Origin of the sequence: Arenibacter sp. 6A1 (assembly GCF_012272855.1) — a bacterium.
In the GTDB taxonomy this organism is placed as follows: Bacteria; Bacteroidota; Bacteroidia; order Flavobacteriales; family Flavobacteriaceae; genus Arenibacter.
In genome coordinates, this window is sequence record NZ_JAAXCQ010000007.1 from 115,344 (window position 1) to 173,014 (window position 57,671).

The 57,671-nt window shown below is 40.1% G+C and carries 48 protein-coding genes, 2 tRNA genes and 1 riboswitch (2 of these 51 cut by a window edge); of the genes, 29 read left to right on the forward strand and 21 right to left on the reverse strand.

The annotated features are described in order from the left end of the window. The 11 genes from HCG49_RS08080 to HCG49_RS08130 all read left to right on the forward strand — a co-directional run. Positions 1 to 291, forward strand: the final stretch of a protein-coding gene (locus HCG49_RS08080) for a vWA domain-containing protein (protein WP_168469031.1). It extends 747 nt beyond the left edge of the window; 291 of the gene's 1,038 nt are visible here — the last part of the coding sequence; its start codon lies beyond the left edge, outside the window; the stop codon is at positions 289 to 291. Between the two features lie 10 nt (positions 292 to 301). Next, positions 302 to 1,180, forward strand: a complete 879-nt coding sequence (locus HCG49_RS08085; protein ID WP_168469032.1) for a tetratricopeptide repeat protein — start codon at positions 302 to 304, stop codon at positions 1,178 to 1,180. 5 nt (positions 1,181 to 1,185) lie between these two features. After that, complete coding sequence (locus tag HCG49_RS08090) at positions 1,186 to 2,964, forward strand: BatD family protein (RefSeq protein ID WP_168469138.1); 1,779 nt, start codon at positions 1,186 to 1,188, stop codon at positions 2,962 to 2,964. Next, positions 2,965 to 3,729: a tetratricopeptide repeat protein gene (locus HCG49_RS08095; protein WP_317167464.1), complete on the forward strand. Its 765-nt coding sequence runs from the start codon at positions 2,965 to 2,967 to the stop codon at positions 3,727 to 3,729. Between the two features lie 457 nt (positions 3,730 to 4,186). After that, a complete protein-coding gene (locus HCG49_RS08100) occupies positions 4,187 to 4,816 on the forward strand; it encodes a carbonic anhydrase (protein WP_168469033.1) in 630 nt (209 codons plus the stop codon). A gap of 344 nt (positions 4,817 to 5,160) precedes the next feature. Continuing rightward, the gene (gene pheS / locus HCG49_RS08105; RefSeq protein WP_168469140.1) at positions 5,161 to 6,180 is read left to right on the forward strand and encodes a phenylalanine--tRNA ligase subunit alpha; all 1,020 of its coding nucleotides are present in this window, start codon (positions 5,161 to 5,163) and stop codon (positions 6,178 to 6,180) included. A 57-nt stretch (positions 6,181 to 6,237) separates the two neighbouring features. Further along, entirely contained in the window at positions 6,238 to 6,633 is a 396-nt protein-coding gene (locus HCG49_RS08110; RefSeq protein ID WP_168469034.1) for a hypothetical protein, read from the forward strand. Positions 6,634 to 7,127: 494 nt separating this feature from the next. Further along, on the forward strand, positions 7,128 to 7,619 hold the full coding sequence (locus HCG49_RS08115) for a GbsR/MarR family transcriptional regulator (RefSeq protein ID WP_168469035.1): 492 nt from the start codon (positions 7,128 to 7,130) through the stop codon (positions 7,617 to 7,619). An 8-nt stretch (positions 7,620 to 7,627) separates the two neighbouring features. Further along, positions 7,628 to 8,737, forward strand: a complete 1,110-nt coding sequence (locus HCG49_RS08120; protein ID WP_168469036.1) for an efflux RND transporter periplasmic adaptor subunit — start codon at positions 7,628 to 7,630, stop codon at positions 8,735 to 8,737. Between the two features lie 10 nt (positions 8,738 to 8,747). Further along, positions 8,748 to 11,888, forward strand: a complete 3,141-nt coding sequence (locus HCG49_RS08125; protein ID WP_168469037.1) for an efflux RND transporter permease subunit — start codon at positions 8,748 to 8,750, stop codon at positions 11,886 to 11,888. 8 nt (positions 11,889 to 11,896) lie between these two features. Then, the gene (locus HCG49_RS08130) at positions 11,897 to 13,297 is read left to right on the forward strand and encodes an efflux transporter outer membrane subunit (protein WP_168469038.1); all 1,401 of its coding nucleotides are present in this window, start codon (positions 11,897 to 11,899) and stop codon (positions 13,295 to 13,297) included. Between the two features lie 36 nt (positions 13,298 to 13,333). Here the strand turns inward: HCG49_RS08130 and HCG49_RS08135 are convergent, their stop codons facing one another. Both HCG49_RS08135 and HCG49_RS08140 read right to left on the reverse strand, forming a co-directional pair. Then, on the reverse strand, positions 13,334 to 13,801 hold the full coding sequence (locus HCG49_RS08135; RefSeq protein ID WP_168469039.1) for a CYTH domain-containing protein: 468 nt from the start codon (positions 13,799 to 13,801) through the stop codon (positions 13,334 to 13,336). A gap of 47 nt (positions 13,802 to 13,848) precedes the next feature. Then, positions 13,849 to 14,526: an NAD(P)H-binding protein gene (locus tag HCG49_RS08140; RefSeq protein ID WP_168469040.1), complete on the reverse strand. Its 678-nt coding sequence runs from the start codon at positions 14,524 to 14,526 to the stop codon at positions 13,849 to 13,851. A 77-nt stretch (positions 14,527 to 14,603) separates the two neighbouring features. Between HCG49_RS08140 and dinB the strand changes: the two genes are divergently transcribed. Beyond that, complete coding sequence (dinB, locus tag HCG49_RS08145) at positions 14,604 to 15,701, forward strand: DNA polymerase IV (protein ID WP_168469041.1); 1,098 nt, start codon at positions 14,604 to 14,606, stop codon at positions 15,699 to 15,701. Positions 15,702 to 15,856: 155 nt separating this feature from the next. On the opposite strand, the gene pyk is transcribed toward dinB, so the two are convergent. From pyk to HCG49_RS08170, 5 genes are all read right to left on the reverse strand, one after another. After that, positions 15,857 to 17,299, reverse strand: a complete 1,443-nt coding sequence (pyk, locus tag HCG49_RS08150) for a pyruvate kinase (protein ID WP_168469042.1) — start codon at positions 17,297 to 17,299, stop codon at positions 15,857 to 15,859. A gap of 4 nt (positions 17,300 to 17,303) precedes the next feature. Continuing rightward, the gene (locus tag HCG49_RS08155) at positions 17,304 to 17,768 is read right to left on the reverse strand and encodes an IPExxxVDY family protein (RefSeq protein WP_072763333.1); all 465 of its coding nucleotides are present in this window, start codon (positions 17,766 to 17,768) and stop codon (positions 17,304 to 17,306) included. Between the two features lie 113 nt (positions 17,769 to 17,881). Beyond that, positions 17,882 to 18,619 (reverse strand): ribonuclease III, encoded by a 738-nt coding sequence (gene rnc / locus HCG49_RS08160; protein WP_168469043.1) that lies wholly within the window; start codon positions 18,617 to 18,619, stop codon positions 17,882 to 17,884. Between the two features lie 8 nt (positions 18,620 to 18,627). Continuing rightward, complete coding sequence (fabF, locus tag HCG49_RS08165) at positions 18,628 to 19,878, reverse strand: beta-ketoacyl-ACP synthase II (protein ID WP_168469044.1); 1,251 nt, start codon at positions 19,876 to 19,878, stop codon at positions 18,628 to 18,630. A gap of 111 nt (positions 19,879 to 19,989) precedes the next feature. Beyond that, positions 19,990 to 20,223 carry an acyl carrier protein gene (locus HCG49_RS08170; RefSeq protein ID WP_008269813.1) on the reverse strand — a complete coding sequence of 78 codons (234 nt, stop codon included), beginning with the start codon at positions 20,221 to 20,223 and terminating at the stop codon, positions 19,990 to 19,992. 159 nt (positions 20,224 to 20,382) lie between these two features. Between HCG49_RS08170 and purN the strand changes: the two genes are divergently transcribed. The 4 genes from purN (at position 20,383) to HCG49_RS08190 (ending at position 24,548) form a co-directional block, all read left to right on the forward strand. Further along, a complete protein-coding gene (gene purN / locus HCG49_RS08175) occupies positions 20,383 to 20,952 on the forward strand; it encodes a phosphoribosylglycinamide formyltransferase (RefSeq protein WP_168469045.1) in 570 nt (189 codons plus the stop codon). Then, entirely contained in the window at positions 20,952 to 21,587 is a 636-nt protein-coding gene (locus HCG49_RS08180; RefSeq protein ID WP_168469046.1) for a viroplasmin family protein, read from the forward strand. The genes purN and HCG49_RS08180 overlap by 1 nt, the downstream gene beginning before the upstream one ends. A 90-nt stretch (positions 21,588 to 21,677) precedes the next feature. Next, positions 21,678 to 22,604, forward strand: a complete 927-nt coding sequence (locus HCG49_RS08185; protein WP_168469047.1) for a PfkB family carbohydrate kinase — start codon at positions 21,678 to 21,680, stop codon at positions 22,602 to 22,604. Positions 22,605 to 22,649: 45 nt separating this feature from the next. Beyond that, positions 22,650 to 24,548 carry an amidophosphoribosyltransferase gene (locus HCG49_RS08190; RefSeq protein WP_168469048.1) on the forward strand — a complete coding sequence of 633 codons (1,899 nt, stop codon included), beginning with the start codon at positions 22,650 to 22,652 and terminating at the stop codon, positions 24,546 to 24,548. Between the two features lie 1,588 nt (positions 24,549 to 26,136). Here the strand turns inward: HCG49_RS08190 and HCG49_RS08195 are convergent. Then, positions 26,137 to 26,745 (reverse strand): superoxide dismutase, encoded by a 609-nt coding sequence (locus HCG49_RS08195; RefSeq protein WP_168469049.1) that lies wholly within the window; start codon positions 26,743 to 26,745, stop codon positions 26,137 to 26,139. Between the two features lie 119 nt (positions 26,746 to 26,864). Between HCG49_RS08195 and HCG49_RS18740 the strand changes: the two genes are divergently transcribed. From HCG49_RS18740 to HCG49_RS08215, 4 genes are all read left to right on the forward strand, one after another. Then, positions 26,865 to 29,984, forward strand: coding sequence for a UvrD-helicase domain-containing protein (locus HCG49_RS18740; protein ID WP_168469050.1), 3,120 nt, complete (start codon positions 26,865 to 26,867; stop codon positions 29,982 to 29,984). 11 nt (positions 29,985 to 29,995) lie between these two features. Further along, the gene (kbl, locus tag HCG49_RS08205; RefSeq protein WP_168469051.1) at positions 29,996 to 31,189 is read left to right on the forward strand and encodes a glycine C-acetyltransferase; all 1,194 of its coding nucleotides are present in this window, start codon (positions 29,996 to 29,998) and stop codon (positions 31,187 to 31,189) included. Positions 31,190 to 31,302: 113 nt separating this feature from the next. Then, the gene (locus tag HCG49_RS08210; protein ID WP_168469052.1) at positions 31,303 to 32,643 is read left to right on the forward strand and encodes an OmpA family protein; all 1,341 of its coding nucleotides are present in this window, start codon (positions 31,303 to 31,305) and stop codon (positions 32,641 to 32,643) included. A 66-nt stretch (positions 32,644 to 32,709) separates the two neighbouring features. Then, positions 32,710 to 35,460 (forward strand): PD-(D/E)XK nuclease family protein, encoded by a 2,751-nt coding sequence (locus HCG49_RS08215; protein ID WP_168469053.1) that lies wholly within the window; start codon positions 32,710 to 32,712, stop codon positions 35,458 to 35,460. A gap of 2 nt (positions 35,461 to 35,462) precedes the next feature. On the opposite strand, the gene HCG49_RS08220 is transcribed toward HCG49_RS08215, so the two are convergent. From HCG49_RS08220 to pnuC, 3 genes are all read right to left on the reverse strand, one after another. Next, the gene (locus HCG49_RS08220; protein WP_168469054.1) at positions 35,463 to 36,173 is read right to left on the reverse strand and encodes an SDR family oxidoreductase; all 711 of its coding nucleotides are present in this window, start codon (positions 36,171 to 36,173) and stop codon (positions 35,463 to 35,465) included. Between the two features lie 457 nt (positions 36,174 to 36,630). Beyond that, entirely contained in the window at positions 36,631 to 37,656 is a 1,026-nt protein-coding gene (locus tag HCG49_RS08225; RefSeq protein ID WP_240938659.1) for an acyl-CoA dehydrogenase, read from the reverse strand. Continuing rightward, complete coding sequence (pnuC, locus tag HCG49_RS08230; RefSeq protein ID WP_168469055.1) at positions 37,625 to 38,230, reverse strand: nicotinamide riboside transporter PnuC; 606 nt, start codon at positions 38,228 to 38,230, stop codon at positions 37,625 to 37,627. The genes HCG49_RS08225 and pnuC overlap by 32 nt, the downstream gene beginning before the upstream one ends. A gap of 53 nt (positions 38,231 to 38,283) precedes the next feature. Further along, positions 38,284 to 38,397, reverse strand: a riboswitch (TPP riboswitch). A gap of 523 nt (positions 38,398 to 38,920) precedes the next feature. Between pnuC and HCG49_RS08235 the strand changes: the two genes are divergently transcribed. From HCG49_RS08235 to HCG49_RS08245, 3 genes are read left to right on the forward strand one after another with little or no spacing between them, the layout of a single operon-like run. Continuing rightward, the gene (locus HCG49_RS08235) at positions 38,921 to 41,263 is read left to right on the forward strand and encodes a PSD1 and planctomycete cytochrome C domain-containing protein (RefSeq protein ID WP_168469056.1); all 2,343 of its coding nucleotides are present in this window, start codon (positions 38,921 to 38,923) and stop codon (positions 41,261 to 41,263) included. 4 nt (positions 41,264 to 41,267) lie between these two features. Next, positions 41,268 to 42,728, forward strand: coding sequence for a DUF1501 domain-containing protein (locus HCG49_RS08240; protein WP_168469142.1), 1,461 nt, complete (start codon positions 41,268 to 41,270; stop codon positions 42,726 to 42,728). A 4-nt stretch (positions 42,729 to 42,732) separates the two neighbouring features. Next, positions 42,733 to 44,175 carry a c-type cytochrome domain-containing protein gene (locus HCG49_RS08245; RefSeq protein ID WP_168469057.1) on the forward strand — a complete coding sequence of 481 codons (1,443 nt, stop codon included), beginning with the start codon at positions 42,733 to 42,735 and terminating at the stop codon, positions 44,173 to 44,175. A gap of 139 nt (positions 44,176 to 44,314) precedes the next feature. Here HCG49_RS08245 and HCG49_RS08250 read toward each other — a convergent pair. Beyond that, positions 44,315 to 44,397: transfer RNA gene (locus tag HCG49_RS08250), tRNA-OTHER, on the reverse strand. Positions 44,398 to 44,514: 117 nt separating this feature from the next. Here HCG49_RS08250 and HCG49_RS08255 point away from each other — a divergent pair. Continuing rightward, positions 44,515 to 45,729, forward strand: coding sequence for a site-specific integrase (locus HCG49_RS08255; RefSeq protein WP_168469058.1), 1,215 nt, complete (start codon positions 44,515 to 44,517; stop codon positions 45,727 to 45,729). Positions 45,730 to 45,890: 161 nt separating this feature from the next. Here HCG49_RS08255 and HCG49_RS08260 read toward each other — a convergent pair whose 3' ends face one another. The 7 genes from HCG49_RS08260 to HCG49_RS08290 all read right to left on the reverse strand — a co-directional run bounded on the left by HCG49_RS08260 (position 45,891) and on the right by HCG49_RS08290 (position 53,882). After that, a complete protein-coding gene (locus HCG49_RS08260) occupies positions 45,891 to 48,182 on the reverse strand; it encodes a relaxase/mobilization nuclease domain-containing protein (protein ID WP_168469059.1) in 2,292 nt (763 codons plus the stop codon). Further along, positions 48,179 to 48,568 carry a plasmid mobilization protein gene (locus HCG49_RS08265; RefSeq protein WP_168469060.1) on the reverse strand — a complete coding sequence of 130 codons (390 nt, stop codon included), beginning with the start codon at positions 48,566 to 48,568 and terminating at the stop codon, positions 48,179 to 48,181. The genes HCG49_RS08260 and HCG49_RS08265 overlap by 4 nt, the downstream gene beginning before the upstream one ends. A 1,411-nt stretch (positions 48,569 to 49,979) precedes the next feature. Further along, positions 49,980 to 50,216: a hypothetical protein gene (locus tag HCG49_RS08270; protein WP_168469061.1), complete on the reverse strand. Its 237-nt coding sequence runs from the start codon at positions 50,214 to 50,216 to the stop codon at positions 49,980 to 49,982. A 41-nt stretch (positions 50,217 to 50,257) separates the two neighbouring features. Beyond that, a complete protein-coding gene (locus HCG49_RS08275) occupies positions 50,258 to 50,821 on the reverse strand; it encodes a transposase (protein WP_205764365.1) in 564 nt (187 codons plus the stop codon). Between the two features lie 74 nt (positions 50,822 to 50,895). After that, complete coding sequence (locus HCG49_RS08280) at positions 50,896 to 51,216, reverse strand: IS110 family transposase (protein WP_168469063.1); 321 nt, start codon at positions 51,214 to 51,216, stop codon at positions 50,896 to 50,898. Between the two features lie 769 nt (positions 51,217 to 51,985). Beyond that, on the reverse strand, positions 51,986 to 52,306 hold the full coding sequence (locus HCG49_RS08285) for a hypothetical protein (RefSeq protein ID WP_168469064.1): 321 nt from the start codon (positions 52,304 to 52,306) through the stop codon (positions 51,986 to 51,988). Between the two features lie 769 nt (positions 52,307 to 53,075). Further along, positions 53,076 to 53,882 (reverse strand): hypothetical protein, encoded by an 807-nt coding sequence (locus HCG49_RS08290; RefSeq protein ID WP_168469065.1) that lies wholly within the window; start codon positions 53,880 to 53,882, stop codon positions 53,076 to 53,078. 455 nt (positions 53,883 to 54,337) lie between these two features. On the opposite strand from HCG49_RS08290, the gene HCG49_RS18810 reads away from it, so the two are divergent. The 4 genes from HCG49_RS18810 to HCG49_RS18815 all read left to right on the forward strand — a co-directional run bounded on the left by HCG49_RS18810 (position 54,338) and on the right by HCG49_RS18815 (position 56,032). After that, positions 54,338 to 54,619 (forward strand): tyrosine-type recombinase/integrase, encoded by a 282-nt coding sequence (locus tag HCG49_RS18810; RefSeq protein WP_410488989.1) that lies wholly within the window; start codon positions 54,338 to 54,340, stop codon positions 54,617 to 54,619. A 351-nt stretch (positions 54,620 to 54,970) separates the two neighbouring features. After that, positions 54,971 to 55,249, forward strand: a complete 279-nt coding sequence (locus HCG49_RS08300) for a transposase (protein WP_168469066.1) — start codon at positions 54,971 to 54,973, stop codon at positions 55,247 to 55,249. Further along, positions 55,246 to 55,875 carry an IS3 family transposase gene (locus HCG49_RS08305; protein WP_168469067.1) on the forward strand — a complete coding sequence of 210 codons (630 nt, stop codon included), beginning with the start codon at positions 55,246 to 55,248 and terminating at the stop codon, positions 55,873 to 55,875. The genes HCG49_RS08300 and HCG49_RS08305 overlap by 4 nt, the downstream gene beginning before the upstream one ends. A gap of 43 nt (positions 55,876 to 55,918) precedes the next feature. Continuing rightward, positions 55,919 to 56,032, forward strand: coding sequence for an IS3 family transposase (locus tag HCG49_RS18815; RefSeq protein ID WP_410488990.1), 114 nt, complete (start codon positions 55,919 to 55,921; stop codon positions 56,030 to 56,032). Between the two features lie 166 nt (positions 56,033 to 56,198). Here HCG49_RS18815 and HCG49_RS08310 read toward each other — a convergent pair. Both HCG49_RS08310 and HCG49_RS08315 read right to left on the reverse strand, forming a co-directional pair. Further along, a tRNA-Ala gene (locus HCG49_RS08310) sits at positions 56,199 to 56,275 on the reverse strand. A gap of 73 nt (positions 56,276 to 56,348) precedes the next feature. Beyond that, positions 56,349 to 57,146, reverse strand: coding sequence for a universal stress protein (locus tag HCG49_RS08315; protein WP_168469068.1), 798 nt, complete (start codon positions 57,144 to 57,146; stop codon positions 56,349 to 56,351). Positions 57,147 to 57,309: 163 nt separating this feature from the next. Between HCG49_RS08315 and HCG49_RS08320 the strand changes: the two genes are divergently transcribed. Then, positions 57,310 to 57,671, forward strand: partial view of a GNAT family N-acetyltransferase gene (locus HCG49_RS08320; RefSeq protein ID WP_168469069.1) — the 5' portion only. Its footprint extends 139 nt past the window's final position; only the first 362 of its 501 coding nucleotides appear in the window; its start codon is at positions 57,310 to 57,312; its stop codon lies off the right edge, out of view.

The following is a 57,671-nucleotide window of genomic DNA, read 5'->3' on the forward strand; positions in this document are numbered from 1 at the left end:
AATGGAGAGGTCGTCATTACCAAACTGGTCGAAGAGACCCTTATTGATATTGCCAACCAGGGCAATGGGGAGTATATCAATGGAGAGAATACCGAAACGGCGGTTGAGTTCATAAAAGAACGCTTAAACGAAATGGACAAAAAAGAGTTTGAAGCCAAACAATTTGCCGAATACAAAGACCAGTTTCAATGGTTTTTGGCGGTTGCTCTTTTATTGCTATTTTTAGACCTCTTTATACTAGACCGAAAAACCAAATGGCTTAAAAAGCTCAATTTGTTTAACGAACGATAAAGGAAAGATTATGAAGAAGATCATGTATGTACTCTTATTGATAGGGTGTTTTTCGTATGCACAGGACAAGGAAAAGGATAAAGAAAAGAAACAGTCACTTCTCTCCTCTACCAATTATGTTTGGGAAGGCAACAAAGACTTGGAAAAAAGCGATTTTGTCCATGCAGAAGCCAATTACCGAAAAGCTATTTCCAAGAGTGCCGACAACGGTATAGCCCCCTACAATTTAGGGAACACCTATTATCAGAACGAAAATTACAGTGAAGCCTTTGGACGCTATAAGCAAGCTGGCGAAATATCGACCAATAAGGAAGATAAACACAAGGCCTATCACAATATGGGCAATGTCTTTATGAAAAACAAGGAATACCAAAAAGCAGTAGATGCTTATAAGGAAGCCTTGCGAAACAATCCTAGTGACGAAGAAACCCGTTACAATTTGGCCTTGGCAAAAGAATTGCTAAAAAAACAGCAGGACGAACAAAAAAACGATCAAAACAAGGACGACAAGGACAATAAGGACCAGCAGGATAAGGAGGACAAGAACGAGGATAAAAAAGAAGGAGACAACCAAGATAAAAACAAGGGCGAGGATTCCGACAACGAAGACCAAAAGAAAGAAGAAGGAGACGAAGGAGATAAGGGCGACGAAAAGAAAGAAGAGAATAAAGAAGGTGAAGGGGACGAAAAAGAAGAAAAGGACCAGCAGCCCAACAAAGGAGATCAACAGGACGACAAACAACAACAGCAACCCAAACCCAACCAATTATCCCCTCAACAGGTGAAAAACTTGTTAGAGGCCATGCAGAACGAGGAGAAAAAGGTGCAGGAAAAATTGGATGCCCAAAAGGTAAAAGGTGCTAAGGTTAAAAATGAAAAAGATTGGTAGCAACAGTGAACATAAAAAAATACATTTCGGTTTTACCCTTGCTTTTCCTGTGTTTTTTGGTAAAAGCCCAAGGGAATGATGCGGTAACCTTTGAGATGAAGCCCAGCAAGACCAAACTTGGCCTTAACGAGCGCATCCGGGTAGATTTTACGATGAACAAGGACGGCGACAATTTTACCCCTCCGGATTTTAATGGTTTCCGAGTATTGATGGGGCCTTCACAATCTATAAGTTCTTCTTGGATCAACGGGGTCCGTAGTTTTTCAAAAACCTATTCCTATACCCTTGCACCTACGGGCCGGGGCATATTTACCATTAAACAAGCCACCATTGTTATCGATGGGGAAACCTACAAATCGCTTCCCCAGGACATTGAAGTCACTGCTGCAGTAGACAAACCCGATGCCGAAAAAACGGTAGATGATGTAGCCGATGAAAGCCTGCATTTGGTTGCAGAGCTCTCTAACCCTACCCCCTACCTAAATGAAGCGGTTACCGTTGTCTACAAATTATACGTCAGTCCGACCATAGATGTCACCAATTTTAGAGCTTTGGACAACCCTAAATACAACGATTTTTGGAGTCAGGATATGCCCATTAGCAAGTATACTACCGAGAATACTACGTTTAAGGGACAGGCCTACAGATCGGTAATTTTAAAAAGAGTAGTACTGTATCCTCAGAAAACAGGGGAATTAGAAATAGAGCCTTTATCCTTGGATGTAAGTTTACAAGTACCTACTAATAGGCGCGACTTTTTTGGGGGCCGTATTTTTGCACAGGCCAGCAAGACGGTTTCTGCCGGAAAGCGCACTATTGCCGTCAAAGCTTTGCCTACAGAAGGAAAGCCTGCTGATTTTAGTGGGGCAGTAGGCGATTTTAAGTTTTCTGTTACCACTAGCAAAACAAGTTTAAATGCCTCCGAATCCCTACAGGCGGTAGTTAGCATTAATGGAAAAGGTAATTTAAAATTATTTGAAATTCCGAAATTAAATTTGCCAAGCTCTTTAGAAGTTTACGAACCAGAGTTTAATGAAAACATCCGTACCAATCTTTCGGGAATGGAGGGAATGATCAACAATAGCTATACTGTGGTACCTACCTATAAAGGAAAGTACCCTATCCCTAGCATATCCTTCAGCTATTTTAACCCTAAAACAGAAAAATATCACACCTTAAATTCAGAGGAAATATTAATCAACGTTATCGAAGGTCCTTCTAGCGGATCCATAAATACCAGAGGCGGTGCTGTTTTAAACAAGCAAACTATAGCTGCCACTGGCAACCAATTTGTGTTTAATAAATTAACCCCTAATTTAACTCCTAAGGAAACCAATTACTTTTTTGGCAGTAATCGTTTTTTCCTTTGGTGGTTACTTCCTATCCTATTGATTCCATTGGCCATCCTTTTTGGTAAAAAACGCGAAGCCATCTCGAGCGATGTAGAAGGAAACAAGATTAAAAGGGCCAATAAATTAGCGAAAAAATACCTTTCTGCCGCCAAGAAGACCTTGGGCGACAAGGAAGCGTTTTATATAGCCTTGGAAAAGGCCCTGCACAACTATTTAAAGGCTAAATTAAAAATAGAGACCTCCGAATTCAGCAAGGATAAGATTACCACTTTATTATCAGAAAAAAATGTTGACCTTGCTACGAGTGAAGGATTTATCGGCTTGTTGAAAAATTGTGAAATGGCCCGTTACAGTCCATTTTCCGTGGTACAAATGCAACAAGACTACAATACTGCTAGTGAAGTAATTTCCCAATTGGATAAACAGATATAGATGATGAAGCGCGGATTATATATTTTATTTTTTTTGGTATGCAGCTTGGGAATCTCCCAAAACCAGGATTTATTTAAGCAGGCTACCTCCCTTTATAACGAAGGCAAGTTTGATGAAGCTGCTGAAAACTACTTGGCCATCCTAGAAAACGGGGAGCATTCTGCCGAATTGTATTTTAATCTGGGAAATACTTATTACAAATTAAATAAGATTGCCCCCAGTATTTTCTACTACGAAAAGGCCTTATTGCTAAACCCAAACGATAGGGACATAAAAAACAATTTGACCTTTGCCCAGAACATGACCTTGGACGATATAGAAACCTTGCCTCAACCGGGTATTTTCAGGTTTTACAAGGCAGTTACTTCTTTCTTTTCCTTTGATCAGTGGGCGTACTTGGCCGTCGCTTTCATGATCTTATTTGTTTCCTTGTACATTCTTTTTTACTTCCTGGCCTATGCCACCCAAAAGCGAGTGGCTTTTATAAGCGCACTTGTCTTTTTTGTATTTTCTATAGGGAGTTTTATTTTCGCTTATGTACAATATGCTGACTTTAAGGCAGAACAACCAGCCATTGTATTTGCAGAGGAAATCAGCATTAAATCCGAACCTAATGCCAGAAGCCAAGAAGTGTTTGTTTTACATGCAGGGACCAAGGTGAATGTATTGAACCAATTAAACGATTGGAAAAAAATAGCGCTGATCAACGGTAAAACTGGTTGGGTACCAGCCAAGGAAATTAGGGACATCAAAGATTTTAAATAATACCCTTACATTTAAAAAAGTTTTGTCTGTTAGCTACGCTCTAGAGCATCTTCTATGAGGAATATTTTCTTGTTCGTATAATTGCATTTATAGATTTTTATTCTATTTACACCATATTTCATATTCCTGAAACCCGGCGAAGCTGTAGTAGGGATTACACTACATATCTAAGGGATGGTTCCAATTTTATCGTGGATATTACCCTTGCTTCCCCGAATTGCTTTTTTAGTTAAGATTCGTTTAATATTTTTGACACCAGAAGAAATAGCCTAGAATTTGCTAATCGCTCTTATAACCCAAGAGAAACACAAAGTTTTCGGCCATATTTTTTATTAAAAATAAAAGTACATTCCTTTTATTACTACTAATCTAATTCTTTACGGAAGTAGAAAATGGTTTTAAGAAGCTGAACCTAAACAAGATTCAACTAATTTTACAAAAAAAAGAAACAGGACACATGGAAACTATAGACAAAGTCTTTAAAAACAATGAAAAATGGATTGAAGGAAAGCTACAAAACGATCCAAAATTTTTTAGCGATTTAGTAAAAGGGCAAAAGCCTGAAATTCTTTATATCGGATGTTCTGATAGTAGAGTGGCTGCAGAAGAAGTAATGGGTCTTGGTCCAGGCGATGTATTTGTACATAGAAATATTGCCAATATGGTCATCAGTATTGACTTAAATGCGATGTCCGTCATCAACTATGCCGTAGACCATTTAAAGGTACAGCATGTTATCGTTTGCGGTCATTATTCTTGCGGGGGCGTAAAAGCAGCGATGCAATCGGCAGATCTGGGGATTTTAAACCCTTGGCTCAGAAATATTCGCGACGTGTACAGGATTCATAAAACCGAATTGAATGCCATAGAGGATGAAGATCAAAAATACGATCGCCTAGTAGAACTCAATGTGCAGGAACAGTGTATTAACCTCATAAAAACCGCTGCCATTCAAAGGGCCCACAGAGACCGTAACTTAAAGGTTCACGGATGGGTTTTTGATGTAAAAACCGGAAAGCTAATAGACCTTAAAATCGATTTTAAGGGTATTCTTAATAGTATCATGGAGATTTATCACCTAGAGTAAATCGGCCATCGATATTTCTGTTTTACAAGGGTAGCCTTCTCTATATGAGATTGCTACCCTTATTTTTTGTTGCAAAAAATAATAGAAAATTCCCCGGAAAGCTTTAGTATCCCTAGCGGCATCGGAGCCATAGGTTGCTTGCTTACCTCTATAGTACAGCCAATATCACCAAACACCTCCAATATCAATCAGACAAATTCGGTCTAAATACCGAGGTTTTCTAAAAACCCGCCTGAAAAATTATAAGGCCCATTTTTTATTTCCATAAAAATCATGCCTCTTGCCATAAAAGTTTTAAATTTGCACTTCCTATTTTCAGGACAAACACAAGCCAAGTGATGAGCATGATAGAACAAATAAAAGAGCATATCCAAGAGGTTGAAAAGTTTTCATCCAATGATAAAGAAGCTATTGAGGCTTTCCGTATTAAGTATTTAGGAAAAAAAGGATTGTTCAATCATTTTTTCGCCGATTTCAAAAATGTTCCCAAGGAACAGAAAAAGGAATTTGGACAAACTATCAACGAACTTAAAACTGTAGTTACCGAAAAGGTAGCCCTTTTAAAAGATACTCTTGAAAATAGTGTTGAAGAAAAAGGAATTTATGGCGATTTAACAAGGCCAGGCGAACCTTTACCCCTAGGGTCAAGGCATCCGATATCTATTGTTAAGAACCAGATCATCGAAATCTTTTCTAGAATTGGGTTTAATGTATCCGAGGGTCCAGAAATTGAAGACGATTGGCATAATTTTACGGCATTGAACCTTCCAGAATACCATCCGGCAAGGGACATGCAGGACACCTTCTTTGTACAAACCGATCCGGACATATTATTACGTACCCACACCTCCTCGGTACAGGTGCGATATATGGAAAACAACACGCCTCCCATCAGAACGATTTCTCCGGGGAGAGTATATAGAAACGAGGCTATTTCCTCGCGTTCCCATTGTTTTTTCCATCAGGTAGAAGGTCTTTATATTGACAAGGACGTTTCCTTTGCCGATTTAAAACAGACCCTTCAGTTTTTTACTACGGAACTTTTTGGAAAATCAAAGATCAGGCTAAGGCCTTCTTATTTCCCATTTACGGAGCCTAGCGCAGAAGTAGATGTATACTGGGGATTAGAAACAGAAACCGATTATCGAATGACCAAAGGTACCGGTTGGTTGGAAATCATGGGATGTGGTATGGTTGACCCTAATGTACTTACCAATTGTGGTATTGACCCTAACGAATACTCTGGCTTTGCCTTTGGAATGGGGATAGACCGTATTGCTTTGTTGTTGCACCAGATTTCCGATATTAGATTATTGAGCGAAAACGATGTGCGATTTTTAGAGCAATTTAAAAACGCTTATTAATCCGCCATTCCAAAAAGAAAATAGTTTATATTTCCCTTTAAAGATCCTTTACAATACATGAAAAAAGATATTGAAATTCCAATTGCAGAACATGTTTATGTTGCTGTTATCCACGAATGGAACGAAGAATTTTTGGAAAAAAATTGGAATGTATACCTTATAAACGATAGGGAAACCACCATCGAAGCCGCCATTGCCGTTTCTAATGGCTATGAAGGCGATAGAAAAACATCTACGATGCGCCATGGTTTAGGCGATATCAATGGAAAGGATTTTAAGAAAATAGAAGAACTTCAGGAAGATATACTAAGCTTTACCAATGAGTTCTTCGTGACTTTTTTCGCCGATAACAAACTATACGAAAAGCGATTCATTTTCGAAAAAAACAGCATTAACGAAGCTAATTTCAAACCTCTTCCCGTATTGGAGCAAGAAGGTATATTGGCCGATTAATCTTAAAAACGCCCCGTTTTACCCCATTATATATTTTAAAGCGTAAAGCCCCTTTTTTAGGGGTTTTATTTGGGCGTTCCCCTATCGGGTCGCTCTTTCCGCTGTATCTTTTTTAAAGGCCCCATGGCCCTCTAAAAAAGGATGCCGCTGCAATAGCTAACGCTTTTCAATGAACAATAATGAGTGAACAATAATCAATTAGCATAATTCTCATTGTTAATTGCAAATTGTTTATTGTAAACTGAATTCCGCGTTAGGGACCGCGGCGGCATCCCCGCAGCAGCGCAAGGGATACAGCCAAGGGCCCGCCCGACGAAGGAGGGAACGCCCAAATTAATATGCTAAGGACCCAGATCTTCCCTACTACTTTGCACAGCTTTACAACATGAATAACACACTTTCCCATTCGTTTTTTTAACGCAACATTAACCCTCTGTTAGTTCGGATAATCCCGAACCAATTGTATATTTAAAAAATTTTTTTTAAACAATATTTTGGATTTAGAGCTAGAAAAAAGTGAACTTATAGAAGAATTGGGAGTGTATTTTGAAACCAACAAAATACTTTCTCATTTAGCCGCCCGGATTTTTTCGCTGCTTATACTGTCCGAAAAGGACGGAACTACTTTTGACGAATTGGTAACAACTTTAAAAGCCAGCAAAAGTTCTGTTTCTACAAATTTGCAATTGCTGCAAAATACTGGACGGGTGATATACTTTACCAAACTAGGCGATAGAAAACGTTATTTTAAGGCGGCCCCCAATGATATTATTGTTCAGTTGGATAAAAAAATTGCACAATGGGAACAAGAAAAGCAATTACATGAAAAACTCTTTGCTTTTAAAACGAACTTATATAAAGAGCATAATAAATACGATGAAAATCTGCCAGGGCTGCAATACACTAAAAATTATGCGTTGTTTATAAACGATTTCATCAAAAATTTAAAAACCCTCAAAAACAACTTACAAAACACCCTTAACTAGCATTTTATATGAAAAAAGTACTATTCCTTCTTGTCCCGATATGCATCTCCCTTTTACACAGCTGTGGTGAGGTTGCCGCTACCCCTAAAGGAGCATCGGCCATGTCGCTGCCCACGGTTAAAGTAGAAAAAAGATCTGTAAACAACTTGTCCAAATATCCAGCGAGTATCGAAGGAATGATCAACAGCAAGGTAAGGGCAAAAGTTTCGGGCTACATACAGGAAGTACTGATAGACGAAGGCCAGCAGGTAAAAAAGGGACAACTTTTATTTACGCTAGAAACCCAAGCCCTATCCCAAGATGCCAGCGCGGCCAAGGCCCGAATAAATGTAGCGCAATTAGAGGTTGACAAATTACGCCCCTTGGTTGCAAAAAATATTATAAGCCAGGTGCAATTAGAGACCGCCAAGGCCAATTTAGAGCAGGCAAAAAGCAATTACCAAAGTATTGCAGCCAATATTGGGTATGCCAACATCATTAGTCCCGTCGACGGTGTTGTAGGCGCTATTCCTTATAGAAAGGGAAATTTGGTAAGTGCCCAAGATGCCGTTCCACTGACCACCATTTCGAGCATTGAAAATGTATATGCTTTTTTCTCCATGAACGAGAAGGAGCTTATTAAATTTTTGCGCGAAACCGAAGGAAAAACACAGGAAGAAAAAGCCAAGAATCTACCAGAGGTGCAGCTATTATTGGCCGACGGGTCGCTTTACGAGCACTCGGGGACGATAGAAACCATTACTGGAGAAGTAAATCCGGCCACGGGAACGGTAAAATTCAGAGCTACTTTTCCTAACGAAATGGGACTTTTAAGAAATGGCAGTAGCGGCACGATTATCCTTCCTTCAGAACTGAACGATGTATTGGTGGTTCCTTCTTTGTCTACCTACGAACAACAGGGCAAAAAATTTGTGTACTTGGTAGACGGAGATACACTGGTCCCCAGAGCTGTTAGGTTACTTGCAGATGTTGACGGCATTTCAGTAGTCGAGGGCATTGAAGAAGGCCAGCAAATTTTGGCCAAAGGCCTTGGAAAAGTAAGGGCTGGTACCCAAATAGTACCGGAATTAACTTCTTTCGACGAAATCATCAATTCATTCAACACGGTTTTTAAATAATCTAGCTAGCATGTTAAAAACATTCATAGAAAGGCCGGTATTATCTACCGTCATATCCATTATTATCCTATTATTGGGGGGTTTAGGTCTCTCTGAACTACCCGTAACCCAATACCCGGATATAGCCCCTCCTACGGTTTCTATTAGTGCCAGTTATCCTGGTGCCAACGCCGAGACCATATTAGAAAGTGTGATAGTCCCCATAGAGGAACAAATTAATGGTGTAGAAGGCATGACCTATATGACCTCTACGGCCAGTAACTCGGGAAGTGCCAATATAACAGTCTTTTTTGAACAAGGGGTAGATCCCGATATTGCCGCGGTAAACGTTCAAAACAGGGTATCTAGGGCTAATGCCTTGTTGCCCGCAGAAGTGATTAGGGCCGGGATTACGACCCAAAAACAACAAAGTTCCGCCCTAATGTACGTGGCCTTGTTTTCTTCTAATCCCGACTATGACGATACCTTTGTTCAAAATTACTTGAACATCAATATCAAACCGGAGTTACAGCGTGTAAAGGGTGTTGGTGCCGTCAATGTTTTTGGCAGCAAGGATTATTCTATGCGCGTTTGGTTAGACCCTTCAAAATTGGCTGCCTATAAGCTGACTACTACAGAGGTGGTGAGTGCTATTGGCGAACAAAGTTTGGAAGCCGCAGCAGGTTCCTTAGGTCAAAATTCAGGGGAATCCTTTGAATACGTAATCAAATATAAGGGGCGTTATAAAACGGCCGAAGAATATGGCGATATCATCATTAAATCTTTGGGCAATGGAGAAATCCTAAGGCTAAAAGATGTGGCCAAAGTAGAACTTGGTGCTTTTTCGTATACCTCTCTCTCTAGATCTAAGGGAAACCCCGGTGTTAACTTTGGCGTTTTTCAGACCCCAGGCTCTAACGCCCAGGAAATTATAGAAAACCTGTATGTAAAATTAGAGGATCTAAAAGAGCAATTTCCAGAAGGCGTGGAATACCTAATTAATTACGACACCAATAAGTTTTTAACGGCCTCCATGAATAAGGTAAAAAACACGCTTATAGAAGCCTTCTTATTGGTTTTTTTAGTGGTTTTTATTTTTCTTCAAGATTTCAAATCGACCTTAATTCCGGCTATAGCCGTTCCGGTATCTATTATCGGTACTTTCTTTTTCCTTAATTTATTTGGCTATTCCCTGAATTTACTAACCCTATTTGCTCTTCTTTTGGCGATTGGGATCGTGGTAGATGATGCTATTGTAGTGGTAGAAGCCGTACATGCCAAATTAGAAGAAGGGTATGATTCTGCCAAAGAAGCTACCGTGAGTGCCATGAGCGAAATTAGCGGCGCCATTGTTTCTATAACCTTGGTGATGGCAGCGGTATTTATTCCTATTACTTTTATAAAGGGACCTTCTGGCGTTTTCTATGAGCAATTTGGGGTAACCTTGCTTATCGCTATATTAATTTCTGCCGTTAACGCTTTAACCTTAAGTCCGGCTCTTTGTGCTATTTTCCTTAAACCGCACCATGGAAAAGACCAGAAAAAGGGACTTTTGCAACGTTTTTATATGGCTTTTAACGCCGCTTTTGAGGCCAGCACCAAAAAATACGTCAAGTCATTGTACTTTTTAGTGAAGCACAAATGGGTAACGGCAGCCATATTGCTACTTGCTGCTGGCTCTATTTGGTGGGCGAACAGCACTACTCCTAGTGGTTTTGTACCTGCAGAAGACAGAGGGGTAATATTTATGAACATTGAACTTCCCCAAGGTGCTTCCTTGGACAGGACGTACAGCATTACCCAAGAGCTCTATCAAACCATCAACACCATTGAAGGTATAAAAACCGCTTCTATTATTAATGGGAACAACTTTTTCTCTGGCGCAGGAAGTTCCTATGGAATGGGCTTTATCATTTTAGAGAGCTGGGAAGACAGAGATACGGATGCTACGGAAATAGGCGCCATCATAGGTGCGTTGAATAAAAAAGCAGCCACTATTTCCGATGCTAAAATTATTTTCTTTACTCCTCCGAGTATTCCTGGTTTTGGTTCTTCGGACGGATTTGAATTGCAATTACAAGATCGTAGTTCGGGCGAATTAAAGGCGTTGGACAATACGGCCAATGATTTTGTTTCTGCCCTTATTCAGCGCCCAGAAGTTGCTTATGCCTCCAACTCCTTTAGCACCAATTTCCCGCAGTTGCAAATGGACATCAATATTCCCAAAGCCAAGGAAGCGGGCGTAAACATTAAAGATATCCTAGCTACTTTACAAGGCTATATTGGGGGCTATTACGCGGCAGATTTCAGTAGGTTTGGAAAACAGTTCAGGGTTTTTGTACAAGCAGAGCCCGAAGACCGAAAGGATGTGGAAAGCCTTAATAGCATGTTCGTAAAGAACAGTAATGGCGATATGGCACCGGTATCACAATTTGTGACCCTAAGCCGTGTTTACGGCCCTCAGACCATCAACAGGTTCAATCTTTTCAATTCGGTGACCATCAATGGCTCGGCAGCCCCAGGCTTTAGTTCTGGAGATGCTATTAAAGCCGTCAACGAAGTCGCCAAAGAAAAACTGCCTAAAAATTATGAAGTGGCGTTTTCCGGAATTACCCGTGAAGAAATTGCCTCTGCCGGCCAATCTGGAATCATATTTTTATTGAGTATTGTTTTTGTTTACTTTTTCCTTGCCGCTCAATACGAAAGTTATTTGCTTCCTTTTGCGGTATTGCTCTCTTTACCCGTTGGGGTTTCTGGCGCCTATTTATCTACTAAATTCTTAGGGTTGGAAAACAACATTTATTTCCAGATCGCCCTTATAATGCTGATAGGTCTTTTGGCCAAGAACGCTATTCTAATCGTAGAGTTTGCGATACAACGAAGAAGACAGGGGCTATCCATACCTGAAGCCGCCATACAGGCTGCAAGAGCAAGGTTACGTCCTATCTTAATGACCTCCTTTGCATTTATCTTAGGGCTTATGCCTTTGGTACTTGCCAAGGGTGTGGGTGCCGCCGGAAACAATGCCATTGGAACCGGTGCCGCTGGAGGTATGTTGATAGGAACTATACTAGGAGTTTTTATTATCCCGGTCCTCTTCATTGTTTTTCAATGGTTACAGGAAAAAGTTTCTGAGACCCCACAACCTACTACGAACACGGAAAAAGCATAACCCATATTATGAAAAAAACGCTATTGTATAAAACATTCCTTTTTGCCTTTATGGCCCTTGGCCTACAATCTTGTTTTGTGGCAAAAAATTATGATCGTCCCGATTTTGAAACGGACTCCTTATACAGAACCTCCCAAGTACCAACCGACAGTAGTTCTATGGCTACTATCTCTTGGCGAGATATGTTTACGGACCCCTTCTTGTCTTCTTATATCGAGGAAGGCCTACAAAAGAACTTGGACATCAGGATTGCCCTGCAAAAGATAAATGCAGCAGAGGCCTATTTAAAACAAGGCAGGGCCGGGTATTTGCCCTCTTTGTCCGCCAAGGGTTCCGTACTACACCAAAACGCTTCGGAAAATAGACAGTTCTCCGGTATATCTCAAGGAAGCACCAACCTTTATGAGTTTTCTACCGCACTGAGTTGGGAGGCCGATATTTGGGGTAAAATTAGAAGCAACAAAAGGGCCACGGAAGCAGGTTATTTACAGACCATGGCCGCCCATAAGGCCGTAAAAAGTCAGCTTGTAGCCCAAATAGCCAGCACCTATTACCAGTTATTGGCCTTGGACCGACAAAAGGAGATTACGGAAAAAACCATCACGAACCGGGAAAACAGTCTAGAAACCATAAAAGCCCTAAAGGAAGCGGGGAACGTAACCCAGGTGGCGGTCGACCAAACCTCGGCGCAGTTATATAATGCCCAGGCGCTATTGATCGATATTGAAAAAAGTATCTTTAGAACCGAAAACACCTTGAGTCTTCTTCTGGCCAGGCCCTCGCAAAACATAGAAAGAAGCGATTTAACGGCACAAAGCCTAGGAGAGGACATACAGATAGGTATCCCTTCCCTGCTACTTAGAAACCGGCCAGATGTGATTGCCGCAGAATACCAGTTTGTGAACACCTTTGAATTGACCAATGTTGCCAAAAGCAATTTTTACCCCACCCTTACCTTAACCGGTACAGCTGGTTTTCAAAGTTTGGACTTTAAAAACTGGTTCGATTCCAGTTCTTTATTTTCATCTTTGTTAGGCGGACTTACCCAGCCTATATTTAATAATAGAAAAATAAGAACACAATACGAGGTAGCTTTGGCACAGAAAGAACAGGCCTTGGCGAATTTTGAAAAGACGGTGTTGATCGCGGGTCAGGAAGTTTCCAATGCGCTGTTTGAATATACCTCAGAAGTAAAGAAGTACGCATATAGAAATAACGAAGTTCAGGCACTTCGCACGGCAGAATCTAATTCTGAAGTCTTATTAAACAATGGTTTTGGAACTTATTTAGATCTGCTAACAGCTAGGCAAAATGCCCTGAATGCAGAAATTAACTTAATTGAAAACCAATTGCAACAGTTGCAATCCAAGGTTGCCCTTTACAAGGCTCTCGGTGGGGGCTGGCAATAATACCAAAAACGCCTCCTTTTCGGGAGGCGTTTTAATTTACCATTCTTTAAAAGGGTGTTTGCTCAATTGGGAGTTGTAATATTTGATATCTCCCGTCACCTCTTGCCCTAGCCAATCGGGCCTTATAAATTTTTCCTCCTCGGACTTCAATTCTATCTCGGCCACTACCAGGCCTTGGTTTTCTCCTAAAAATTCATCTACTTCAATAATATGCTCCCCAGAGGGAATACAATAGCGATACTTTTGTAAGATGCCCTTTTCACAGATTTTGAGCAAGGAAGATGCCTCTAGCACCGGTATTTCCTTTTCCCATTCGAAGCGGGAAGTACCCGAGGCATTAGAGATGCCCTTGACCGTAATAAAGCCTTTATCGCCCATAATCCTGACCCGGACGGTACGCTCCTTATGCGTATTTAAAAACCCCTGCTCTATACGTGTTTTACTGCTTGCCTGCTCCTTATAGGCTATGGAATTCACTAAAAATTTACGTTCTATTTCAATCATCGATACTTCTTTCTTTACTGGAAACTACAGAGGGGTTTTAGAGTTCCTTATCCTTTACAATCCTTGTCAATAGCCTTAATTTCGTCAGATTCAATATATATCTTATGATATTTATTGTTGGCCAGCCAAGCCATGGTTGTTGCAATGGCCTCCGGACGGATGGTTTTATACTTTTGCCAAGGCCCTATCAAGGCAAAATTAAAGATTTTCAACAATTGCTTGGCAAACCATTCCCCGAATCTTTTTTCGTCTCTTTTTCCTCCTATTAAGGAGGGCTGCAAGATATGGGTTTTTTTAATTTTGCACTTCATCACCTCCTCTTCCATAACGCCTTTGGTCTTATTATAAAATACCTTGCTTGTAGGGTTGGCACCCAAGGCAGAAATTACGATAAAGGTGGTAATCCCATTTTCCATACAGAGTTGAGCAGCCTTGACAGGAATTCCATAATCTATTTGATGGTACAAATCTTTATCTGGGGTTTTGGCCTTGGTAGTCCCTATGCAACAGAATACTTCATCGGCCAAAAAGTAAGTTTTAAAACTTTTCAGATCCAGCACATCGCCCAAATGCTCTTCTAATTTGGGGTGTAAAAAACCAATTTTGGACCGCGAAAAAAGCTTCACTTTGGCATAGCGCGGATCGTCCAATAGTTCCTTTACCAAGAAAGACCCCGTTAAACCTGTCGCTCCTAAAACAATGGCTGTTTTATCGTGTATTTTCATCCTTTTCTATTCTATCAATATATGTTTTGCACCTCGCTATTGGCTGCGGTACAAATTAGTTGTTATAAATTTACGGCATGAAATTGGATTTTCCTTTACGAAAAATTATCCACGTCGATATGGACGCCTTTTACGCTTCCGTAGAGCAAATGGACAATCCAGACCTAAGAGAAAAGGCAGTGGCCGTGGGAGGCTCCGAAAAACGCGGTGTGGTTGCTGCCGCCAGTTATCAGGCCCGTAAATATGGTGTCCGAAGTGCTATCAGTGGTGCTTTGGCCAAAAAACTATGCCCCGACCTTATTTTTGTGAAGCCCCGCTTTGACCGCTACAAGGAAATCTCCCTTAAAATAAGGGCTATTTTTTACGAATATACCGACCTGGTAGAGCCACTGTCCTTGGATGAAGCCTATTTAGATGTCACCACGAACAAAAAAGGCAACCCATCGGCCTCCCAAATCGCTGAAGAAATAAGGGATCGTATTTTTAAGGAAGTAGGCTTAACGGCATCGGCAGGGATATCCATCAACAAATTTATCGCCAAGGTTGCCAGTGATTACAACAAGCCCAACGGCCAAAAAACGGTAAATCCGGAAGAAGTACCGTTGTTTTTAGAGCATTTGGACATTCGAAAATTCTATGGGGTAGGAAAAGTGACGGCCGAAAAAATGTACCAATTGGGCATTTTTACGGGAAAGGATCTCAAGGGAAAATCTACCGAATTTTTAACCGAGCACTTCGGAAAAAGTGGCGCCTATTATTATCAAGTGGTTCGGGGCATCCATACCAGTGAAGTAAAACCCAATAGGATTCCCAAATCGGTCGGTGCCGAACGTACTTTTGACGAAAATTTAAGCAGTGAAATTTTTATGTTGAAAAAGCTAGAAAACATAGCCTTTGAACTAGAGAAACGCCTTAAAAAATCGTCCATAGCCGGAAAAACTGTGACTTTAAAAATTAAGTACAGTGATTTCTCCCAGCAGACCCGAAGCAAGACCCTGCCCTATTTCATAGCCGAAAAAAGCCTTATCCTAGAAACGGCCAAAGAACTCCTTTACCAAGAAAAAATGGACAATTCCGTGCGATTGCTAGGGATATCCCTCTCCAATTTAAATACCGACAAGAAAGCTGCTTCCGACAAAAAAACCATCAGTATTCAGTTAAAACTCGATTTTTAGGATCACAGGTCTATACTTCCGTATCAACCTCAAGTAGAGAACCTAGCGGGGAGGTCATTACTACTGCAAGCGTTTTCGTTTCCTTGTTTAAGGAAATAAAAAAAGCCTTGCAAGGAGTTTTCCCTACAAGGCTTTATTAGATATTATAAGATCGCTTAAAAGTCAGTAGCTCCTATTTCAGAAACTCTTAGGGTATTTACCATCCCCTTTTCTTTTATAGGCATTGCGGCCAAACTAATTAGCATATCGCCAACTTCTAGGAAGCCTTTTTCACATGCCATTCTGTTTACGTCTTCTATAGTTTCGTCTGTAGATACAAACTTGTCGTAATAAAATGCTTTAACACCCCAAAGAAGGTTTAACTGCGTTAAAATTCTTCTGTTAGAGGTAAATACCAAAATATGTGCCTTTGGTCTCCAAGCCGAAATTTGGAAGGCTGTGTACCCACTATTGGTAAGTGTAGAAATACCTTTTGCCTTAATTTCATTGGCCATGATAGCAGCGTGATAACATACCGATTTGGTAATATATCTGTTGGTTCTAATTTGTGGTGGCGCTAATGGTACTTTAATAAGTTCAGAATTTTCTACGCTCTTTAAAATGCTGCTCATTTTCTCGATTACTTGTACTGGGTAGTTCCCAACAGAAGTTTCACCAGAAAGCATCACTGCATCGGCACCGTCCATCACCGAATTGGCAACATCGTTTACCTCGGCACGAGTTGGAGTAAGGCTCGTTATCATCGTTTCCATCATTTGGGTAGCGATGATCACTGGGATCCTAGCTTTTTTAGCTCTTAATACTAATTGTTTCTGAATTAAAGGTACTTCATGCGCAGGAACTTCCACTCCTAAATCGCCCCTAGCTACCATTAAACCATCGCAGAAAGCTACAATCTTATCGATGTTTTCTACAGCTTCCGGTTTTTCTATTTTAGCAATGATCGGAATCTTGTAATCTGAATGTTCTTTGATAATATTCTGAAGATCTATCAGATCCTGACTGAATCTTACGAAAGAAAGTGCTATCCAATCTACATTTTGGGAAATCGCAAAAATAGCATCCTCAACATCCTTTTTAGTCAATGCTGGCAAGGATATATTCGTATTAGGAAGGTTAACCCCTTTTTTAGACTTTAAAGGTCCTCCTTGGATTACCTTAGCCTTTACCTGATCTTTTTTATTGGTGGAAATCACCTCGAACATCAATTTTCCGTCATCCAAAAGAATACGTTCTCCTGCCTGAACATCCTGTGGAAAATTGGTATAGTTCATATATACCCTTTCGGCAGTACCTTCAAAAGGCTTACCGGTTACAAAAGTTATTTCATCACCAGGGGCTACGACCACTTCCCCAGCCATGACACCGACTCTAAGTTTTGGACCTTGTAAATCTGCAAGAATAGAAGTGTTAATCCCTAATTCCTCATTTAGTTCACGTATCATTTGTATACGTTCGGCCACGTCCTTATAATCGGCATGGGAAAAGTTTATCCTAAAGACATCTACTCCAGCCTGCATCATCTCCTTAAGAACACTTTTCTTACTAGTAGCTGGCCCTAGAGTAGCTACTATTTTTGTCTTTTTTGTCGTTGGCATTTTATTAAAAAATTAAATTGTTTTTAGATTTTAGTTTGTTCGCGTCCAAGCTATAGGCGGTAATAACCCTTGGAATGGACAACACGGATTTGAAGATTACTTCTTCTGCATCCGGCTCGTCGTGTTCTACCTTAAAAAAATAGTCCACTTCTCTATATTCGGGTATCAATACAGGTGTTGAATAGGAAGGTTGACTCTGAAATAGGTCGCCCATCACCAATTCTTGTTCCTTGATACCTATGTTGCTAATAAGTGTATAATATCGGTCGTTTACTTGATCTCGCCATTCAAAAATAGGAAAATAACCGCTCTTGGCTATCTCTAGATCGAATTTAGTTCTTTTTAAATTTGATTTCAAACAACGGTTTAAGGCATAGACCAATGCATAGTCTTCTAAACTACTGTGCAAGGCGATTAAAGTAAAAGTATCCTCATAAAAGTCTTCCGAAATTTTGTATATCGCTGCCATACCTTCCGTGAAAGGGGTAAATATAAGGTTAATAACGAAATTAGCCTACTTCCTGCCAGCGCAAAAATTTAGATTATATTACGAAAACGTTAGAGTTTCATTACTTTTAACAATTAAGTCTTGTTAATTTTATCTTGTAGCGCATAATACGCTCTTTTAGACGCAATTTCTTCGGCCTTCTTCTTCGAGGTTGCCCTTGCTTTTGCCACAATATTGTTCCCTATGGATAATTTTACCGCGAAATGCTTTACGGCATCGTTTCCAGTATCATCATACACGTCGTACTGAAAAGTTTTCTTCTTCTTCTGGCACCATTCTATCACCAGGCTTTTATAGCTGATGACCCTGCCTTCCAATTGTTCTATATCCACATAGGGGCCAATGACCTTTTTGTTGATGAATTTTTCGCAATACGCATAGCCTCTATCCAAATATATGGCTCCCACCAATGCTTCAAAAACATTCCCATGAATATTTTCACCGAAGCGTTCTTTAGGAATTCTGCTTTCTACGTAATGAATCAGATTCAGGTCTTTTCCCAGTTCGTTCAAATGCTCTCTACTGACGATTTTCGAACGCATTTTGGTCAAATACCCTTCATCGCCTTCGGGAACCTTCCCATAAAGGTATTTAGAAATAATAGTCCCCAACATAGAATCGCCCAGGAACTCCAATCGTTCGTAATTCATCGGATTGCCCAATTTATCTTTTCTATTGACCGACCTGTGTACGAATGCCCTTTTATAAATATCCAGGTTTTTGGGCTTAAACCCTAGGATTGATTTCATACCTAAAAAAAAATCCCCATCCTTATTAGAATGGGAATTAAATAAATTGGCAGGAAACTTCATCTTATGAATTAGCTTAATTTTTTGAAAATCACACATGCATTATGTCCTCCGAAACCAAAAGTATTGCTCAAGGCAACGTTTACTTCTCTTTTTTGGGCTTTATTAAGGGTAAGATTTAAAGATGGATCAATTTTATCATCAACCGTAGCATGGTTAATCGTCGGTGGTACCAAACTGTGTTCCATAGCCAAGATAGAAGCAATTGCTTCTATAGCTCCTGCAGCCCCTAACAAGTGCCCTGTCATGGACTTGGTAGAGTTGATGTTGATATTGGGTGCATGGTCTCCAAAAACTTTAGAAATAGCAATCAACTCGGCAACATCGCCCAAAGGCGTAGAGGTTCCGTGTGTATTGATAGCATCTACATCTTCTGGTTTTAGTCCAGCATCCCTTAAACAGTTTTCCATTACGCGAACCACCCCAATTCCTTCCGGATGTGGTGCTGTCATATGGTAGGCATCACTCGATAGACCACCACCGACAATTTCGGCATAAATCTTAGCGCCTCTTGCTTTGGCGTGCTCGTATTCTTCTAGGATCAAGGCTCCAGCACCTTCCCCTAGTACAAATCCATCACGGGTAGCATCAAAAGGTCTCGATGCTGATTCCGGACTGTCATTTCGTGTAGAAAGGGCATGCATGGCTCCAAAACCACCCATACCTGCTATGGTAACGGCTGCTTCACTACCTCCAGTAACGACCACATCACAAGTCCCCAAACGAATTGTATTTAAGGCATCGATCATGGCATTGGCCGAAGAAGCACAGGCAGAAACCGTTGTATAATTTGGTCCCATAAAACCATATTTTATAGAAATGTTCCCAGGGGCAATATCTGCGATCATTTTAGGTATAAAGAAAGGATTGAACCTTGGCGTTCCATCTCCAGCAGCGAAATTTAATACTTCGTTTTGGAAAGTTTCTAAACCACCAATTCCAGCTCCCCAAATCACACCGGTTCTGAATTTGTCTATTTTATCTAAATCTAATCCTGAATCCTTTATGGCCTCATCCGAAGAAATTAGGGCATATTGTGCAAACCTATCAAGTTTACGCGCCTCTTTTCTATCAAAATAATCTTCCGGATTATAGTTCTTTAATTCACAGGCAAACTTTACTTTGAACTTCTCAGCATCGTAATAAGTGATAGGAGCAGCACCACTTTTTCCGTTCTTTAAGCCTTCCCAATATTCCGATATATTATTGCCAATGGGCGTTAACGCCCCAAGACCAGTAACTACAACTCGCTTTAACTGCATTGAACTGAAATTTTTGTTTACTTATTAAGTTAAGTGTAAATTAAAAAAAATTATCCATGTGGCACTGTTACCGCATGGATAATTTTGAAACTTGTACAAGAAATCATAAAATTACTTGGCTTCTTCGATATAGCTTATAGCTTGACCAACTGTTGCAATGTTCTCTGCTTGATCGTCTGGAATCTGAATGTCGAATTCTTTTTCGAACTCCATTATCAACTCAACAGTATCCAATGAATCCGCTCCTAGGTCGTTAGTAAAGCTAGCTTCAGTAACAACTTCGTTCTCATCAACACCCAATTTATCTACGATGATAGCTTTTACTCTTGATGCAATGTCTGACATAATAATTTCTGTTTTAAAAATTTAAATTGATGGCAAAAATAAAAAACTTTAGTATAATAACACCATTTGTCTGCGAAATGTGTCCTAAATTAATAAAATTAAACACAAGAGTGTTAATTTTGCCCAAAATAATTTTCATTTTTAAGCCCTACACCCCTCATGAAACGTATTGTTCTATTCGCATCTGGCTCTGGTTCTAATGTTGAAAACATAATTCATCATTTTAAAGACAATTCTCAGGTTCATATCGCCTGTGTATTATCAAATAAGAAAGATGCCAAGGTTTTTGACCGCTGTAGCCGTCTCAATGTAAGCGCTTTTTACTTTAATAGGCATTCGTTCTATGAATCTGAAGCTGTTTTGGATATTTTAAAAGCAATGAAGCCAGACCTTATAGTATTGGCTGGTTTTTTATGGAAGGTGCCCGAAAACCTAATCAAGACTTTCCCGGACCAAATTGTCAATATTCATCCGGCATTACTGCCAAAATACGGCGGTAAAGGGATGTACGGCATGCATATTCACAAGGCAGTAAAGGAAAATGCAGAAACAGAAACCGGTATCACTATACATTATGTAAACGAACATTACGATGAGGGCACTATTATTAAACAAGCTTCAGTAGCCTTAGCCCCTGAGGACACCCCCGATACTATTGCCGAAAAAATACACGCATTGGAATACGAACATTTCCCTAAGGTCATCGAAAAACTATTATTTGAACATTAATGTCCAAAAAATCAAAATTCTATACGGTTTGGAAAGGCAAGGCTCCCGGTATTTATCGCAGTTGGAAGGAGTGTAAAGCCGCTATTTCAGAATATAAGGGGGCCCAATACAAATCTTTTCTTACTCTAGAAGAGGCAAAAAAGGCCTTTGATGGCAATTATGACGATTTTAAAGGTAAAAAATCGACTGGGTCCAGTCTGTCCAAGGAGCAACTTTTAAAAATTGGGGCTCCCAATTACAATTCTATTGCCGTAGATGCCGCTTCTAGCGGCAATCCGGGGATCATGGAATATAGAGGCGTAGATACCAAAACAAAAAAAGAACTCTTTAGACAAGGACCTTTTAAACAGGGTACCAATAATATAGGAGAGTTTTTAGCCCTGGTTCACGGATTGGCCTTTTTAAAAAAACATCAAAGCAATCGTATTCTATATACCGATTCTAGAACTGCCATGAGTTGGGTGCGCAAAAAGAAATGCAATTCCCTACTACAAGAAACCGAGCAAAACAAGGATGTTTTTGAATTGGTACGGCGGGCAACAGCATGGCTTAACGCCAATACATACACCACTACCATCGTAAAATGGGAAACAAAAGCTTGGGGAGAAATTCCGGCCGATTTTGGACGAAAATAACTATTAATATTTTTTTATGAATTTTGAACTTCTTATTCTCATGGAATTAGTAGTTCAAAATCGTATATTTGCAGCAAATTTTTAAACTTAATGGGTAAACTATTAATTGTAGGTACCGTTGCCTTTGATGCTATCGAAACTCCTTTTGGAAAAACGGATAAAATTCTAGGGGGCGCAGCGACCTATATTAGCCTAGCCGCTTCACAATTCAATATCAAATCTGCCATTGTTTCAGTGGTTGGAGATGATTTTCCGAAAAAACATATGGACTTATTCACCAACAAAAACATTGACGTTTCGTCCTTGGAGGTGGTGAAAGGAGGTAAAAGTTTTTATTGGAAAGGCAAATATCACAACGATTTAAATTCTAGGGACACCCTAGTGACGGAATTGAATGTATTGGCCGATTTTTCACCGGTAGTTCCAGAAAATTTTAAGGACGCAGACGTAGTGATGTTGGGAAATTTACACCCAAGTACACAAATGAGTGTAATTAATCAGATGGCGATACGACCAAAACTAATAGTACTGGATACTATGAACTTTTGGATGGACAATGCTTTAACTGAACTTATGGCGGTCATAGCGCATATAGACGTAATTACCATTAACGATGAGGAGGCAAGACAGCTGACCAACGAATATTCTTTGGTAAAAGCTGCAGAAAAAATTCAGCAAATGGGCCCTAAATATGTGGTGATCAAAAAAGGCGAACACGGTGCACTTTTGTTTCATAAAACGGAAGTATTCTTTGCTCCTGCCCTACCTTTAGAAGAAGTCTTTGATCCTACCGGAGCAGGCGATTCTTTTGCTGGTGGCTTTGCTGGCTATTTGACGGAAACGGAAAACATCAGTTTTAACAATTTAAAGCGGGCCGTCATCCACGGATCTAACCTTGCTTCATTTTGTGTAGAACGTTTTGGAACCGAACGTATGGAAGATTTACAAAAGAAAGAAGCAAACGAAAGATTACTCCAATTTAAGGAGTTAACTCAATTTGACATAGAACTACAATAAAAACATGCCCTGTAATCACGGGGCATTTTAATTTTAAAGCAGACAATGAGCGACGCCATTAAGCACGAATGTGGGATTTCTTTAATACGGTTATTAAAACCGTTGGAATATTATAAAGAAAAGTACGGTACAGCCTTTTACGGGGTAAATAAGATGTACCTAATGATGGAAAAACAGCACAACCGTGGTCAGGATGGTGCTGGTTTTGCAAGTATTAAACTAGATATGGATCCTGGGGAACGCTATATGAGCCGGGTCCGATCTATAGATCAGCAACCGATACAGGACATTTTTGCCCAAATCAACGATCGGATCAATTCTTCCATGAAAGAGAATCCGGAATATGCCGATGATGTTGCCAAACAGAAAAAGCACATTCCATACATTGGAGAAGTTCTTTTAGGACATGTTAGATACGGGACATTTGGAAAAAACAGCATCGAAAGCGTTCACCCTTTCCTAAGACAGAACAACTGGATGCACAGAAACCTTATCGTTGCGGGTAACTTTAACATGACCAATGTTAACGAACTTTTTGACAACCTTATTCAATTAGGACAACACCCCAAGGAAAAGGCAGATACGGTTACCGTAATGGAGAAAATAGGTCATTTTTTAGATGACGCCGTAGCCAAACTTTACAAAGACATTAAAAAGGAAGGATTTAACAAGAGAGAAGCCTCTCCGCTTATTGCCGACCGATTAAATGTGGGTAAAATTCTAAAAAGAGCAGGAAAGAACTTCGATGGTGGTTATGCCATGGCCGGACTTCTAGGACATGGAGATGCTTTTGTATTGAGAGATCCAGCCGGAATAAGACCTGCCTACTACTACCAAGATGATGAAATTGCAGTAGTAGCGTCTGAAAGACCTGCTATACAGACCGTATTTAACGTTCCCTTTGAAGAGGTGAAGGAATTAGATCCGGGACACGCCATTATCATTAAAAAGAACGGTACCGTTAAGTTTAAGAAAATAATAGAGCCGACCGAAAGAAAGGCTTGTTCTTTTGAACGTATTTATTTTTCTAGAGGTAGTGACAAAGAAATATACCAAGAGCGTAAGCAATTGGGGAAATTACTTTTTCCACAAATTCTAGACTCTATAGACGAGGATATTAAAAACACTGTTTTTTCTTATATCCCAAATACCGCGGAGACTTCCTTTTACGGGATGGTGATTGCTGCACAGAACTATATGAACAAAAAGAAAGAAGAACAAATTCTTTCTATTGGTCGCGAAATCACTGCAGCAGAACTACACGAAATACTAGAGGTACGCCCACGTATAGAAAAGGTAGCTATTAAGGATGCAAAGCTTAGAACCTTCATTACCCAAGATAGCAGCAGGGACGATTTAGTGGCCCACGTATACGATGTTTCTTATGGTTCTGTAAAAAAGGACGATAATTTAGTTATCATAGATGACAGTATTGTGAGAGGTACCACTCTTAAAAAGAGTATCCTAAAAATATTAGATCGTTTATTACCTAAGAAAATTATCGTTGTTTCTTCGGCTCCACAAATACGCTATCCCGATTGTTACGGTATAGATATGGCTAAATTGGAAGACTTTGTTGCCTTTAAGGCAGCATTGGCCTTACACCAAGATAAAAATACCATGCATCTTGTTGAGGAGATTTATCAGAAATGTTTAACTCAGGTGAACATGCCAGATTCAGAAATCGTAAACTATGTAAAAGAATTTTACGCGCCCTTTACCCCTGAAGAAGTTTCGGAAAAAATCGGTGAATTGTTAAGTCCACCAGACCTTAAGGCCGAAGTTCAGATTATTTACCAAACGGTAGAGAATTTACATGAAGCCTGTCCTAAGAATTTAGGAGATTGGTATTTTACCGGAGATTACCCAACAGCAGGTGGTAACCGAGTGGTTAACAGAGCCTTTATCAATTTTTATGAAGGCAAAAACGAACGTGCTTACTAAAATATTTTATCGATGAACTACACAATTACGTGGCAATTTATCGTTGATATATACATATTATCGTCTTTATAAACATAAACTTATTCATTGCCACTACTTTAGTGTCACCATAGAATAAGTAGATTAAGTTTATGGTAAGATTTGGGGCAAAAAAGGCAGCGCACAGCGCTGCCTTTTTTATTTTCCGATTATTATAATCGATCCTTAAAACATTCATAGTACCTGGGCGTTCCCCTATCGGGTCGCTCTTTTCGCTGTATCTTTTTTAAAGGCCCCATGGCCCTCTAAAAAAGGATGCCGCTGCACTAGCTAACGCGGAATGCAGTGTACAATTTCAATTGGATAAAAGAAAAGAGAGGCCGAGATGGAAATGCAACGATTTACATTTATCTCGAGGAGCCAGCTGGTGTGTTGGCGTTGGTTGCAGTCATTTTCAATAAGAAATAAGAAAATAGAGTAAAGAAAAAAGAGGAGCGCACTGCGAATGCAACGATCTGCAATTACAGGGAGGGGCCAGCTGGTGCATTGACCTTGGCTATAGCCGATTTACAATGAATATTAAGTAGTTAGCAATAAACAATGAAAAAAAATTAGCAATAAAGGGTGAAGCGTACATAATAATCATCTCCTCAAAGTCTTCCAACTTCAAAAGTGTTTATACATATGTATAAAGGCATTGCCCATATTCATGGTTCTTATGCCTTTTCTCAAATAGGTACATTAAACACATTGCTAATTGTACATTGTATTCCGCGTTAGGGACCGCGGCGGCATCCCCGCAGCAACGCAAGGGATACAGCCAAGGGCCCGCCCGCCGTAGGAGGGAACGCCCAAATACCTTAAAAGTGTATAGATCTGATTAATTTTAACCAAAAATACCTTCCAAATGCTATCCTAATCCTATAATGCCTTACATAATATTCCTAAAAAAGCATTTCAACCAATTATCAACGACGTTCAACTAAAAGTATTCCCCACCAAGACCCTTTGCGTTATTTTTGGAGGACCATAGCATAAGTAGGTTAAGTTAATGGTAAGATTTGGGGAAAAAGGCAGAGCACAGCTCTGCCTTTTTAATTTTATCACCCCCTAGATTCCCCCTAAATAAGTAGTCTACCGCCCAATCTAAATCTTAGCAAACCAAGATATTTCACCTGCCAACACAATGGCCACCATCACCATTTTAGCGATGACGAAAGCCTAAACAGTCGGAATTTCGCTACAAAAAAGAACTATTTTTTATAATCACAAAAAACCTAAACCCCTTTAAAACAACATATAAGCACCTATATACCAGTAATTTATAATTACTTTTTTTGCCCACCTTAAAATAATCTTCTCCTTAAATATTTATTTAAACATAATTTTCCTGATTTTCTTTTGATTATTCTCACATTCAAAGTATTTTAGTCATGCCATAGCATAAGTAGGTTAAGTTTATGGTAAGATTTGGGATGAAAAAGGTGGAGATTTCTCCACCTTTTTCTATTTACAGCAAACAAAAAAACCTCCCGAAAAGATCGAGAGGTTTGTTTTTATGACCATTACCAGAACTAAAGGTAATGTTATGCTTTAAAATAAAGACTTCTTATTTGTTTGCTTCGTACAAGGCCGAAACTTTTTCCCAGTTAACAACATTAAAAAATGCGTTGATATAATCTGGTCTTCTGTTTTGGTAATGCAAGTAGTAAGCGTGCTCCCAAACATCCAATCCTAAGATAGGGAATCCACCACAACCTATTTCTGGCATCAATGGGTTATCTTGGTTCGCCGTAGAACAAACTTCTACTTTCCCACCTTTTTGAACACACAACCAAGCCCAACCAGATCCAAATCTTGTTGCAGCAGCTTTAGAAAAGGCGTCTTTAAAAGCCTCAAAAGAACCAAAAGCGGCATCAATAGCCGTAGCCAAGGCTCCTGTTGGAGTTCCTCCTCCGTTTGGAGACATTACTTCCCAAAACAAGCAATGGTTGTAAAAACCACCACCATTGTTTCTTACAGCGGCATTAGACATGTCTAGGTTCGTTAAAATATCTTCAATAGACTTATTTGCCAAATCGCTACCTTGAATTGCGTTGTTTAAGTTGGTAGTATAGCCATTGTGATGTTTCGTATGGTGAATTTCCATAGTTCTAGCATCAACATGTGGTTCTAGCGCATCGTAAGCATATGGTAAATTAGGTAAATCAAAAGCCATAATTTTATCTTTTTAAGGTTAAATATTGTTGTAGTCCAAAGCTACAATTTTAAACAACAATTTCCACTAATAATATGTTAAGAACTGTTGAATAATGCTTATTTTGCAGCCAAAACATCGTGCAGGACGCTCCATATAAAATTTACAACGCCTCTGCTGGGTCAGGAAAGACATATACCCTTGCCAAAGAGTATTTAAAAATTATTCTTTCCCCTAATTTCAATCAAAATTACCGCAACATTTTGGCCATTACTTTTACCAATAAGGCGGTAAATGAAATGAAGCAACGTATTTTGGGAAGTCTATTTACTTTTAGCCAAGTAAAACAAAACCAAGAAGTTCCGCCAATGCTGGCCGATATTTCCAAGGAATTGGACACCGATGCCATTACCATTGGCCTAAGGGCCAAAAAGGCCTTAAAGGAAATTTTACACAATTACGCCTTTTTCGATGTTTCTACGATCGATAAATTTACCCACCGTCTCATCCGCACCTTTGCAAAAGATCTAAAATTGCCACAAAATTTTGAGGTAGTATTAGACACCGACCTTTTATTGGACGAGGCCATTGCCAAACTCCTTAACAAGGCCGGCTCCAATAAACAATTGACCAAGGTATTGGTCGATTTTGCCCTGGAAAAAATTGACGATGACAAAAGCTGGGATGTCTCCTTGGACCTGCACAAAATAGGGCGACTTCTTTTTAACGAGAATCAGGCCGATCACCTAAAAAAACTGGAAGGCAAAAGCATAGACGATTTTTTAGGGCTTAAAAAAATCCTGGTATCCCAAATTAAGATGCTTCATGAAAAAATCCTGGAAGATGCCAATGCCATCCTAGGCATCATTAATGACAACGGACTAGATACCAAAAATTTTAAAGGGGGCTATTTCCCTAAATTCATCATCAAAATTGCCGAAGGGACGATTGTCAACAAATTTGATGCGCAGTGGCAGCAAAATTTTGCCACCGATCCATTATATGCCAAGACCTGTAAACAACCTATAAAGGATATTCTCGATGGCCTTCACCCCACTTTCGTGGAGATGTTCGAGGAAATCAAGGAAAATATCGTTATTCTTTTCTTGGTAAAGAACAGCTACAGCAATATTGTTCCCTTGACGGTATTGAATGCCATACAGCAAGAAATTAAAGCCCTGGAAAAGGAGCGCGATATTTTACCTATTTCCTCTTTTAACCGTATTATTTCCAATGAGATTAAGGATCAGCCAGCGCCGTTTATCTACGAACGTATTGGTGAAAAATACCGCCACTATTTTATAGATGAGTTCCAGGACACCTCAGAAATGCAATGGAACAACCTAATTCCATTGGTAGCCAATGCCCTTGAAGGTTTTGAAGACCAAGACAACAAAGGGTCTCTATTATTGGTGGGCGATGCCAAACAGGCCATTTACAGATGGCGGGGCGGAAAAGCAGAACAATTCCTAAACCTAATCAGTGAAACCGAAAATCCGTTTGTTTTTCTACCTTCAACGGCCAACCTTCCTGCCAATTACAGAAGTCATGAAGAAGTTATTAAATTCAACAATGATTTCTTTACAACCACCAGTCAGTTTTTAGAAAACGAGGTATACCAACACTTGTTTCTAGAAGGAAACCAGCAAGAATACAACCGCAGAAAGGGTGGTCTGGTACAAGTAGACTTCATTGAGGACAACGATGAACAGCACGAAAACGAGGTGTATTGCGAAGCCGTTTTAAAATCCATTGAAGAAGTCCGAGAAAAAAAATACCCATTAAAAGATATTTGCATCCTGACCAGGAAACGCAAGCACGGGGTGCTTTTGGCCGACTTTTTAACCCAAAAGAACATCCCCATAATTTCTTCCGAAACCTTACTGCTCAACAGCAGCCCTAAGGTTCGGTTTTTGGTCAATTTATTACAGTATAGCCTACATCCGGAGGACCTAGAGGTTTGTTTTTCCCTTCTTAGTTTTCTTTCGGAAGGAAAAGAAGATCAGCACCGCTTTATACACGGCCACCTTCAGGATTTAGGGGCGTTGTTCCTAGAAGAGTACAGTTTTAATATAGAAATCATCAAGCATTCTTCTGTTTATGATGGTTTGGAATACGCGATTAAGAAATTTCAATTGGCGAACACCTCCGATGCCTATCTGACCTATTTGATGGATGTAGTGCTCGAAATTGAACAAAAGGAAGGAACCCATAGTCAGGCATTTTTAGCCCATTGGGAAAAGAAAAAGGGAGGCTTAAGTATTACCGCTCCGGAAAATTTAGATGCGGTACAAATAATGACCGTCCATAAATCTAAGGGACTAGAGTTCCCTATTGTTATATTTCCCTTTGCCAATACTAATATATACGAGGAAATTGATGCTAAATTATGGCTTCAGGTAGACCCCGATACTTTTGGGGGATTTGAAGAAATATTGATCAACAAAAAACAAGAAGTACTCCAATACGGCGAACAGGCCGGAACCATCTACAACGAAGAACAGCATAAATTAGAATTAGATGCCTTTAATATTTTGTACGTTGCCCTTACCAGAGCAGAAAAGGCACTGTATGTAATTACCAAGAAAGATGTTGACGCTAAAGGAAACCATAAAACCAACCTATATTCCGGACTTTTTATCCATTATTTAAAGGAAAAAAACCTTTGGGAAGACAGCCAATACTCCTACGTTTTTGGAGCCCTTGAAACCAACGAGGACGCTGATCACCAACAAGACACACAGGCGACGGTCCCTTATCTGTACACCCATAAGGATAGGGAAAGCTTTAATATCCTCACCAATGCCGGTGCGCTTTGGGATACTACCCGCGAAGACGCCCTAAGCAAAGGAAATCTTTTGCACCATATCTTAGGGGAAATAGAAACCGAAAAAGATATAGATAATGCTATTGCCATTGCAGTAAACAAAGGCGATTTGCCCAAGGCAGAGGTCGATATCATAAAAAACAAGTTGCACGCTATTGTACAGCACCCTAAACTAAAGGCCTTTTACAAGGAAGGGAATACCATTAAGAACGAACAGGATATCATAACCAAAGAAGGTGCCATATTACGTCCAGACCGTTTGGTGATCCAAGGAAACAAGGCCACGATTATAGATTACAAAACCGGAAAAAGAAATCCAAATTACTACCAACAATTATACGCTTATGCCGATGTTTTAGTGGAGATGGATTATAAAATTGAACACAAAATCATTGTTTATATCAACGAAGATATTACCTTAGAATTTATTTAAAATTATATCACATGTACGGAAAAATTAAAGAACACTTACAAAACGAACTGGCCCAGATAAAAGAGGCCGGACTTTATAAGGAGGAGCGGATTATTACCACTCCCCAAGATGCGGTTATTAAGATATCTACGGGCCAAGAAGTGATTAATTTTTGTGCCAACAACTATTTAGGGTTGTCATCCCACCCAGAAGTAATACAAGCTGCCAAGGACACCATGGACACTCATGGTTTTGGAATGTCGTCTGTGCGCTTTATCTGCGGTACTCAGGACATCCACAAAAAATTAGAACAGAAAATAGCCGATTTTTACGGCACCGAGGACACCATTCTTTACGCAGCTGCCTTTGACGCCAACGGTGGCGTATTTGAGCCGTTATTAGGGCCCGAGGATGCCATTATTTCTGACTCCTTAAACCATGCCTCTATTATAGACGGGGTTCGTTTGTGCAAAGCGAAAAGATACCGTTATGCCAATAATGATATGGCCGATTTAGAAAAGCAGCTTCAACAAGCCAATGAAGACAATGCCCGTTTTAAAATAATCGTTACCGATGGGGTATTTTCAATGGACGGCTTAGTAGCTCCATTGGACGAAATCTCTGCATTGGCCGACAAATACGACGCCATGGTGATGATAGATGAGTGCCATGCGACCGGATTTATAGGACCTACAGGAAGAGGGACTTTGGAAGAGAAAGGGGTTATGGGAAAAATAGACATTATTACCGGAACCTTAGGAAAGGCCATGGGAGGTGCCATGGGAGGATATACCACTGGTAAGAAGGAAATTATTGAAGTGTTAAGACAGCGATCTAGACCTTATTTATTCTCCAATTCCTTGGCTCCCGCCATTGTTGGCGCCTCTATTAAGGTGTTCGAAATGTTGGAAAACGATACTACCCTACGCGATAAATTAGAGGAAAATACCAAATATTTCAAAGAGGGAATGAAAAAGGCCGGTTTTGATATTATTGACGGAGATTCGGCTATTGTACCTGTTATGCTTTACGATGCCAAGCTTTCCCAGACCATGGCCAATATGCTATTGGAAAAGGGAATTTATGTGATCGGCTTCTTCTTTCCGGTAGTTCCTAAGGACAAAGCAAGGATTAGGGTACAACTTTCGGCTGCTCACGAAAAGGAGCATTTGGACAGAGCCATTAAGGCATTTACTGAAGTAGGAAAGGAACTTAACATCGTCTAAATGTAGGTTTTAACCTCCTTAAAGTGTTAAAATAATAGGAATATCATTTTGTTAATAAATTTTAACAACTTACATTTGTTAGAAATAAACACTTATAACTTAAATAATTGAACATGAAACATCTTAGCAAATTATTAGTTGTTGCTCTACTTTTTGTGGGATATAACAATGTACAAGCGCAGGACGAGAACAACCCTTGGCAGGTTAGTTTTGGTGTTAACGCTATAGACGTGTTTCCTACCGAAGATGTTAGCAGCTTTGGAAATGAGTTCTTCAATGCAACCGACCACTGGAATATTCTGCCATCAATCTCTTACGTAGGTATCTCTAAAAACGTAGGCGACGGATTTTCTATAGGTGCCAGAGGTTCTTTAAACCGCATTGACAAGTTCGGTGATACTAGTGTTGACGATTTGTCGCACTACGCTGTCGATGGAACTATTAAATACGGATTCTTAAAAAATACAGTCATTGATCCTTTCGTTGAAATCGGTGGTGGATACACTTGGGTCGATGAAATCGGTGCCGGTACTGTAAACGGTGGTGTTGGTGTTAACCTTTGGTTTACAGAAAACATTGGCCTTACCTTACAGTCTAATTACAAGCACGCTTTTGAAGATTACGGTGTAAAACATTTTCAGCACTTAGCTGGTCTTGCCATTAAATTTGGTGGTACAGATACAGACGGTGACGGCGTATACGACAAAGACGATGCTTGTCCTGAAATTGCCGGTTTGGAAGCTTTCAACGGTTGTCCAGATGCCGATGGCGATGGTATAGAAGACAGCAAAGATGCTTGTCCTAACGAAGCTGGTTCTAAAGAAATGAACGGATGTCCTGATACTGATGGTGATGGAATTGCCGATAAAGATGATGCTTGTCCTAACGTAGCTGGTCTTGCTTCTTTAAACGGTTGTCCAGATGCTGATGGTGACGGTGTTGCCGATAAAGACGATGCATGTCCTAAACAAGCTGGTCCTGCCGCTAACAAAGGATGCCCATGGCCTGATACTGACGGAGACGGAGTATTGGACAAGGATGATAAATGTCCAGATGTTGCCGGTACGGTAGCCAACCAAGGATGTCCTGAAGTGACTCCAGAAGTTCAGAAACAATTGAACGAGTATGCTAGAACTATCTTATTCGATACTGGTAAATCTTCTATCAAAGCAGAATCTACTTCTGTAATGGTTGATATTATCACAATCTTGAATGAGTATCCTAATGCTAAATTCTCTGTAGAAGGTCATACAGACAGCGTAGGTAGCGCTTCTTTAAACCAAAGATTATCTGAGTCTAGAGCTTTATCCGTAAAACAATTCTTAGTTGACAAGGGTGTTGAAGAGTTTAGATTATCAGCTGTTGGTTATGGAGAAAACAAGCCAATCGCTTCTAACAACACTTCTAAAGGAAGAGCTCAAAACAGAAGGGTAGAAATCAACTTAGTGAAGTAATATAGGTCACACCTAAAACTATACTTAAAAAGCTCCGCAATTGCGGAGCTTTTTCTATTTTTGGGTATGAAAAGTTTTCTCCAAGAGGTAGTTGATGACCTGTTAGCATCCCACCATAATATTGACGATTTAATCCTAGTACTCCCTAGTAAAAGAGCCGGTACCTTTTTGCGTACGGCAATTGCTAAGACTGCGAACAAAAATTTTTTCGCGCCCAAAATATTCAGCATAGAAAGCTTTGTGGAACAAATTTCACATTTAAATGCTGCTACAAATACCGAGCAGTTGTTTTACCTCTATGAAACCTACCTACAGACGGGAAGCGGAGAAAAAGACAATTTTTCTACTTTTGCCAAATGGGGACAGACCCTATTACAGGATTTTAATGAAATTGATCGCTACCTGATCGATCCCAAGGATATTTTTTCCTATCTCACCGATATACAAGAAATTACCCATTGGTCCTTGGCCGAAGAGAAGTCCGACATGGTCCAGAATTATATGAAGTTCTGGAATAACCTAGGCACCCTTTATCATTCTTTCAACGAACTGCTGTTGGCAAAAGACCTAGGTCATCAAGGCCTCATTTACCGAAACGCTTGCAAACATCTGGACGATTATATTTCAGAAACGGCAGACAAGACCCATGTTTTCATTGGCTTTAACGCCTTAAACTCGGCCGAATCCTTTATTATCCAACAAATCCTGAGCAAAACCCAGGCCGATATCTATTGGGACAGCGACCCCTATTTTTTAGATGACCCTATCCATGATGCCGGCTACTTTATACGACAGCATCTAAATACCTGGCCAGCCCTAAAGGGACAACCCTTAAAAGGTGTAAAAGCCAATTATTTATCCAAAAAGAAAATCAATATCATCGGGGTACCAAAAAATGTATCCCAAACAAAATACGTAGGCCACCTCATCTCGGAAATCCATGAGAAGGACCCAAAGGCCATTAAAAACACCGCCCTGGTATTAGGAGACGAGACCCTGTTAAACCCCATGTTAAACGCCATCCCTGCAGAAATAGATAGCGTCAACATCACCATGGGATACCCCTTAAAGAATACCCCTTTAGCGAGTTTGTTTTCGCAATACCTGAACCTTCATTTAAAAAAAGAAAGCCAAGGGTGGTACTATCAACAAGTATCCGATTTTTTGTCCCATCCCTTTATACAACTGTTTTTAACCGAAAACGAAGAGGACACCGCCCTTGTTATCAGCACGGCCATAAAACAAAACAACTGGGCCTTTGTAAGTCCACAGAAATTAGCGACCCTATCCAAGGTCAATCCTTCCCTTGTAGAGCTATTGTTTTTTAAGGAAGATGCCAATGCAACCGCCTTTCTGGACAGGTGTTTGCTCCTTATCCAAAACCTCAAAGGAAAGCTCCAAGACACCAACGATGCCCTGGGATTAGAATATTTATATAAATTTTTCACCATTTTCAATCAACTTCAGGAAATGGTAGAAAAGCATTCCTACATCAACGATTTAAAGTCCTTAGAATGTCTTTATTTGGATCTTCTGAGAAGCGAAACCTTGGATTTTCAGGGAGAACCGTTACAGGGACTGCAAATAATGGGGATGTTAGAGAGTAGAACCTTAGATTTTGAAACCGTTATTTTAACCTCGGTAAACGAAGGCATACTCCCTTCGGGAAAATCGAATAACTCCTTTATTCCCTTCGACTTAAAGAAGTTATACCGCCTACCTACCTATAAGGAAAAGGACGCCGTATACACCTATCACTTTTACCGTTTATTACAGCGAGCCAAGAACATCTATTTAGTGTACAATACCGAGCCCGATGTATTGGAGGGCGGGGAAAAAAGCCGACTCCTCACCCAATTGCAGACCGATGAAAATATCATGGCGGACATCACCGAAAAAATTGCGGCCCCGGCGATTTCCACGGCCACCAAAACCCTACAGACCATAGAAAAAGACCTAGGGCTAATGGATCTGATCAAGGCCCATGCGGCAAAGGGCTTTTCTCCCACTTCCTTGAGCAACTACATTAGGAATCCCTTAGATTTTTACAAGAGAAACCTTTTAGGTATAGAAAATGTTGTGGAAGTAGAAGAAACCGTTGCGGCCAATACCTTTGGAACCATTGTACACGATACCCTAGAAGACTTGTACAAGCCATATGTCAATGGCTTTTTAAGCGAGGAGATCCTTAAAAACATGCAGGCCAAAATAAAGCCAACGGTCTTGAAGCATTTTGCAAAAAGCTATGCCGATGGCGATATTTCACGAGGAAAAAATTTATTGGCCTTCAATGTCGTATTGCGGTACGTAGAAAATTTTATTAGGATAGAACTAAAAGAAGTCAAGAACCATAAGATTAAGATTTTGGGCATTGAAGAAAATCTTAAGATCAGCCTAAGCATTCCGGGAATAGCCTTCCCGGTGACTTTAAAGGGGAAACTAGACCGGATAGATGAAAAGGACGGCGTAGTCCGTATTATAGATTATAAGACTGGAAAGGTACAAAGCAACCAAGTAGAAATCATTGACTGGGAAGACATCGTTCAGGATTATACCTATAGCAAGGCCTTTCAATTGCTTTGTTATGCCATCATGTATAATACTACTAGGCCTATAGACACTATAGAAGCCGGTATATTTTCGTTTAAAAATTTAAATGCGGGACTCTTGAGTTTTGCTACCAAAGAAAAAAAGGGCTACGGTCCCAAGGATGTATCCATCACCCAAGAAACCGTGGCCCTTTTTATGAATGCCTTACAGGAACTGATTACGGAGATCTGTAATAGCAATATCCCATTGACCGAAAAAGAGGTATAAGCCTATTTTTTATCGGGACGAGTTGGCCTTACCTCTATTTTACTCGGTAAGGTCCTTGGATTCATATGCAGAAGGTTAAGCACCAAATCGCCAATATCTTCTGGTTGAATTTTCCAAGCATCTTCTGCCGAAGGTTCGTGGTCATTAAAATGGGTAGCTACCGAGCCTGGCATAATGGTAGATACTTTTATATCGTACTGCCTCAGGTCTAACATGGCCGCTTGGGTAAACCCAACAACGCCAAATTTGGTCGCGTTATATCCGGCACCATTGGCAAAAAAGTTAGTCCCGGCAAGGCTAGCCAAGCTAATATAGTACCCTTTAGATTTCTTCAAGGCCTCTACAGAAGCTTTTAAGGTGTGAAACACTCCATTAAGGTTGGTATCGATCATGGCATGCCATTGCGCATCTGACATTTCATCTATAGGAGCAAAATGTCCCACCCCGGCATTGGCCAAGACCACGTCCAAGGATCCCCATTTTTCCAAAATTTGAGCGACAGCTTTCTTCTCGTCTCCATGTTTGCTTACATCAGAAGCAATTGCCAACACATTATCTGCATTTCCCAATTTTTCCGCTGCCTGTTGTACCGTTTCCAAAGTCCGCCCACTGATGGCGACTTTCATCCCTGCGTGTAACAATTTTTTGGCCACACCGTAGCCAATTCCCTTAGATCCGCCCGTTATATAGGCTACTTTTCCTACTAAATCCATTGCTTTATGTTTTAGGTGAAGTTAAAATTATATGCGCTGAGGCCGAAAGAAAAGGCGTTATTTTTTTCTTAAATCATAGGACGCCAAAAAGGAACTCTATAGGAGAATCGCTCCTAAAACTGTTTATCCAGCGAACTGTTTTATCGCGCCCCATGGCTATTTCGGTCCTAGTTACAATACTGTGGGATTTCGTCCTAAAAACGATGCCCTTTCAAGTACCAATACCCCTTGTTATTGTTATATGGGCGTTCCCTCCTTCGTCGGGCGGGGCCTTGGCTATATCCCTTGCGCTGCTGCGGGGATGCCGCCGCGGTCCCTAACGCGATGATCATTAAACCCTGATCAATGTGAGATTTGGAAATGTAGCAATCGGAAAAAAATCAGTTGCAAAGCAGGGAAATTGTAAATACACCGATATCACATGCTACCGGTTAAACATTTGCAAGCACAGTCCTTACTAACTTCTTCTTTTAGTAAATATATGGTGTTGGGTAGCCGTAAAATAATCGCGAAAAACCTGATTCAGCTGATGATCTTCACGACATGCCGAAACCCCAAGCCAAGGATAAGGCTCCATTATCGCCTTGGAAATGTTCTGGACAGATTCAACAGCCTCTGAATGTATTCGTTCAATGGTGTCTTCACTACAGACCTCTTCCTCGCCAAGCCTTTTTTCAATTTCCAAAGCATAGCCCTTCACCTTCTCATTGGCACTGTCCAATACGGTTTCTAACCCTATCAGCCGTTCTTTAGCGATAAGCTTAGCGGCTTCTTCCAAAAAGTGTTCGGCCATCCCAATATAATTCACCCATAAGGTGAGGTCTGCAAAAACCGAAAAGGGAATGTTAAAAATGGGGCTGTCTAAATAGACCTGATTGTAAAGAAAACTGTACTTCTTATCTATAACCACCTCCTTTACGTCAAAGGAATGGGTAACGGAAGCTTTTAAACCCATCGTATTCCAATTCTCAACGATCTCCACCTTATCCTTAGGAAGTACAAACGAGCGCACCACGGGCGAACCATCCTTATTTTGCAATTCTTCGCCATTTTCAATGATCTTGGCATTCAGGGTAAAATGCGTCAGGTAAGAAGCTCCCGTTGCATAGTGCCACTGTCCAGAAATTTTATAGGTATTGCCCAGTTTTTCTGCGATGCCAAACACCCCGCCACTACCCCCAAAACAAACAGGCGCTACTGGCGCTCCAAAAATTTCAGTGGCCGCTTCGGGTTGCAGGTTGCCTATAAAAAAATTGGCCCCACTGCACAAGGTTATTGTCCAGCCCAGACTCCCGTCTATCTTGGCCAATGATTTTAGCTCTCTCAGTCCCGCTGTAAAAGACAACTCCAATCCCCCATGGCTTTTTGGCACCCATAAACTCCAAAGATTTTTTTCGGCGATCCATTCCAAAACTTCGGTAGGAAACTGCATTGCATTTAAACAAAGATTTCTAAGTTGTTCTATATGATTGTTTTCTTTCATCTTCTATGATTGACAGCCATTTTAAATACCCGGATGTTGCTACTATAAATAGAAAAACCGTCAAGCCCGCATATATATACAACCCTTTATAAAACAGTAATGGAATAGCTATGATATTGCTAATATTGAGATAGATCCAGTTTTCGAGCTTTCTTTTGGCCATTAGCCACATACCCGCCCAGCCAAATGCCACTACAATGGCGTCCCAAATGGGAACATCGGAATTGGTATGGTACCTCAACCAATAGGCCATTAAAAGAAAACAGCCCAATACAATTCCCATAGCTTTTAAATGCTCCGTGGTATCGGATACCGAAATGGCCGCTTCTTTTTTCTGACGTCCAAATTTCCAATATACCCAACCGTAGATACTCATTATAAAGTAATACATGTTCAATAAGATATCGGCATAAAGCTGCGAATGATAAAGCACATATATTCCCACTAAAATGGAAACTATCCCAAATAAATAATTATGAACATTGTTATTCCTTGCCAGCAGTACCTGTGCAATTCCGAAGGCAGTCCCCAAGGCTTCTAACCAAGTAAGGTGTGTGAAAAAATCCTCTATCATTGTTATTTTTTTAACGAATGGGAGGATGAACTAAGAGAGGTATTACGGAAGTCTAACTCCATACATAAAATCCCTACGCCGGCATTATCCGGATCAGGTACAGCATAAAAGCGCTCTTGGGTATCATCTCAGCCTGCTTATTTTAGCAAGCACCCCATTTCAGTGGCAAAGCTATGACTATTATGGCGATTAATGAAGAAGGAAATGGTGAAAATAGCGATAAATTTCCAGTCTTAAAAAAATTAGGTTTCTTTAGTCAAAGAACGCTACCCCTACCCTTTTTAATGGCCTCCTTCCTATAATTAATTGCTTTCATGATTAAATTTTTAAACTCATTACATCAAATAAAGGATTTTTTAGTTGGCAAAACATCTATATAAAAGACACTTCTAAATTTCACCTTCCACTAGTTAAAATCTTAATCAAAATACAGAAAGGATAAAATAAAGGTATTTTTTGCAACTATAATGAAAGTACCAAGTTCTTCCTTTTCTTATTTTTAGATACCTGATATACAACCTAATCCATATGGCTCAGCGAAAAACTGAAAATTGTTCCTTGGAGGCTTTGGGGCATTAGTATAATCAGAGGAAAAACCCGATTTCTCCGTTGATGGATTAAGAGGTGAGATAGTGCTCCTTTTTTTGGGAAGATAGCTATCCTTTAACGTTACATCGCTAAATAGGTCTAATGAAGCAAAAAACATTTCTTATAGCAATCCTTACCGTACTCATAGGAGTACTATATGCCTTTAAAAAAGGAGTGTTTTTTGTTCCTAAGGATGAATATGCGGTCTTGAAATTACCCGAAATAGTTGATTACAACTTTCACATCAAGCCCATACTCTCCGATAATTGTTATACCTGCCATGGTCCCGATGCCAACAAACGCAAGGCGGGATTTCGCTTGGACATAGAAGAGACGGCATTTTCTGAACTTCCCGAAAGTCCAGGTGAATTTCCTATAGTATCCAAAAACCCGCACAGCAGCAAGGCCTACCTGGCAATCGTTTCAGACGATCCAGATGTACTGATGCCTCCACCAAATTCAAATTTAGCACTAAATACCTTCGAAAAACGGCTAATCAAGAAATGGATAGAACAAGGGGCTAAATTTGAGAAACATTGGGCATATATTCCGCCTAAAAAAAATGAACCTCCTAGGACAGAAAAGACCGATTGGGCGCAAAATGAAATAGATGCCTTTGTATTAAAAGTACTAGAGGAAAATAACCTACTACCCTCAGCAAGGGCTTCAAAGGAAACTCTCATCCGTAGAATCAGTCTAGATTTAACAGGGCTTCCCCCTTCCCCCGGGCAAGTACAACAACTTCTTGATGATGACACCGAAGCGAACATCTCACAAATAATCGACGCGTTTTTGGCCTCCTCGGCCTATGGGGAGCGCATGACTCAATCTTGGCTCGATGTGGCCCGATATGCCGATTCCCACGGATATCAAGACGATAGTTATCGTACAATGTGGCCTTGGCGAGATTGGGTGATCCATGCCTTCAACAGCAACCTTCCCTACGACCAGTTTCTAACTTGGCAATTAGCTGGTGACCTGCTGCCCAACGCCACAAAGGAGCAGGTACTGGCAACCGGCTTTAACCGAAACCACCCCATCACCCAAGAAGGCGGTGTGATCCAGGAAGAATACCGTACTAATTACGTGTTGGACAGAACCAATACCCTTGGAAAGGGGATTTTAGGGATTACCCTAGAATGTGCCCAGTGCCACGATCATAAGTATGACGCCATATCACAAAGAAATTATTTTGAAATTTTTGCTTTTTTTAATCAAGTAAACGAAAAAGGGCTACAATTGGATGCCGTCCAGGCAAAAAACCAAAAATTCTTCGCCGATCCTCCCTATATCGAAATTTCCAAGGAAGAGAGTGACGATGTCCTTTCATTTATCAACATGAAAAAAACGCCAGAAATAAAGGTAATGGTCATGAACGACTCAGCACCCAAAACAACGTTTATACTTAATCGTGGGGAATATGACCAGCCTACCGACTCGGTGCAGCCTGCTACACCGGAAGCCATTTTTCCATTTTCAAAAGAACTTCCAAAAAATCGTTTGGGGCTTGCGCAATGGTTGACTGACACTAAAAACCCCTTGACGGCACGAGTCCACGTTAATCGCATTTGGGCCATGTTATTCGGAAAGGGCCTTGTAGAAACTTCCGAGGATTTCGGGGTACAGGGAAGCCTACCGACCCACCCAAAGTTACTCGATTGGTTGGCTGTTGATTTTATGGAGCACGGTTGGGATACCAAGTACCTGCTCAAAAAGATAATGCTCTCCGCAACCTATCAGCAGAAGTCCGAATTGAGAACAGACCTGAAAAAGGTCGACCCCGAAAATAAACTATTGGCCCGAGCCGAGCGGTTCCGCATGAGCGGTGAAATGATTCGAGATTATATTCTGGCTACAAGCGGATTGCTCAACCCTGAAATCGGTGGGCCAAGTGTAAAGCCCTACCAGCCGGCAGGGCTTTGGGAAGAAACCAATGCGGGCGGTAATCGAGGAGTTTTGACAAAGTATATCCCCGATGAGGGCCCCGACCTTTATCGACGCTCCTTATATACCCTTTGGAAAAGAACCCTGCCACCGCCCAACATGACCATATTTGATGCCCCTACCAGAGACTTTTCAGAGGTGCGCCGCCAAAAGACAAATACTCCCTTACAAGCCCTAGTGCTTCAAAACGATGTGCAAATATTGGAGGCGGCACGTGTAATGGCACAACGGATGATCATGGACAAACCAAATAAGACCGATTATGTGACGGATGTCTTTAAACGCATTTTGATACGCGCTCCTAAAAAGGAGGAGCTATTGATCCTTGACAATTATTATCAAGATGCGCTAAAACTTTATCAAAACAATACCGAAGATGCCCAAAAATTAATCGCAGTAGGAGATTATAAACAATTAGGAACGGATGCTGCGAAAACGGCTGCCCTCATGCTTACTGCACAGGCTATTTTCAATTTAGATGAAACGATCACCAAAGAATAAGATTATGGAAGAAGATAAAAACAACCATGAAAACCCATTAAAAGCCAACAGACGACATTTCTTTTCACAGCTTAGCGTTGGTATAGGATCATTGGCATTGGGATCATTATTGATTCCTGATCTTTTTAAGGGAAGCGCCAAAGAATTAGTGAACCACCCCTTGGGTATCGCCCATTTTGCTCCGAAAGCCAAACGCATTATCTATCTCTTTCAGGCCGGAGGCCCTTCCCAGCTAGAATCTTTTGATTACAAACCAACCCTACAAAAGCGGATGGGTGAAGACTTACCTGAATCGATAAGAGCTGGGCAACGACTAACGGGAATGACCGCAGGACAGGATAGTTTTCCCTTGATGCCCTCCGCTGTAAAATTCCGCCAACATGGAGAAAGCCAAACCTGGATCAGTGATTATTTTCCACATATCGCCAAAATAGCAGATGAGATTACCGTAGTTAGAAGTATGCAGACCGAGGCAATCAACCACGACCCGGCCATTACATTCTTTCAAACAGGCAGTCAAATTTCTGGCCGCCCTAGTATGGGTTCTTGGTTGAGCTATGGTCTTGGTAGTGAGAACAAAAACCTACCTTCTTTTGTGGTCTTGACCTCTAGAGGTAAAGGAAATAGCCAAGGCCTGTACTCAAAACTGTGGTCTAGTGGATTTTTAGACTCCAAACACCAAGGAGTGTTATTGCGATCTGGTAAAGACCCCGTGTTGTATCTGAACGATCCCGACGGAATATCACGTTCGGACAAAAGGCATTTATTGGACCATGTATCATCCTTGAACAAACTACATCACGTCGAAACGGGCGATGACGAGATAGAATCGCGCATTGCTCAATATGAAATGGCATATCGAATGCAGATGTCGGTCCCTGATGTGATGGATATTTCCAAGGAACCAGAATCTATCATCAAATTATACGGTGAGGATTGTCAGGTTCCTGGCACGTATGCCGCCAATGCGCTGCAAGCCCGACGGTTGGCCGAGAATGGTGTTCGCTTTATACAATTGTACCATCAGGGATGGGATCAACATGGAAATTTACCCAACGAAATGGCCGGGCAAGCCAAGGATGTCGATAAAGCATCCGCGGCTTTGGTCATGGACCTAAAACAAAGGGGCATGTTAGAAGACACCTTGGTAGTTTGGGGAGGTGAATTTGGCCGTACCAATTACTGTCAAGGAAAGTTTGATCCGACAAACTACGGACGTGACCATCACCCCCGAGCCTTTAGTGTGTGGATGGCTGGTGGAGGGGTCAAACCCGGACTCAGTTATGGGAAGACAGATGAATTCGGATACAACGTGATTGAAAACCCTGTGCATATCAATGATTTCCACGCTACTTTGATGCATGCCATGGGTCTTGACCATGAACAATTGACCTATAAACATCAAGGTCGTCGTTTTCGTTTAACTGATGTTGCTGGTAAGGTAGTAAAGGACCTTTTAATTTAATGAAATGACATATAATTCAAAAAGTAGATGGGTTGATTATTGTGTTTTGGCCCTTTCCGTATTCCTTGTATTTTGCCTGTTTTTTGAATCCTATATCGAACTTCCGAGCTTGGTTTCTTGGATCGGAAGATGGCATCCCTTGGTGCTCCATTTTCCGATCGTACTTTTGTTAATGGCTATATTTTTGGGACTAACAGGAAAGAAAGTGCCAAATTTACTTTTGACCATTGGGGTTCTCTCTGCCTTGGTAACGGCCATTTCCGGTTTTTTTTTGGGGAAAGAAACTCCGGTCAAAGGCGAGCTGTTGTTCTGGCACCAATGGTTGGGCGCAGGTGTTGCCTTGTTCGCAGCCCTTTGGTATGCTTTGTCACAGATGCAGCTCGACCGAAAAATATATACCAAAGGGATTCAAGTGACCTTGATCGGGCTTGTTGGTGTTGCAGGCCACTTTGGGGGTATGGTGACCCATGGAGAAGATTTTTTGGCGCTTCCCATCGAAAAACGACAAGAGAAGATTCCTGAAAATCCGGTTATCTATACGGATATCGTGACACGAATTTTAGACGACAAATGCGTTTCCTGCCATAACCCTAACAAACAAAAAGGGGAATTATTGATGACTAATTTAGTCGAACTGTTTAAGGGAGGTAAAAATGGGAACACCTTGATTCCCGGAGCACCTGAAAAAAGTGAACTTATTAAACGTCTTCATTTGCCTATGGAAGACGAACAGCACATGCCTCCAGACGGAAAACCCCCTTTGACCGATAACGAAATTGCCATATTGGAACGCTGGATAGCCATAGGAGCCTCGGGCACCCTACACTTGAACGAACTCGAAACGACCGAACCTCTAGTGCGCTTAATAGAAAATATGATGGAAGTGGATCCCCCAGATAAATGGTCTAAATTGCCTAAGGTGGCGGACAGTACCCTTCAAAATCTATCTTCCGATTATTTGACAATAGAACGATTGACCAGTAACTCAGATGCCTTGAGTGTAGATATCTATCTTCCGCCCGAATACGATCCAAAACCACTTATGAACTTAATGCGCGTTGCCAAAAACATTGTAGAATTAGATCTAAGCGGGTTGCCCATAGGCCAAGAAGAAATGACCCTTGTTTCCGCTTGCAAAAATTTGGAGTGGCTTGAACTAGACAGAACCCCAGTTACCGATAGGGAAATCGAGAACCTCATCAACCTTAGAAAGTTGTCATTTTTGAAGATCTATGAGACCCCTATTACATATCGCAGTGTTCCGGTATTTCAAGACCTGCCTCAGCTGAAAAGCCTTTACCTATGGGGGACGGATATTTCTGACAAAGCATTGGACGGATTACGGAAAATAAAACCCGGTTTATTGGTCAATAACGGCATCAATGAAGAGGCCAAGGCCTTTTTTACGGCAACTGATTCAATAAAAGAAAAGATAAACGATCGATGAAACAACTTAAAATCCTTACGCCGGCATTATCCGGATCAGATTCTGCATAAGAGCGCTCTTTGGTATCATCTCCGATAACCAAAGAAGGGAGCTACGAAAAGCCTTAAAACAAAAAAACCATCACTTTCGTGATGGTTTTTGGTGGAGAATACCGGAGTCGAACCGGTGACCTCTTGCCTGCCAGAAACAGTATTATTGGTTTAATATAGACTCAAATCCCCCATATATCGCTGTTTTCCAGCTATTTAATATTTTTTAAAATTCAAAAAAGACCACATTAAACCATATTTTGAGTGCAAATTGAGTGCAAATTGAGTGCAAATTTTTGTATCTTTAATTATGAAGACAAATATTACGCTCTCAATGGACACAAGACGCAAACGCAAAAATGGCATGTGTCCTATTATTCTTAGATTAAGCCATCATCGCAAAACAATAGCTATTTCTACTGGTATTGCTGCCCCTCCTGAGTTTTGGAATGAAAAGAGTCGCGAAATAAAGAAAACTTACAAAGGTGTTTCGTCCGTTGCCCGTTTAAACAACCTTCTCACAAAAAAGAAGACAAAGATAAGGGATGGCATTAATGATTTGGAGGAAAATGGTCGATTAGAAGGGTTAAGTATAAATGACCTCAAACAGACCTTGATGAAACCAACAATTTCGATTTCTTTTTTTGAATATGGCCAGAGGTTAATTGAGGAAATGAAAGAAGCCAATCGCTTTGGTAATGCTGAAACTTATAAAGGCGCTTTAGGTGCGTTGAAAAATTTCCATAAAAAAGAAACTCTCCGTTTTGAAGAGATGACCTATGCCTATCTCAAAAGATTTGAAACTGCTCATTTAAAAAAAGGAAACAGCTTAAATGGACTATCAGCATATATGAGAACTTTCCGTGCCATTTACAACAGAGCTATTCATCAGGAATTGGTAACAGCAGATCATTATCCCTTTAGAAAATATAAGATAAAAAATGAACCAACCGCAAAACGAGCAATTAGTAAGGATAAAATCAAGCGTATATTGGATTTAACTTTAGTACCCGATTCTCCTTTATTTCATTCACGCAATTATTTTCTCTCCTCCTACTTCATGAACGGTATTTCTTTTATTGATATGGCATTTTTAAAAATCGGCAACATAGTAGATGGGCGGATTAAATACCGCAGACAAAAAACTGCAAGACCTTATAATATAAAGGTAACGCGACAATTGTCATCTATCTTGGACTATTATTTGAAAGACAAAAGTAAAATGGATTATATATTCCCGATTATAAAACGTGTTGAAACCCAAGACCAGTATAAAGATGTAAAGTGGGGAAGAAAGCGGTACAACAAACGCCTAAAAGAGATTGCCGAACTTTGTGGAATTGAAGAGCATTTAACCAGCTATGTAAGCCGACATTCTATGGCCACCAACCTTATCCTCAATGATGTTCCCATTAATGCGATTAGCAAAATGCTAGGGCATAGTGATATTAGCACCACAGAAGTATATATCAAAAACCTCCCTACTCAAATAATGGATGAATATCAGGAAAGATTAGAAATCTAATGAAGGTTATGTCCTTATTTGAGTTAATACTTTCAAAGTAATAACCAAGGTTTACTAAGTTTATCCAATATAATAAGAACAAACCATCATTTTTCTATTTTCTCCCGATCCACAACAAAAACATCCATTATGTGCGAATTCCAAGACTAAATAAGCAATAATCAAGACCACATCGAAAGCCCCCTGTCCTTGTATTTCGAATAATCCGTAAACTCATCCTTAAACCCATTATAGGATTCCTCTTCTTTGTAAGTGGTAGGACCTAAGAGCGTATCTAAGGCGTTATAATCTGCCTGGAGTGTGTTGGCCTGCGCTCTACGGTCCCGCCCCGTGGCAACGGCCACCAAGGCCTCCTTGAATCCGTTTGCCATATGGTGCTCCACTAGTTCGAGCGGCAAATTGGGTGTTATTCTGTCCAACACGTAACTATACGCCACCTGTTTATAATACCCACTTTCCATCAGATGGCCCATCCAGAGGCTTTTTAAATTGTCCCGTCCTTGGGCTATCATATGATTGAGGATGAGCGGCTGTGTGGCCATAGCGTTGGGAAGCTCAGGGGACGATTGCAAATAGTCCTGCATTTTAATTGACAGTACGACCGTTACTTTATACTTGGAATACAGCGAGCCCACCCTTAGCTTTCCTTCCTGCTCTTCAAAATAAAAGCCCCTGGCATTAAAAAATGCGATGTAGTCCCTAGGGGATTTTTCGAAAGGTGCCTGCATCCGTTCGGCATACCAATGGTAGGCCTGTAGGGCCAAGGTATCGAATCGCTCCCTAAAGGTTGGGGCCATAGCATTATAAAGCTTCGGAAATACCATAGGTAGAAATAGAGCGGTGGTACTTGGTTTTATTTCTTTGGCGGATTTGTCATGCAGCAGTCCTTCAAGCAACTTTTCATTCTCACGTGCAAAATCAGGAGGAGTATACGGGTTTACACTCGTCTGCAGTAGGTTGCTGCCTAGATCCACTGGCCCTTGGTGGAGCTTGGAATTCGCATAAGTCAGCATCCCTTTATCGTACCGTACGCCCAAACTTTTGACAAGCGCACCGAGGACCTCCCTTTGGCCCTGGGTACTGGTGAACAGCACGTCCCTGGCCTGTTGGATAAGGTCAGCTTTCTTTTGCAACTCCTGTTTCTCCTTGTTATAGGCGGAGGTACATAGCTTATCACTGAAGGGATGGTAGTAGGAGTCGATCACTTTCCACAAGGTTTGATTATCGGTATGCAGGTATTTCGCAAGGAAGAGAAAGCGCTCCGATTTCATCATTTCCCTAACCAAGACATCTAGGGGCGTACTTAGGATATGCTCCGAAAATAGGGGTCTGTATCTCAAATCTCTATAGGTCTTTTGATAAGCTTCCCTCAAGCAACGTTGGAATTCCAATTCCAATTGCCTGCTATCCATGTACATCTGGGTGTGTTCGGCTTGGAACAACTCGGGGTTCTCATGGATACCTAGATCACTGGCAATCTCGTCGCTGCGCAGGACATAGCCCGATTTATCATAGATGGTGAAATCAACCACCTGTCCCTGGTCGTTGTAGCTTAGTCTACAATCGAGCTTTTGATGCGAGCCTAGGATGTCAGGAAGGTGCTCGGGGCGAAGTGTCCGAAATAGTTTATAGGTAGTTTGTATTTGTTTTTTCAAACGCTTTCTTACCATGGGCAATAGGGCCGATTGTTGATTACGCTCGAAGACTTGTTGGAGTTTGGGACCGGAGAATTGGGGGTGTACGGTATAGCCGCCAATAAAACGGGACCGGTACCCTTCCTTGGTAGCAATGCCATAAGCTACCCCTACCCTACTAGAACGCTCCACCACCTTCAGCTGAATATGGTACTTTTCAAGTAGTTTGGCAAGTTCGTCAAAACTCCGCACCTTATGTTTTTGCAGCGTGTTGTTCAGGATGTCCTGCATATAGAATCGGACCCCATTACCATCCTGGGGATTAAACTGGGAAGTTTCCAATATAGGAAGCTCTCGGACCGTCCTTTTTTCCGGGGACGGGGAAAGTCCAAATTGTTTCTCCAGGTGTTTCTGGGCGGCCATGCTCCTTCTATAGTCAAACGATAGATTAATCTGGCTACAATCCTCCCTAATAGTACTGGAGACGATGTGTACGTGCTCGTGTTCCGTATCGTGATGCCGTACCACGATATAGGGCTGTTCCCCATAGCCCATGTATTCCATATAGGCTTTGGACAGGGCCAAGAATTTAGTATCGTCCAGGTGTTCGCCACGGGGGAGGTTCAGGGTGGCATGTATATAGCGTTTTTCGGAGGCATGCCGGAAGCCCAAAAAGACAAGCACCTGTTCGAAGACCTTAAGGTTGGTTTCCGTATCGGAATAGGTGTTGTGGAAGCCGAGGATGTTAGAATCCGGTTTCCCCAGGACGTATTTCAGTACGCCTTGTACTTTGTTCCGATAAAGGAGTCGCGCGATCATTCCAGGTTCGTTTTGTTAATAATTGTATTCAATGTAGCGACCAATTCATTGGCCCTTTTCATCTCGGCTACAAGGCTTGCATTGGGGCTCCGCCTGTTCTTGTAATGGGCCACTTTTACCAATTGATTGAGGTTGGTCCCTATCTTGTTCAGTTGATAATTAACTTTAGGCATACTAACCGGTAGTCCTTCCGTTTTTTCTACCTCCTTGTTCAGAATGAGGGTTCTTAAAAAAGGGCCCACCGTACCTCTTTTATGAAAATCGACCTGATAGGACTTTAAAAGCGCCTTCACATTTTCCAGTTCTTCGGTATTGAACCGGAGCGTGATGGCATGCTTTCGCTTTCTGTCCCCTAACCGTTTCCTGCCGATGTTACTAATGGCCATTGTGCTGCTTGTTTTTTACTGCCGAAGGCAGCTTTTCACTTCGTTAGAAGTAGGAGTTTTGCGTTGCGCAAAACATAACTTGCTATCCGTTAAAAACGGATATTCTTATATAAATATAAAGAACTAAAACACATCATAAAAGACTTATTTACAGTATTTTAAGACTCTTAGCCACATCAAACCATATAAAACCATTTAAGTACAGTCTATCAGTTTATGTGGTCTTTCTATTTGTTTGAAATAGTGGAAAAAGCGGTACAGTGAACCCGTTTTCATAGCTAGGGAGAAAAAGGGCAAGGGGTTTTTCTCCCCTTGTGCTTTGGTGCGGCTCCGAGGGTGTCGGGAACATCCGCCGCCAAAAACCTTACTAGTCGGATCGATGTAAAGTGTGGGAAGGGGAAAAATTATATCCGAAAGATGGCCCGACTTCCGCCTTGGAATAATTTCTATTGAAAGTCTAATTAGTCGACCCTTAAAAAAGGGTTTAAATATATGATAAACATTTATTTAAATCATTGTATATCATTGCAAGTTTTTTAAGAAACCTAAACAAAAAATCACCAACCAAAACAGTCTGTTTTTTAATTTTTTGAAGATACATTAAACCAAAGCCACCCTCTTTTTATTCTTAAAAATAAGATCTACCAATATTTTTGTGGAGAACAGTCTTTTATAACGACCCCACCCTGTGAAGCTAGCGATCTAGTCCATTTCAGGAGCAGGATTGGAGACCGGTGTATAGAACTTATCCTAAAGCAAAGCATCCGTGTCAATGGAGACGATGCCAATGACGGTAACCTCAATTTGGATACAACTGTACAAAAGAAAAATATTACATTTCCAACAGATGCAAGCTACGCAAAAAAATCATCAGAGAATGTAAAAGAATAGCCGACAAAGAAGAATTGCACGTAAGGCAGACCTACACGAGGACACTGAAGGTACTGGCTAGAGCCGGGCGCTTTAGGAGCCATCCTAAGAAAAGGGCCAGGACAGTGAAAGCAGATAAAAAGGTGAAAACCATAGCAGGCAGACTGGTAAGGGAACTGAAAAGGAACCTTCAGTCCAATTCAAAACATCAGGCCCGATTAGATCTTTTTGATACTATTTTCATATGTGTTTTGTTTGATTTTTCAATAATTAAGGGGAAAGCAATATCTTAGATCTTAGTGCCCTATTATAGAATTTTTCTATTTAAGTTGTGCTTTAGGCTGGTATTTTAAAGGTTATATTTAAACTTTAAGAGATAAGTTGATATAAAAGGATTAGAAAAATGTAAATTTTCATATTCGTGCTTCCAAAGGATATCACTACCCTTTTTAGCGACAAGTGTTTGTGCTTATCCAGTTATCGACTCAATTTCAAACACAGGTTTAATATCCTAGTAAATGGAACGAGCACTATGCTATCGTTAAGCTACTGGAGTCAATCGTACCGAGAACCCCAGTTTTCTTAATTGGCCTACTGTTTTCTGAACTTCTTTTTGTTTGCGCTTTCGTTCTGCCTTCTCGATCTGCAACAATGGCTCTTTATAGGCCTCTTTATTTTTTAGGATAAAATACGTTGCTATAATGATCTTATGGCTGACCGCCACTAAAGCTTTTTTACTGCCTTTTCGAACCAAAAGCTTTTGGTAGAATCTCTTCAAGTATCCGTCTTTGCGCCGGGTTGCTCCCCAAGCTGCTTCAACTAATGCGGACTGGATGTGCTTGTTCCCGTGGATGACTCGGGTGTTTTTTTTTTACCCGCACTCTCATTGCTTCCCGGGCTTACTCCGGACCAACTTGCCAAATGGTGCTGGTTGGGAAAACGTTCCATGTCCACACCGATCTCACTTACTATGGCCAAGGCCGTGTCCTTTCCCACGCCATCAATGGTCTGTAATAAATCCAGCTCTACCTGATACTGGGCCGCGGTAAAATCTATTTGGCTGTCCAGTTTAGCGATAAGCTTCTCATTTTCTACAATGGACTCGCGGATCATCTTTAGCATAAACCGGTGATGGGGCGTGATACGTCCGGTCAGGGCCTTGGCCATTTCTTCCCGCGGGGCTTGTACACGGCCGTGGACGTGGGTCAACAAGTGAGCAACGTTATCCTTTCCATCGATGATATCATTGATAATCTTGGAGGCACTTCCTCCCTTTACATCACTTATCACGCTGCTCAGTTTGATATTGCAATCCTCCAAGACTTTTATAATGCGATTGGTCTCTGAAGATACGAACTGGATTTTTTTCTTTTTGTAGCACATCAAATCCCGTGAATCTCGGATCTCTATGGGAGGTATGAAGCTACCTTTCAATAATCCGCTTAACAAGAGTTTGCTCAGCCAGGCACTATCTTTTTTGTCCGACTTGTGCCTGGGACGTTTTTAACGTGCCGGGCATTTACCAGAATAATTTCAAAATCTTCCTCTAGGATATTGAAAACCGGTTTCCAATAAATCCCGGTACTTTCCATGGCAACATGGGACACCCCTTCCTCGTTGCACCAATCACGTAACTCAATCAAAGAGCTTGTATAGGCGCTAAACTCCCTGGTTTCATAATCTTTGTTGCTCCTTCTAACGGTGGCAACAATAACATCTTTGTGAACATCTATTCCACATCCCACAGAAAAAAGTTGCTCGAAATCAACTACTTTCATGTCAGATGAATTTTATATCTAATTTAAGCAAAAAACTCATCGGTGTTGGCGTTTGCTAAATCATGGGTATTTCAAAGCATTCAAAACTGTATAAAAAACTCATGCTACCCTCGGATTGAATAAAAAACTTTTTTAAAGGTCAACTAATTAAACCTGTGATTTAGTAAACTTTTAGAGATTGGTAGCTTGTTCCAAGTAAAGTTCATTTGATGGAACTCATTCAAAATTGACATTTTAAAGATTTTGATTAGAAAACCAGAAATAAGGATAGTGCCTTTATTCTAAAAAACAACTTAATATTTTATACGAAAATGAATTAGAGTCAATTAGCAATAGTTAGAATAAAGAAATACTGCCTACAGTGCCGGTAAAACCGAAAGAAGAGAAGTTCCCATAAGCCAAAAGGACATTGATCACCGTTATGACCTTCGACGGGCGTGGCCCTCCCCTATACTGGAAGGAAATACTGACGTTTACGGATCAACCATAAAAACCACTTGCAAACGGCTAGGCGGGAGCGCTATGTGTCCTAAGGTAATGTTAAACCAAAAAGAGACAGGACGGTTCACCAAACTGGCGCAAAAGTCGGATTTAGGTCAATAGAAAAATTCTAAAGTTCAAAGGCCAACACAAAACCACGGCAATTCTGCCAAAATACGGGGACTTAAACAACGCTAAAAAGAAAGCTTTCCCAATCGAAGGAGAACGGATCCGACAACAATATATACAGCCCTAGCCTAACGGCGCGCGGAATACTTCTTTGTTATTGTCAACTGGTTTTTAATTCAGTTAATTCTTTAAGTTTCTTTTTTAATTCTGCAATTTCAATTTGTTCCTTTAATTTTTTCTTTTCATAGATATTTTTTTGTAACTCACTTTCATTAAGTATACCAAAGTTTGTTAATTTTACATAAAGTCCTACTATAATTGACAAAAGAATTGAACCAAAACTAATTAATAACACTTCATTATTTCTATAATTATTAAATTCGTCTATAAAGATATAAATCATAATTATTCCTCCAATAATTGAAGCAATAAAAGTTATGATTCCTAAAGTTATAATTCCAATTCTTTTTTTTGATTCCATTATTTATTAATTTTTAATTTTCGATGAGTAATTAATTCCTAAAACTCAAAAAATTAGTTTGAATTTCAGATCTGATATATTATTGGTTTTGCAAAGGTATAAAATCTTTTAATTAACCTTTTTCCATAAATATTGTATCCATTTACGCCTTTAATAAAAATTAGAATATACCATTTAGCATCTGTATTAGAATCTTTTTCATATGGACAATTTCAATTTTCGTGCTGGTGAGGTCTTCTTATGTGATGATAATGATTTCCTCAATTTTTTCTATCATAATGTCCACCACGACTATCAGTTCCTACACTATAAGCTGTCAATTGAAGAGATAAAAAAGATATTGTAAAAATTGAAAATTTCTTTTTTCATTTCCTATTTTCATAATCTTGTTTTTCGATAATTGCTGGTTGCTGGTTGCTGGAAAAAAGAAAAGCTGCCCCCCTTCAAGATATGTTGGCCACAGTACCGGTAAAATCCAAAGAGGAGAAGTACACCATTGCTCAAAGGGAAGTGTCCCATCTGCAAAAAGGGAAAATTGGTCACAGTTATGACCTTCGACGGGCGTGGACCTCCCCAATACTGGAAGGAATTGCTGACGTTTACGAATCAACGTATGCAACCCAAAAGTTTAGGGTCCTACCTAACAAATCTTATCTTTTTAAAATCAAACTAATCCCAATATATGGTTTACCAGCAAAGAATCGGTTTAGTCAACACTGCGTTGCTATTGGGCCGTACCGGCCACACGAACTCTTATTTGCAGTTATTTTTACTTAAAATTCTTTTCAGGATTTATGATTTCATTTATTGAAAATAACCTAAAAAATGTATCTTGAATATTTCCAAAAATTCTCGGTGAAAAACTTTGGAATTTGTCTATTTCAAGAGTTGATGATTCATAAATAGTATTTAAATACTCTTGGTTTTCTTTTATAATCTCAAGGTTTAAACCAGAAATAATCGGAAATATGAAAATCTTTTTCTTTGTTTCAAAGTCTAATTTTTCAGTTTTATCTTCATAATATTGTTTTAAACGGCTATTTAAAAAATCCGAAAATTTTTCTTTCTCATATTTACTTATATTATAATCAATTGTTTTAACGTCAATATAAATAGTTTCGTTTTGTCGGTTTAAAAATTCAAAGTCAATACTTCTTTTATTAACTAATTCCTTTTCGTATTTTTTGAAAGCATATTTTTCAGATAAGATTAAACAAGTTGCGATTTCGCCCAAAACATGATGAAAACTATGTTTCTCAAAGTTAAATAACGATGCTTTAATCAGATCTTTAAAATCCTTAAATTCTCCGTAACTTTTGAATTCTCCTAATAGATAATTAAAATAACTAAATTCATTTCGGATTATATTTGAATTATTAAATTGATGTTCTAAAAGCAGATTATTAAAGGAAGTAATAAAATTTGTCTTAGTATTTAAACCATTATTTTTATCCATAAATTCGAACCCTTTTTCGATAAATGTCAAAAACTCTTTTTCAGATAAATACTCGAATAAATTCTTAAAATACAGATTTACAATTCCTAAACTATTTTTAATTCTTATTTCAGATAGCATTTTGAGAGTGAGTTTGTTTAATTGCAAGTAAACTAGTTGATATGATCAATTTAACAAAAAACGACAGATAAACGTTAAATAAGGGATGTATATTAACATAAAAGCACTAAATTACGTTTATATAATCCCTTAGCTATATTTGATTAATTTACAATTCTTTAAAACCTTAATTCAAATTAAAAGGCACGGCGAAAATACCATTATCAGTTATTTGGGCTTACTTACTTCTTTTGACATTTTTATAGGTGTTGAACATCTAATACACAGATTGGAATCCCCATTTTTATTGCAAAAAATTAAGGGAAGTGGTGATTAAAAAAAAGTATGCAAATACAAATCAGAAATAATTATTGACTGCTATTGTACTTTATATAAAAGAAACGTACAATACCCTTATAGATTTAGACACGGTAAAACCGTAGCTGGTACTGACGGATATTCTTTCACAGAAAGAAATAAAAAACTTATTTCGGAAAACAACCAACTTAAAGCATCAAGCACTCTTAATTACAGTTTATACCTTAGGCTTACGAAGTGGTGAGCTCTTAAATCTTAAGATTGCACATTTAGATGACGAACATAAAACTATTATAATAAAGGCAGCCAAAGGGAAAAGAGATCGGAAATTGCCTTTCCCAGAATCCCTAAAAGGGTTCCTTAGGCAATATTTTAAGGAGTCCAGGTCCAAAACCTACTTGTTTAAAGGCAAGAAGGGCCTCTCCACAGCCACTAGCTAAGCGCTGTTTTTAAAAAGGCTGTTAAAAACCGGGAATTAAGAAGTCGGTAACCATACATAGCCTACGACATGCCTACGCAACGCATCTTATCGGAGGCAGGAACAGATTTGTGTCTAACTCAAGAACTTTTAAGACACAATACCATAAAAACTACCATACTTCATACAAATGTGTCAAATAGAAGCCTATTTTCAGTAAAAAACCACTGGATTTTTTCACTGAACAACCCTCCCTGTCCAAGACCAATTTTATAAATGAGTAACCCCCAAGGATAGGAAGCCAAAACCACAGTTTTATAATACTCCCCATTTTTAAGACAGCAAGTTAAGTTGTAATTTAACCCTGTCAAATATGAAGAAATCAAGAAGAAAATTCAGTGCGTCGTTCAAGGCCAAAGTGGCCATTGAAGCGATAAAGGAACACAGTAGCCTGCAAGAGCTTGCGGCCAAATTTGAACTGCACCCCAACCAGATATCAAACTGGAAACGTGAGTTTTTGGAAAATGCCGATCTGGCCTTTGGAGAGAAAGCAGAAAAAGAAAACCCGGAATCAGAGACCGGTCCTCTCTACAGTAAGATCGGTCAATTGCAAGTGGAGAATGATTTTTTAAAGAAAGCCTTGGGCAAATGAGCACTACCGAGAGAAGACAAAAGGTAGTGAGATCTCATCCAGGGCTAAGTCTTGTTGAGCAGTGCGACCTCCTAGGGATCCATCGTTCCGGGCTGTACTACAAGCCCAAGAACGAGAGTCCGTTGAACCTTACGCTCATGAGGAAAATAGATGCATGCTTTTTGGAGCATCCCTATTATGGAGTGGAACGTATGACCGATTACCTGAACCTTGACCTTGGGTATTGCATTAATGTAAAAAGGATAAGACGGCTGTATAGGCTCATGGGCCTTCAGACAATTTATAAAAAACCCAGGACTACTGTCAGGGACCTTCAAAGCTATAAATATCCTTACCTATTAAAGGGTCTGAAAATAGAGCGTCCCAACCAAGTCTGGCAGACCGATATCACCTATATACCTATGTCGAGAGGCTTTATGTACATGAATGCAATAATCGATGTCCACAGCAGAAAGATACCATTGTTAAATACGGGGCACCAGAGATTCATAATTCCGATCAAGGGGCTCAGTATACCAGTAACCAATACATCGACGTTCTCAAAGAACATAACATCCAGATTTCTATGGATGGCAAGGGAAGGGCCCTGGACAATATTTACATCGAACGTTTTTGGAAGTCCCTAAAATATGAAAAGATATACCTTAACCCTCCAAACGGGGATTGGACTTGTATCAAACGGTAAGGGAGTATATCGAATTTTACAATACCAAAAGAAGGCATACGGAAATAGGAAAAGTGCCACCAGATCAAATATATAACTCTAAAAAAATAGCATCATAAATAACTAAGAAATATATTTACCCTGTCTTACGAATGGGGAGTAGTTTATTGCCCCCAAATCAGCTCTAGATGGCCTAGAGTCATAAATAAAGCCAATTTTTGAGTGCAAATAGAGTGCAAATAAAAAAGACTTCAAAAGTTAAAACTCTTGAAGCCCCGTGTTTACTGGTGGAGAATACCGGAGTCGAACCGGTGACCTCTTGCCTGCCAGGCAAGCGCTCTAGCCAGCTGAGCTAATCCCCCTTTTATTTCAAGATGCAAATAAACTACTTTTTATTTGACTATCAAAATACTTGTGCTAATTATTTTAAAAAAATCAATCTTTTTTTACACTGAGTACCAAAACTGGTACCGGAGCAAAGAATTCCGATTTAGGAATGGTGTTTCTCTCCCATAATTTTTTAAAAAAGCCCCTTTTTCTTCTAAAGACACAAAGCAGATCGGGATGTTGTGTCTCAAAATATTGTAATACTCCCAAATAAGTAGTGGTGTTTTCAGCTAAAGTAAGGTTGTCACTTAAATTCATTAAGGCCATATTAATTTTAAGGTCTTCCTTGGTATAGCCAGGGGTTTTTACAAACAACAAGCTAATATTCGAATTAAATTTCTCTTTGATAAGTAATAAGGGATTTAATATTCTTTTGTCTTTTAACACGCCAGATTTAAAGGCTGTCAAAATATCAGTGAAAGGTTTAAAAACCGTCCCTTTAGGTACAATTAAGGTGGGGATATTGGTGCGTTTCACAATTTTTCCTGAAACATTGCCCAAATAGAGTTCTTCCCTACTATCATTGCTCCTTGGCGCCAAAATAATGAGGTCCAGGCCCAATTCCTTATCAATACTCTTTAACCCTTCTATGATTCCGCCATTGTAGGTAGCAATTGTTATATCTACTCCCTTAGCGGCCACCTTCTCAATAACCCGCTTTAGATGTTCCCTGCTTCTTTCAGCAACTATTTCATCAATATTTGCCAAATCGCCGGCAACGGCCCTAATATTGTAAACTTCCATGACATACACCTTATCACCGAATTCAGCGGCAAAGTCCACCGCGTATTGCAATGTTTCATGCGCATCTTCCGAAGCGCCAATAGGAACGAGGATATTTTTCATAAGAGTGGTTTATTGGTTTTTAGTTTTTTTCAATAACGGTCCTTTGGTGATTTCAGCATTTCCCTAAAGCAATCCTCGATCTTTGGACGGCGGTTTTAATGGGTCGGTTACAAGTCTATTCTTGATTATTGGCTTAAATTTACCATTTTAAAAAAAACGATAGATGATTAGGCGGGCAAAAAAACATGAAATTACCGACATCCTCGGCATCACCAATTCCTGTGCAGAAGATATGATAAAAAAGGGTATTTTCCAATGGAACAAAAACTACCCCTCTAGGGAAGCCTTTGAAAAAGACCTAGATAGAAATGAACTTTATGTTCTGGAGAAAAATGACATCATAATAGGATGCATTGTTATTTCGGACTTTATGGACAAGGAATATATTCCAATACACTGGGACACCCCAAATACCAAGAACATGTATATTCATCGATTGGCGGTTCATCCCAATTACCAGGGAAAGGGGTATGCAAGTTTACTTATGGATTTTGCCGAAGATGTGGCCAAAACCCAAAATTTTCT

Bases quoted from the DNA above. Each gene is read 5' to 3' on its own strand.
- HCG49_RS08155 (WP_072763333.1), bottom strand. From the start codon at position 17,768: ATGGCAGCGATATACAAAATTTCGGAAGACTTTTATGAGGATACTTTT.
- HCG49_RS08180 (WP_168469046.1), top strand. From the start codon at position 20,952: ATGTCCAAAAAATCAAAATTCTATACGGTTTGGAAAGGCAAGGCTCCC.
- HCG49_RS08275 (WP_205764365.1), bottom strand. From the start codon at position 50,821: ATGTGCTACAAAAAGAAAAAAATCCAGTTCGTATCTTCAGAGACCAAT.
- kbl (WP_168469051.1), top strand. From the start codon at position 29,996: ATGTACGGAAAAATTAAAGAACACTTACAAAACGAACTGGCCCAGATA.
- HCG49_RS08280 (WP_168469063.1), bottom strand. From the start codon at position 51,216: ATGAAAGTAGTTGATTTCGAGCAACTTTTTTCTGTGGGATGTGGAATA.
- HCG49_RS08245 (WP_168469057.1), top strand. From the start codon at position 42,733: ATGACATATAATTCAAAAAGTAGATGGGTTGATTATTGTGTTTTGGCC.
- HCG49_RS08260 (WP_168469059.1), bottom strand. From the start codon at position 48,182: ATGATCGCGCGACTCCTTTATCGGAACAAAGTACAAGGCGTACTGAAA.
- HCG49_RS08120 (WP_168469036.1), top strand. From the start codon at position 7,628: ATGAAAAAAGTACTATTCCTTCTTGTCCCGATATGCATCTCCCTTTTA.
- HCG49_RS08220 (WP_168469054.1), bottom strand. From the start codon at position 36,173: ATGGATTTAGTAGGAAAAGTAGCCTATATAACGGGCGGATCTAAGGGA.
- fabF (WP_168469044.1), bottom strand. From the start codon at position 19,878: ATGCAGTTAAAGCGAGTTGTAGTTACTGGTCTTGGGGCGTTAACGCCC.
- HCG49_RS08195 (WP_168469049.1), bottom strand. From the start codon at position 26,745: ATGGCTTTTGATTTACCTAATTTACCATATGCTTACGATGCGCTAGAA.
- pheS (WP_168469140.1), top strand. From the start codon at position 5,161: ATGATAGAACAAATAAAAGAGCATATCCAAGAGGTTGAAAAGTTTTCA.
- HCG49_RS08190 (WP_168469048.1), top strand. From the start codon at position 22,650: ATGAGCGACGCCATTAAGCACGAATGTGGGATTTCTTTAATACGGTTA.
- HCG49_RS08215 (WP_168469053.1), top strand. From the start codon at position 32,710: ATGAAAAGTTTTCTCCAAGAGGTAGTTGATGACCTGTTAGCATCCCAC.
- HCG49_RS08130 (WP_168469038.1), top strand. From the start codon at position 11,897: ATGAAAAAAACGCTATTGTATAAAACATTCCTTTTTGCCTTTATGGCC.
- dinB (WP_168469041.1), top strand. From the start codon at position 14,604: ATGAAATTGGATTTTCCTTTACGAAAAATTATCCACGTCGATATGGAC.
- HCG49_RS08125 (WP_168469037.1), top strand. From the start codon at position 8,748: ATGTTAAAAACATTCATAGAAAGGCCGGTATTATCTACCGTCATATCC.
- HCG49_RS08185 (WP_168469047.1), top strand. From the start codon at position 21,678: ATGGGTAAACTATTAATTGTAGGTACCGTTGCCTTTGATGCTATCGAA.
- HCG49_RS08140 (WP_168469040.1), bottom strand. From the start codon at position 14,526: ATGAAAATACACGATAAAACAGCCATTGTTTTAGGAGCGACAGGTTTA.
- HCG49_RS08290 (WP_168469065.1), bottom strand. From the start codon at position 53,882: ATGCTATCTGAAATAAGAATTAAAAATAGTTTAGGAATTGTAAATCTG.
- HCG49_RS08095 (WP_317167464.1), top strand. From the start codon at position 2,965: ATGATGAAGCGCGGATTATATATTTTATTTTTTTTGGTATGCAGCTTG.
- HCG49_RS08285 (WP_168469064.1), bottom strand. From the start codon at position 52,306: ATGGAATCAAAAAAAAGAATTGGAATTATAACTTTAGGAATCATAACT.
- HCG49_RS08085 (WP_168469032.1), top strand. From the start codon at position 302: ATGAAGAAGATCATGTATGTACTCTTATTGATAGGGTGTTTTTCGTAT.
- HCG49_RS08135 (WP_168469039.1), bottom strand. From the start codon at position 13,801: ATGATTGAAATAGAACGTAAATTTTTAGTGAATTCCATAGCCTATAAG.
- HCG49_RS08110 (WP_168469034.1), top strand. From the start codon at position 6,238: ATGAAAAAAGATATTGAAATTCCAATTGCAGAACATGTTTATGTTGCT.
- rnc (WP_168469043.1), bottom strand. From the start codon at position 18,619: ATGAAGTTTCCTGCCAATTTATTTAATTCCCATTCTAATAAGGATGGG.
- pnuC (WP_168469055.1), bottom strand. From the start codon at position 38,230: ATGATAGAGGATTTTTTCACACACCTTACTTGGTTAGAAGCCTTGGGG.
- HCG49_RS08225 (WP_240938659.1), bottom strand. From the start codon at position 37,656: ATGAAAGAAAACAATCATATAGAACAACTTAGAAATCTTTGTTTAAAT.
- HCG49_RS08240 (WP_168469142.1), top strand. From the start codon at position 41,268: ATGGAAGAAGATAAAAACAACCATGAAAACCCATTAAAAGCCAACAGA.
- HCG49_RS08305 (WP_168469067.1), top strand. From the start codon at position 55,246: ATGAGCACTACCGAGAGAAGACAAAAGGTAGTGAGATCTCATCCAGGG.
- HCG49_RS08235 (WP_168469056.1), top strand. From the start codon at position 38,921: ATGAAGCAAAAAACATTTCTTATAGCAATCCTTACCGTACTCATAGGA.
- HCG49_RS08100 (WP_168469033.1), top strand. From the start codon at position 4,187: ATGGAAACTATAGACAAAGTCTTTAAAAACAATGAAAAATGGATTGAA.
- HCG49_RS08265 (WP_168469060.1), bottom strand. From the start codon at position 48,568: ATGGCCATTAGTAACATCGGCAGGAAACGGTTAGGGGACAGAAAGCGA.
- HCG49_RS08315 (WP_168469068.1), bottom strand. From the start codon at position 57,146: ATGAAAAATATCCTCGTTCCTATTGGCGCTTCGGAAGATGCGCATGAA.
- HCG49_RS08255 (WP_168469058.1), top strand. From the start codon at position 44,515: ATGAAGACAAATATTACGCTCTCAATGGACACAAGACGCAAACGCAAA.
- HCG49_RS08210 (WP_168469052.1), top strand. From the start codon at position 31,303: ATGAAACATCTTAGCAAATTATTAGTTGTTGCTCTACTTTTTGTGGGA.
- pyk (WP_168469042.1), bottom strand. From the start codon at position 17,299: ATGCCAACGACAAAAAAGACAAAAATAGTAGCTACTCTAGGGCCAGCT.
- HCG49_RS08170 (WP_008269813.1), bottom strand. From the start codon at position 20,223: ATGTCAGACATTGCATCAAGAGTAAAAGCTATCATCGTAGATAAATTG.
- purN (WP_168469045.1), top strand. From the start codon at position 20,383: ATGAAACGTATTGTTCTATTCGCATCTGGCTCTGGTTCTAATGTTGAA.
- HCG49_RS08300 (WP_168469066.1), top strand. From the start codon at position 54,971: ATGAAGAAATCAAGAAGAAAATTCAGTGCGTCGTTCAAGGCCAAAGTG.